We start from the raw sequence: 55,553 nt of genomic DNA, 5'->3' as shown, positions 1-55,553 counted from the left end.
CGTCGGTGTAGGACGTGGCTAGGTCCACGAAAGTGGGCGAACTGCCGGCCATGTACAGCACCGGCCGGCCCTGCACCGAGCGGCTCAGGTTCAACGGGCCATCCACCGAGAAGTACTTTCCCCGGAAGTTGACGGGGTGCATCTTGCGCGGGTTCAGGAAGACACCGCTTTCCTTATCCCGGGGAAAAGCGTCGTCCTCGTACGTGTCCCAGAGGCCCAGCAGAATTTCCAGAAACTCCTGGTGCATGGGGTATTGGTCGGCTTTGCCGAGGTGACCCCGGCTGAAGTTCACCATCCCACCCGGATTGGAGGTGATGGCGTTCAGCGAGGCCCGGCCCTTGCTGAGTTTGTCCAGCGACAAGACCTGCCGGGCGAGGTTGTAGGGGTCGTTGTAAGACGTTGAGGCCGTCAAGGAGAGGCCGATGCGCTCCGTTTTCATGGCGAGGGCAGACATGAGCGTCCCCCCTTCGAACATGCTCAGGTAGTAGGGAATGTTGCCGGGGCCGACGTGGCTGACGTCGTACAAAAACAGGGTTTCGAACTTAGCCTGCTCCGCCAGCTGGGCCTGTTGAATGAAGAAATCAATGTTTTCGCCGGCGTCGGCGGGCATATCGGGGTGTCGCCAGGAGGAGAAATTCCACCCCGGCCCATCAATGACTGCGGCCAGCTTTAACGTTTTTCGGTTGGTCATTACAAGGAGTATAAATGCGTGTTTTTGCCCCGGCAGAACCTTCTCTGCAAGCCAAGGGTCTGGCCGATGATATCCAGCACCTGCATGTCCTTTACCCCGTTACCGCTGATTCCCTAATTGCAGCCTTGTGCTCCTCCAGAAACTCCCGGAGGGTCTTGGCGGGTCTGCCCAGGACGTACGGAACATCGTTTTGCACCATGGACATGTAGGACATTCTACCGTCGAGCATCTGCGTGACAAAGTCAATGTTGGCCTTGGCGTACCAGCTCTCCGCCCCATTGGCCAGCAGCGTTTCAATCAGCTCTTTGAAGCCTGCCAGGCCTTTGTCTTCGTGCTTGATTTCCAGGCCGGTCACCTCGCTCAACAGCGCCGCAATTTCCTGTCCGTTAAAGCTTTCTACACTTAACCAGTAATGCTGACCACCGTGACGCGCTGGCCCGTCGACGAGGGCTTTGGCGGCCACCGCCGCGATGTCGCTGGAGGCGATGTAGCCAACTCGGCGGTCGTCCCAGTAGCTGGTGTAGGTTAGATTCTTCGGGATATACAGCCCCGTGAACACCTCCATGAACATGTTCGGATGAAGGTGGGTCCAGGCAATGCCGCTGGCCTCGATGTACTTTTCAATCAGCTGGTGCCACGCAAAGTGCGCGTCGGTCGTGTCCCACTCCGCGAACACGCCCACGTGCACGATATGGCGGACGCCGGCTTTCTTGGCCGCATCTACCAGGGTCTTGCTCTGCGTGAGCATGGCCACCGTGTAGCCGGTTAGCAGAAACACCCGGTCCACCCCGGCCAGCGCTAGCGCAAAGGTTCTGGGGTCATCCAGGTCCAGGTAGTGGCAGTCTTTTCCTTCGCGGCGAAGCTGTTCTACCATCTCTTGGTTGCGCGACGTGATGCGTACGTTGACGGCTTGACCTTCCAGGTCTTTGACCACTTGACGGCCGATAGTTCCGCTGGCGCCCAAAACAAGGACAGTCGGGTGTTGCTGGTTTTCCATGTGAGTTTGCATTGAAGTTGTATTCGGTTGGTAGGGCCTGGACTGGCTAGGATTTACCTAGCTGCCGGGCGCGGTTGCCGGCTACTACTTCTTCGCGGGTGGGCCATGCTTCGCGTTGCAGCAGCTCCGAGATAATCTGGTCGCGTATCTGCGGGGCCTTGCCGGGCACAGCATTGGCCAAGGCGTGGGTTAGCTCCGGGGCCGTGAGTTCGGTGCAGTAGGCCGGCGTGCCGGGCTGCTGCCGCCACGAGTCGGCCAGGCTGCCCCCGTCCACCACGTCAAAGCCGAAGTCGTTGCAGAGGTCGGAAAGAATTTGTTTGGCGCGCTCATCGTCGCCCGCAATGGAGAGGGCAATGCGGCCGGGTGTTCCGGGCGCGGTGCCGCCGCTGGCAATCGTCTCGGCCAGCAGGTTGTTGAAGGCTTTCAGCAAGGGGCGGCCCAGCTGCTCGGCCGCCAGCACGCTCTCCGGCTGGCCCTGCTCCAGCGCCTCGATTTTCTCGTCCCGGAAGGGGTAGTAGTTGCCGGTATCCACCACGATTACCTCGGGGGGCAACGACCGGAACAGGTCCTTGGGAAACTCGTCAATTACCTTGAAAGGCACGGCGATAAAAACGAGGTCCACGTCCTGCACCACGTCATGCAGAGTGGCGGGGCTAGCCCCCAATTCCTGGGCTTTGCGGGCCAGTTCGGCCGGCTGGCGGGTGTTGGTCACTTTCACCTGATGGCCGAGAGCAGCCAGGTTTTTGGCGAGGGAGCCGCCAACGGGGCCGGTGCCAATGATTCCGATTTTCATGCAATGGGGATTGAATAGTTTATCGTTTCCCCGACGAGGGCTTGCTTCGACCCGTCTTGGAAACGCATGGTTAAGCAGTGACTTGCTGCAAGAGAGCTAACTCATCTTCAGCAACTGCAGAAAGCTTTCCAGCTCCTGCAGCTTTTCCGTGTTGATGGTCAAGTACATGTTGCGGCCTTCCTTACACGAATTCACCAGCCCTGCATCTACCAGGGCCTTCACGTGCTGCGACATGGAGGGCTGGCTGATGGGCACAAACTCATACAGATTGGCGCATCCCAGCCGCTGCGCCCGCGCAATCTCCTGCAGCATGCGCAGGCGGGTGGGGTCGCTCAGCGACTTGGCTAGCTTGACGAGGGACTTGGTATCCATGGGAATGGGGTGGGAATAGGAGGATGTCGCCTGGCATTCGATGGTCGAAGTAGGGAGGGCAAGGAAGCTGGATAAGGCTTATTACTGCCAGCCGCCGCCCACGGCCCGGTACAGCTCCACGTTGGCTTCCAGCTGGCTACGCTTCAAGGAAGCCAACTCCAGCTCGCTTTGCAGGGCGTTGCTTTGGGCCGTAATGACTTCTAGGTAGCTGGCCAGGCCGCTGCGGAAGAGCTGACCGGCGCTGGTGGTGGCCAGGCGCAGGGCCCGCACCCGGTCGGTGGCAATGGTTTGCTGGGTTTGGGTGCGGGTGACTTGCCCGAGGGCGTCGGAAACCTCGCCCACGGCCACCAGCACCTGCTGCCGGAACTGAATAACGGTGCGCTCCCGGTCCAGCTGGGCCAGCTCGTACTCGGTGCGCAGGGCGCGGCGCTGTAGCAGTGGCTGCGTGAGCCCCCCGGTGGCCAGGCCAAACAACGACGCCGGCACACTAAACCAGTTGCTGGCCTGAAAGGCGTTGAGGCCACCCTGGGCCGTAATGGAAAGCGTAGGGTACAGGGCGGCTTTGGTGTAGCCCACCGCGGCGTTGGCCCGGTCGAGGGCCAGTTCGGCGGTACGCACGTCGGGCCGTTGGGCTAGCAGGGCGGCCGGCACGCCGGCCGACGCTACCACCGGCACTTGCAGCGCCAGCAGGTTGCCGTTGCGGCGGATGCCGCCCGGAAGGCGTCCGGCCAGGATGCTCAGGGCGTTTTCCTGCACCGTGATGCCTTGCTCGAACTGCGGGATGAGGCCGGCCGCCAGCAGGCGCTGCGCCTCCACCTGCTGCACGGCCAGGGCCGTGACCTGGCCGGCCGTGAACTGCAGGCGCGTAAAGCGCAAGGTGCTGTCGGTGAGCGCGAAGTTGCGCCGGGCCACGGCCAGCTGGGTGTCCAGCAGCAAGAGGTTGTAGTATCCCTGGGCTACCTGGGCCACCACCTGGGTTTGCACGGCCTTGCGGGCTTCCTGGCTTTGCAGATAGGCGGCCCGGGCCTCGGCCGTGCGGTTGCGGATTTTGCCCCAGATGTCGGCTTCCCAGCTCACGGCCGCCGCCAGGTTGTAGTCTTCGATGTGCTTGGTGCCCAGAAACTGGCTGAGGGAAATGCCGTTCAGGCTGTTGCCCGAGGGGCGGTTGGTGGTCACGCCCGCCTGCAAGCTCACGGCCGGCACGTTACCCCAGCGCGCCTGCTTGAGGGTGGCCTCGGCCGAGGCGATGTTGCGCAGCGCCAGCTGCAGGTCGTTGTTGCGCACGGTAGCGCTGTCGAGCAGCTGCTGCAAGGCCGGCTCAGTGAAGAAACTGCGCCACGGCAGGCCCGCGATGGAGGCCGTATCGGCGGTGAGGGCCGTGCGGTAGGTGGCGGGCAGCGGCAGCGTGGGCAGCGGAATGTTCTTGGCCACGTTGCACGAGGCGGCGATAACCAGCAGGGTGGCTAGTCCCAGCGCCAGCAGGCGCCGGGGGGTATTCTTAAGAGTAGTCATGGATGTTAGCTAACTGTGGCGTGGGCCGGCACCCGGGCCGGCTTGGCCGGGACGGGCTGGGGCGGGCCACTGAGGCGCTCGTTCAAGCGTTGAAAAATCACGAACAGCAGCGGGATGAGGAACAAGCCCAGCACCACGCCCGAGAGCATGCCGCCCGCCGCCGCGATGCTGATGGAATGGTTGCCCAGGGCCGAGGGGCCCTGCGCCCCCATCATGGGCAGCATGCCGGCCACGAAGGCCAGCGAAGTCATCAGGATGGGGCGCAGGCGCGAGGCCGAGGCGTTGAGCGCGGCCCGCACCAGCGGCTCGCCCGCGTGGCGGCGCTGCAAGGCAAACTCCACGATGAGGATGGCGTTTTTGGCCAGCAGGCCGATGAGCATAATCAGGGCCACCTGCACGTAGATGTTATTGGTGATGCCAGCAAAGCCGATGGCCGCGAACACCCCGACCATGCCCGCCGGCAGCGACAGCAGCACCGCGAAGGGCAGAATGTAGCTCTCGTACTGGGCCGCCAGCAGAAAATACACAAACACCAGGCACATCAGGAACACGACGGTCGACTGGCTGCCCGACGAGATTTCCTCGCGCGTGAGGCCCGAATACTCGTATGTGTAGCCCGAGGGCAGGTGCTTCTCCGCCACCGCCTCCACGGCCTTGATGGCGTCACCGGAGCTGTAGCCCGGCTTGGGCGTCGCGTTGATAGTGAGCGAGTTGAAGAGGTTGAAGCGCGAGGCCGTCTCCGGCCCGAACACCCGCTTGAGGCGCACCAGCGTGCGCAGGGGCACCATCTCGCCCCGGTCGTTTTTCACGAAGGCCCCGTTCAGGGCCGTGGGGTCGGCGCGGTTGGCCTGGTCGGCCTGCACAATGACGCGGTAGTACTTGCCAAAGCGGTTGAAATCGGAGGCCTGGGCGCTGCCGAAGTAGGCCTGCATGGTTTGCAGCACCGCTTTTACGCTCACGCCCAGCTGGGCGGCTTTCACCTCGTCTACTTCGGCTTCCAGCTGCGGGTAGTCGGCCCGGAACGAGGTGAAGGCCACCCCAATGGCCGGCTGCTTCATCAGCTCCCCGATAAACGCCTGGCCTACCTCCCCGAGCTTGGGCAGCGAGCCGCCGGTGCGGTCCTGCAGCACCACTTCCAGCCCCTCCACGTTGCCGAAGCCCGGCACCGTGGGCGTGGTAAACACGAAGGTGTCGGCCCCTTTTATGGCCGCCGCCTTCTCGCGCATCGTCGCCATGATGGCGTTGATGTCCTGCACCGCCCCCCTCTCCTTGGTGGGCTTCAGGATGACGAATAGGGTGAGGGCCGAGGAGCTGCTGGAGGAAGTCAGAATGTTAAAGCCGCTGAGTAGGTTGATTTTGTCAACGGCTGGCATGGCTTGCAACTGCTGCTCAATCTCCTGGGCAATGTGGTTGGAGCGGTCCAGCGACGAGCCGGCCGGCAGCGCCATCGAAATGGCAATAAAGCCCTGGTCTTCGGACGGGATGAAGCCCGTGGGCGTACGCTTGGCCAGCCAGCCGGTGAGCGCCACCACCAGTACTAGGCTGCTCAACCCCACCCATTTGTGACGCACCAAAAACCGGATGCTGCCCACGTAGCGGGCAGTTAGCCGCTCAAAGCTGCGGTTGAAGCCCGCAAAGAAGCGCGTCTTGAACGTGCTGGGCGCAGGGTGCTCGGCGTCGTGCTCGTGCGGGGTATGCTTGAGAAAGAGCGCCGCCAGCGCCGGGCTCAGGGTCAGCGCGTTCACGGCCGAGATGACGATGGCAATGGCCATGGTAAAGGCAAACTGCCGGTAGAATACGCCGGTCGAGCCTTCCAGAAAGCCCACCGGCAGAAACACGGCGGCCATGACCAAGGTAATCGAAATAATGGCCCCCGTAATCTCGCTCATGGCGCTGGTGGTGGCTTCTTTGACCGAGTGGGTGCCTTCTTCCAGCTTGCTATGCACGGCCTCGACGACCACAATGGCGTCGTCGACCACAATGCCAATGGCCAGCACCAAGGCAAAGAGCGTGAGTAAGTTGATGGTGAAACCCATCAGCTGCATGAAGAAGAACGTGCCCACGATGGCCACCGGCACGGCAATGGCCGGAATCAGCGTGGAGCGGAAGTCTTGCAGGAAGATGAACACCACCAGAAACACCAGAATAAACGCCTCGACCAGCGTGTGTTCGACCTGCTCGATGGACAAGTCCAGCGCCACTTTGGTGCTGTACATCGTTTGCTGCTTCACGCCGGCGGGCAGGTTCTTTTCCAGCTTCTTCATCACCTTGCCCACGGCAATCTGCAGCTCGTTGGCGTTGGAGCCGGCCGCCTGAAACACGCCGATGTTAATGCCCGGCTTGCCCGAAATGCGCACGTTGCTGTTGTAGGAGGCCGAGCCCAACTCGACCCGCGCCACGTCCTTGAGGCGCAGCATCGAGCCGTCGGCGTTGGCCCGGATAATCATGTTTTCGTAGTCCAGGGGCTGGCTGCGCTTGCCTTTGTACTTGATGACGTACTCAAAGGCTTCCTGGCTGCTTTCGCCCAGGCGGCCGGGGGCGGCCTCCAGGTTCTTGTCCTGAATGGCGGCCATCACCTCGCCCGGGGTGAGGTTATAGCTGGCCAGCTGGGCCGGCTTCAGCCAGATGCGCATGGAGTAGGCGCGGTTGCCCCCAAACAGCACCGTCGACCCCACGCCCGAAATGCGCTTGAGCTCGGGCACCAGGTTGATTTGGGCGTAGTTGTCCAGAAACGTCTGGTCGTATTGCTTCGGGTCTTCTGAGTATAGGTTCAGCAGCATCACGAAGCTGTTCTGCTGCTTGGCCACGGTCACGCCCTGCTGCACCACCTCGGCCGGCAACTGGCTGGTGGCCTGGGCCACGCGGTTTTGCACGTTCACGGCCGCCTGGTCGGGGTCGGTGCCCAGCTGGAAGTTGACGCTAATCACCAGCGAGCCGTCGTTGCTGGCCGTCGAGCTCATGTACACCATGTGCTCCACGCCGTTGATGGCTTCTTCCAGCGAGGGCGCCACTGAGCGCAGCAGCGTTTCGGCGTTGGCGCCGGGGTAGAGCGCCGTGACTTGCACGGCCGGGGGCGCAATGTCGGGAAACTGCTGAATGGGCAGTTTCCACAAAGCCAGCGCCCCCACTATCACCAGCAAAATGGAGATGACGGTTGAGAGGACGGGCCGCTCAATAAATACCTTAAACATGAGACGAGTAGCTTATTACAACGTAGAGGAAGCCGCGGCCTTGCCCGTGGTGAGGCTGACGCTGGCCGGAGCCGGCGCGGTGGGCTGAATAATCTGGCCTTCCTGCAAGTGGTCCACGCCTTGCAGCACAATCCGGTCGCCGTTTTTCACGCCCTCGCTTACCAAGTAATTCGCGCCATTCTTGCCCTGAATGGTGATGGCCCGGCGGCGGACGCGGTTGCTGTCGCCCACGGCGTACACGAACACCTTATCCTGCATCTCGATGGTGGCCGCGGCCGGCACCAGCAGCACGTTGGGGTGTGGCAGGGCCAGGCGGATGGTGCCCGTGTTGCCCGAGCGGAGCAGGCCGTCGGCGTTGGGGAAAGTGGCCCGCAACGTGACCGAGCCCGTTGTGCGGTCAAATTGCCCGGCTACCACATCCACCTTGCCCCGCGTAGGATAGGTGCTTTGGTCGGAAAGCACCAACGCCACGGGGGGTAGATGCCGGAGCTTTTCTTGCAGGGTGCGGCCCGCGTACTGGTTGCGGAAGGTGATGAAGTCGTCCTCGCCCAGCGCGAAGTAGGTGTGCACCTCGTGCACGTCGGAGAGCTGTGTCAGGGCCTGGGCATCGGTGGGACCGACCAGGCTGCCCTGCTTGGTTTGCAGCCGCCCCAAAAATCCGCTCACCGGCGCCGTAATGGTGGTGTAGCCCAAGTTGATTCGGGCGCTGTTGACGGCTGCCTTGGCACGCTGCAGGTTGGCCTGGGCCACGGTGAGGGCTGCCTGGGCCGTTTTAAGCTGCACCTCCGACACGACCTTGTTTTGCACCAGCGGCGCGTACCGGTCCACTTCGACCTGGGCGCTGGTAACGGCCCCAGCCGCCGCCTGCTGGGCGGCCACGGCATTGTTGAGTTGCTCGCGGTAGGGCGCGTCGTTGATTTTAAACAGGGGCTGGCCTTTGCGCACCGCCGCGCCCTCATCCACCAGGATGCGGTCGAGCACCCCCGCTACCTGCGGGCGAATCTCCACGTTGACGACGCCCTCAATAGAAGCCGGGTAATCCTGGTAGGTGATTGCGGTGCCGGTATGCAGGGCTTGTACTGGCAGGGCCGGCGGGGCCAGTGCCTGTTGCGGGGCTTGTTGCTCCGCGCAGCCCGCCAGCAGCACGCTGCCGGCTAAAAGAGAAGATAGTTTCATGGAAAAATGCGGCCCAGAGAAGGGTACTGAGTGAAATGCGAGGTGCGTTGGAAGGGTAGTAATTGGCCTTAATACATTATATAATAAGCATGTGCTTATGTAATAAGGCAAAAAAAGCCTGGACAAATGCATATGCTGGCAGCGAGTACCCTTCTTATTACGTTTCAGCAAAGGTACTACCCATAAATGCATAAGCAATCGATAATGTTTTTAAAGATGTAAAAACCGCTGACGATAACGCCAGCGGTCCACGGGATTTGTTAGGCTTTAACAGTAGCCGGTTTGAGCAGTTGCAGGAAATCTTCCAACTCCTGCAATTTTTTGGCATTGATGGACATGTGCATATTCCGGCCCTCTTTGTGCGACTCAATTAAGCCCGCATCTCCCAAGGCCTTAAGGTGCTGAGACATCGAGGGCTGGCTGATGGGCACATGTTGAAACAAGTCGGCACACACGGCGATATCCCCTTTTGCAATTTCCTGCAACAGGCGAAGACGGGTGGGGTCGCTTAGCGACTTAGCTAATTTGACGAGGGACTTGGTATCCATAGGAGACAAAGGTACGCAATGTTTTTAACTCATGCGCATGGATTAATGTTTTGTAATTGCTAGCTAAACAACTCTTGAACCATCCAATAACCGGTGGCGAGAAACGACTCAGAGAACATACGTTTCTGGCCGTGTGAACATTCGTTTAAAGCCTCCAAAAAACGAGCGTTTTTTGGAGAACTGGGGGAGTTTACGAAACTCATCTCCTCAGCACGTTTCGTAAACGTTGAATCGTAGACGGGTTTCTTAAACTCTCCCGGGCACTGCAGCAGCTGGTGGGCACCTGGCTTCGGGCCGCTGCGAGTAGTTTAGCAAAGGGAGCGTTTTCGCAGTAGAGCCTGGTACTGAGGTGGTCTAGCTAGGCCGGACAGAGTTGGGACGTTGTTTGAAGTTGGGTTTCGAAGTGGTTGGGCGAGCGGTAGCCGAGGGCGGAATGGCGGCGCTCGGCGTTGTAATAGGCGATGTGGTGGCTGATTTCAGGCTTGGCTTCGGCCAGGCCGGGGAAGCTGCCACCGTCCAGCAGCTCGGCTTTGAAGCGGCTCCAAAAGAATTCGGCATGGGCATTATCGTAGCAGTTGCCGCGCCGGCTCATGCTCTGCTGCGCGCCGTAGCGGGCAAGCAGTTGCTTGAAGCGGGTGGCCGTGTACTGACTGCCCTGGTCGGAGTGCACGACGAGTCCAGCTGGCGGGCGGCGCACCACGAGGGCCCGGCGCAAGGCCTCGCTGACCAGGTCTTCGGGCATGGTGTCGCGCACGTTCCAGCCCACGATTTTACGCGAGCAGCGGTCGAGCCAGACGGCCAGGTACAGCCAGCCGCCGCCCTGGCGGGGCAGGTAGGTGATGTCGCCCTGCCGGGTACGACCCACCCACACCCGGTTGGGGGCCGTGGGGGCCGGCTGGCCCGGCAAGCGGTTGGGCGCGGCGCGCACGGCCGGGTCGGAATTGGTGGTGCGCGGCACGAACGAGCGCGGCTGCTGCGCGCGCAAGCCATGGGCTTTGAGTACGCGGCGGATGCGCCAGCGCCCCACGGCGTGGCCCTGGGCCTGCACTTCGGCCCGCAGCCGGCGCGTGCCGTAGCGCTGGCTGTGGTCGGCAAACGCTTCGCGCACGGCGACTTGCCAGGCCGGCTCGGTAACGGGCCGGCCCTGCTGCCGATGCCAGGCGTAGAAGCCGCTAGGGGCCACGCGCAGCACCTGGCAGAGCTGGCGCACGGGCACTTGGGCCCGCTGCCGGGCAATGTGCTGGTACACGCTCACGGGGTCGGCTGGGCAAAGATGGCCAAGGCTTTTTTTAAAATATCGAGCTCCTGCGCCAGCCGCTTGTTGGCGGCACGCAGGGCGCGTACTTCCGGGTCGCGGGCCACTTCCTCGCTGCCCACCTCGGCCACGACTTGCGCCTGTTGCCAGCGGTAGAGCAGTTTGGGGCTGATGCCCTACCGGGTACGACCCAGCTGCCGCGCCGCGGCCAGCGTGCTGCGACTCTCGCTGGCCAGGCGCAGCGCTTCAGCCTTAAAAGCCTCGTCGTATTTACGTCGTTTGTCGGGCGGTGCCCCGTTGGTTTTGGTTGCCATAACAGAAGAAATATACGTCCTTCTTCTGTCCGCCATGCCTAGACCACCTCTCTTTCTGCTTCGATGGGGATGTACTGTTTGATTTTCGGTTGGTAATTGACATACATGAACTGGCCTCTGGTCACGCCGGTGATGCTCAGCACCAAGCTGGTCTGCCCATTTAACTTTTGTACCAAACTTTTAACCAAGGCCATTTTTCAGGCTCTGCGGCATGTGGTCCGGCTACCTGCGCATAGGCGCTTTGCGGCGGCAGTGGTCCTGGGATTGGCGGGCTACGCGGTGGCCCCGGCCGAGTTGACCAGCGAGGGGCGGGCCGTGGTAGCTTGGGACGCTTTCGCAAGCGGCTGGCTGCTGCTGCTCTGGCCCATCATGCTCACGGCCGATGCCGGGCTGACGCGAGTCGCCGGGGGCCATGGTGTCGTTTGGCTTCGTGCTGCTGGCCCTGTCCAGCAGCCTGGCGGCGGTGGTGCTACTGCTGAGCACCGGCATGATGCCCACGCTGCCGGCCGCCACGCGGGGACTGCACGTGGCCCTGGCCGTGGGCGGCGTGGCGGCGGCCTGGCTGCTGTTGCACCGGTGTTTGCGCTGCGCTACGCGCATCTGTACTACGACAAGCCCCCCGCGCCCGGCGGCCTCACCATTCCCGACGGCTCACCGCCCCCGCGCTATCTGGATTTTGCCTACTTCGCCTTTGTGATTGGGATGACGGCCCAAACGGCCGACGTGAGCATCTATGACCCGACCATAAGGGCTACCGTGCTCGTGCACGGCCTACTGGTGTTTGCGTTTAACACGGCAGTAGTAGCCCTCAGCATCAGCGGGTTGATGGGCGTCCTGTAATGGGCCAGCGGTAATAGAGCTGCGGTTGCCAAGGCCAGGGAAATGTGCTTGTTGTGAAGCGGGGGCCTGACCGCGCCGCGCAAGCCCTGCCCTTCCATCCGCGAGCCCGGTGCCCCGTAAGGTTTGCCCGTTGCCGGCGTCTGCCTACCCGTTCCCCACCGCTTCCCCGGCGAGGGTTTCCCGTTTTTGGTAGTGTTATGAGTATCCTGCGTTTTTCATCCCCCCTCCGGGCCGCTCTCGTGGTGGCTATTACCTTATCATCCTGGCTGGAAGCCCCAGCAGTCGCGGCCGCACCGTGTTGCGCGGCGCACGAGCCCGACGCACCGGGTGCAGTTGCCGAGCCGGGCCGCCGGGCCGCCCCGTGGTCGTTTATGGCCCCGGCGGCCCACCTGACCCACCTTGCTCGCGCGGGGCGGGCTGACGGCAGCAGCAAGCAGTTCGATTACCGGGTGCAGCAACACGTCTGGCTGACGGGAGGGGTGCACATGCTGCCCACGGGCATCCCCTTCAGTGCCGAAACCAGCAATGCCGACCGCACGGCGTATTCGCAGGCCGGCTTGGGCCTGGGCTACACGATTTCGCCCGCCGTGCGGGCCATTTCTTGCTGGAGCACCGGTTTGGGCCGCTTTAGCGCGACGCCCGGCCGCCAATTTACCGTGGGCGTAAGCCTTTATTACTGATGGTGGTGGGGTCGGCCTTGGTGAGCACCGACCCACTATTGCCGTAACATTCAGGCTGGCCCATGGCTCGGACGCCATCCCCATCCGGGGCAGGTGCCAGTCGTCATGGGCGGCAGCTCGTTTGCCAGCCTCTTAACCAACCAGCCTCTTAACCAAGGTTCTGCGCATCTCCTACGGCCTGCGATTCGCAAAGCCCGTGCGTAGTATAGTAGTATATTGGTAAAAAGGCTCCAGCATCCAGAGAGACGCTGGCTGGTGGAATGCACCCTGGCCTGGCTCAGCGCCAATCGTCGCTTTTTGAAAGAATATGACCGCCTGCGGACCTTAGCCAATGCCTGGATGATGTGGGCCACCCTTCGCTGAATCCTTAACTCCTGCTCACGCCAACAGCTTCGAGAGCAATCTCGCTCCTGAGAGTTGACCGGGTAATCCGCAATCAGGCAGCGGCTAACACCCGCGCGGGCCGGGCCCCACTCGCTATCGGGGTAATCCGCAGTTCCAGCTTGTGCTGGCTCCGCAACACCGTCAGGTACTGAAAAGCCCCGATTTTCTCCTGGGTCAAGAGTCGGAACAGGTCGTCACTACTAGCTACGGGCTGGTCGGCGAAGGCCACCAGAAAATCCCCTTCGCGCAGACCCGTCGCCTCAGCCGGCGTGCCAGGCTCTATGCCCACCACAAACAGCGCTTGTTGCTGCGTCAGGCCATAAAAGTTCCGCACCCGTGGGTGTAATTCCACTTGCTGGGTGCTCAGGCTCAGGTAGCCTCGCCGCACCCGGCCCTCACTCAATAGGGCCGGGAAAATGGCCGTGGCCGTGTTGATGCCGATGGCAAAGCACAGTCCCTGGGCCCCGCGAATGGTAGCCGTGTTCACGCCCATCACCTGGCCCTCGGCGTCGATGAGCGGGCCGCCGCTGTTGCCCGGGTTCAGGGCCGCGTCGGTTTGCACGATGTGGTCGATGAGCCGGCCGGTTTCGGTACGCAGCGTGCGGCCCAGGGCGCTCACGACGCCACTCGTGACGGTGTGCTGGAAGCCATAGGGGTTCCCGATGGCAATGACTAATTGGCCGATTTGCAGCTCGGACGAGTTGCCCAGCCGGGGGGCCGGGTAGCCGGCGGCGTCGCTGTGGAGCAGGTCCCCACACACTGGCCGTGCCCGCGCTGAAAGCCGGTCTGTACACCATTCGGTTCGCGCACGAGGGCCGGGCGGCGTATCGCAAGCTGGTGGTGGAGTAGCCAACACCGCGGCCGCTCGGGGCTGTTCGCCCAAGAAAAGGCGAACTCACAATAGAAAAAGGCCCGACTCACCGTCGGGCCTTTTTCTGTCTTTCGCAGGAATCTAATGGATTAGATGCGCTTAATCATAAGCTAACACAGCAGTAATCCTGGCCTTTTACCCGGCGGCTAGCTTTGTCGGCTGGGATGACTTTCGCACTAAACGCCACTGATAAGCAGTACCTCGATGCCTTGGCCGGGAGCAGCGAGCCGGCGTTCGACGCGATGTTTACCCGCTACTACGCCGGGCTGCTGCGCTACGCGAAATCCCTGCTGCCCTACCCCACCGATGCGGCCGAGGACGTAGTGGCCGACCTGTTTGTGGCCGTCTGGACCCAGCGGGCGCAGTTGGCCGTGCAGGGCTCGCTGGCCTCCTACCTCTACGCGGCGGTGAAGCACCGCAGCTTCGACAAGCTTCGGCAGCAGCGGCGCACCCCCATCGAAGCCGAGCACGACCTGCCCCTCACCCAGCCCGAAGCGGCCTACCTGCAACCCGACCAGCTGCTCGACTACCAGGAACTCAACCAGCACCTGCTCCAGCTGATTGAGCGGCTGCCCGAGCGCACCCGGCAGGTGTTCCAGCTGCACCGCGACGGCGGCCTGACCTACGAGGAGATTGCGACGCTGCTGGCCCTTTCCATCAACTCGGTAAAAACCCACATGTTCCGGGCCCTGCGCTTTCTGAAAAGCGCGCTTTCCGTTTCCGGCGTGCAGTAGCGGTATTACGGCCAGATTACGGGCATTACCCTTTGGTTACGCTTGGTTTTTCGTGTCACGAGGCGGGCGGGCGGAAGCGTCCTGATAGCAGACGGCCGTAATCAGGGCCGATGCCCCTTGGAAGCCGAAGAAATCTACCTGCTCATTACCCGCTACCTGGCCCGGCAAACGTCGTCGGACGAGAACGAGCGGCTCGCCACCTGGGTCGCCCAATCGTCCGACCACGAACGGACCTTCGAACAACTCAAAGCCGTCTGGCAGGCCAGCCCGACGCCCCCCGCCCCGGCGGCCACCGCCGCCGCGCTCCGGCAGGTAAAAGCCCGGCTGGCCCCGCCGGTCCCCGTGGCCCCGCCGGCCATTCGTCGTTGGCGCCTGGCCCGGCGATACCAGACGGCAGCCCTCCTGGTGCTGCTGAGTGTACTTGGCGGCGGGTATTTCTACGCGCGGCCTACGGTGCCTGCCTACCGGCTGAGCCTTACGCCGGCCGGCCGGCAGCAAACCATTCGCCTGCCCGATGGCTCGCTCGTGACCCTGGCTCCGCAGAGTCAGCTGCGGTACCCGGTCCGGTTTAGCGAAACCTCCCGCGAAGTCTATCTGGAAGGCGAGGCTTTCTTTGAAGTCAGCAAGAACCCGCACCGGCCGTTTCGGGTGCACAGCGGCACCTGGGTGACGCAGGTGCTGGGTACCAAGTTCAACGTCAGTGCGGTTCGCGGAGCCAGCCAGACGGCCGTTTCACTGGTCGAAGGCCAGGTGCAGGTCAACGATGATCACGGGCAGTACCTCCTCGCGCCGGGCCAGCAGCTGCTGGGTGACCACGCTACGGGCCGCATCTACCGGCAGGCGTTCAACAAGGCCAGAGTCACGGCCTGGCGCAGCAACAAGCTGGTATTTCAAAACGAGAAGCTGGCCGATGCTGCCAGTCAAATCGAGCGCCTCTACGGCGTGAAGCTGGTGTTTGCCGACCCGGCTACGGCCGAAATCCGCCTCTGGGCCACCTTTAATAATGAGCCGCTGACCGCCGTGCTGGGCGCTCTGCACCAGGCGGGCTCCCTCGATTACCGGCGCGAAGGCAAGGTGATATACCTGCGGCAAGCGGCCGCGAAATCGTCTGGTGAATAAAGCATTTCAAGAGGAAGACAGCGGGTTGGCGCCCACTGCCTTCCGGTAAAAAACCGGCAGTTCGTACCTGCCGGCGAGTTGGAGAGTCCATTAAATCCGAAAAAACTTAACAACCCTCACACACAAATCTATGAAAAAGACGAGGTACCCCGAAACGGGGCGGCGCTGGCGGCGCGCGCTGGTGGGATTGAGCCTTACGGCGCTTAGTCCGGCCCCGCTGCCGGCCCTGTCTGCCGGGCTGGCCCTGGTGCAGAGCCCTGGCGCCACGCCCTGCGCCATCACGGCGCGTCAGCAGCCGCTGGCGGACGTGCTGGCCAGCATCGAGCAGCAAACCGGCTACCGGTTTCTGTACGCGGACCAGGCTAATGTGCTGAGCCGTAAAATCAGCGTGGATGCCCCGCACAGCACCCTGACAGAGATTTTGCAGCTGATTTCAGCCCAGGCCGGCGTGCAGTTCACAGTGCAGAACAAGCGCATTCTGATGAAGAGCGGCAGCGCCGCCGCCCCCAAGCCCGTGAAGGGCCGCGTGGTAGACGCCAAAGGCGAAGGCATGCCCGGCGTTTCGGTGCGCATAAAAGACACTACTACCGGTACCACCACCGACCCCAACGGCTCCTACGAGCTGACCGCGCAGCCCGGCAACGTGCTGATTTTCTCCTTCATCGGTTTTGAAGGCCAGGAGCTGACCGTGGGCGACAAAACGACCTACGACCTGACCCTGCGCGAAGACATCACCAGCCTAGACGAGGTAGTGGTGACCGCACTGGGCATCAGGCGCGAGGAAAAGGCGCTGGGCTACTCCGTGACGCAGGTGAGCAACGAGCAGCTCACCCAGGCCAAATCCAACAACTGGACCGATGCGCTCTCGGGCAAAGTGGCGGGCCTTAACCTGGTGAAATCCGGAGGCGGGCCGGCCGGCTCCAACAAGATTGTGCTGCGCGGCGAAAGCTCGCTGGCCGGGGACAACGATGCCCTGATTGTGGTGGATGGCGTGGTGCTGGGGGGCAGCAACCGCGCCACCGGCAGCGGCAGCACGGCCTATCTGCAAAGCGAGTCGCCGGTGGATTTTGGCACCAGCCTCAACGACATCAACCCCGAGGACATTGAGTCGGTGACGGTACTCAAGGGGCCGGGTGCTACGGCGCTCTACGGCTCGCGCGGCGGCAACGGCGCGGTGATTATCACCACCAAATCGGGCCGGGCACGCCAGAAGGGCATTGGCGTGACGTTTAACTCAAACGCGGCATTTGACCCGATTTCGCGTTGGCCCGACTTCCAGTACGAGTACGGCCAGGGCGCGGTGGGCGAGAACTACTACTCCTACGGGGCCACGGCCGACGGGCCCAGCACCCGCAGCACCAGTTCGGCCTGGGGGCCGAAATTCGACGGGCAGTCCTACTTCCAGTACGACCCCACCACCAACGCGGCCGGTACCGAGCGCACGCCCTGGATGCCCTACAAAAACAACCGTAAGGACTTCTTTGAAACGGGCAAAACCTTCACCAACACCGTGGCCATCGACGGCGGTACCGACCGCACGGCCGTGCGCCTCTCGCTGACCAACCTGCAGAACACCTGGATTATCCCGAACACGGGCTACGACCGCAACACCGTGGCGCTGTCGGCCAGCCAGAAGATTACAGACCGGCTCACAGTGTCGACCAAAGTCAACTACACCAACCGCAACAGCGACAACCTGCCCAGCACCGGTTACAACAACCAGACGATAATGTACTGGACCATGTTCCAGCTGCCCAATGCCGACCTCAACTGGATAAAGGACTACTGGGCCCCCGGGGCCACGGGCATCACGCAGCGCTACCCCTTCAGCAGCCTGGTGGACAACCCATACCTGATTACCCAGCAGATGCTGAACAAGAGCAGCCGCAACTCCCTCACCGGCAACGTGCAGGTGAACTACAAGTTCAGCAAGGACTGGAACCTGATGCTGCGCTCGGCCCTGGACTTTTCCTACGAGGCCCGCTCGCAGCAGCGCCCCTTTGATACCGAGAAGTACAAGGAAGGCATGTACCGCACGCAGAACATCTTTTCGCAGGAGATGAACCACGATTTCCTGCTGCAGTACGCCCACAAGTTTGGCATGTTTGAAACCAGCCTCTCGGGCGGGGGCAGCACCCTGCGCAACCGCTACAACAAGGACGAGCTGCGGGCCGAGCGCCTGCTGTTCCCCGGGGTCTACTACACCTCCAACGTGCGCGGTTCCTTGCTGGCGCTGCCCTACAAGGCCGAGTTCGCGGTGAATAGCTTCTACGGACTGGCCTCCATCGGCTACCATAATTTCCTGTACCTCGACCTGACGGCCCGCCAGGACTGGACCAGCACCCTGGCAACCGCCGGCTCGACGGCCAACACGGGCTTCTTCTACCCGTCGGCCAGCCTGAGCACGGTGCTCTCGCAGGTGCTGCCGCTGCCGGAGTTCGTGTCGTTTGCCAAGCTGCGGGGCTCCTGGTCGCAGGTGGGCAGCGGCACCACCACGCCCTACCAAACCTCCTACACCTACGCCGTGGCCACGGGCTACCCTTCGGGCCTGAGCAACCCCGATGCCATTGCCAATGCCGGCCTCAAGCCGCGCCGCACCGAAAGTGTGGAGCTGGGCGCCGACCTGCGCTTCCTGCGCAACCGCATTGGCCTCGACGTGGCGGTGTACCGCAACAACACCTTCGACCAGATTCTGCGGGTGCCCATCGACCGCGCTTCGGGCTACAACTACGCCGTGCTCAACGCCGGCCTGGTGCGCAATCAGGGCCTGGAAATCCAGGCCAACGCCACGCTGATAACCAGCCCGAAAGGCTTCAACTGGAAAGCCTACGGCACCTTCACTGCCAACCGCAACATGGTGGTGGAGCTGGCCGACAGCGTCGGGACCTACCAGCTTCAGCGCGGCCCCGGCGGCCGGGGCTCGGTGGAAGCCCGGCCCGGCGGCACGATGGGCGCCATCTACGGGCGCGGCTATGAGCGCGCGCCCGATGGCCAGATTATCTACCAGAACGGCTACCCGGTGCTGGGCGACGAAATCAAGTACCTCGGCAATGCATTGCCGCAGTGGAAAGCCAGCGCCGGCACCGAGTTCAGCTACAAGCAGCTGCGCCTGAATATCCTGTTCGACGGGCAATTCGGGGCCAAAGCCTACTCGATGACCAACGCCGTGCTGGCCGAGCAGGGCAAATCCACCCTCACCCTGCCGGGCCGCTACAACGGCATCATCGGCAACGGCGTGATTGCCAACGGCGACGGCACCTTCCGCCCCAACGACGTGGTGGCCGAGAACATCCCGGCCTACTACACGGCCCACTACGGGCGCGACAACGTGGAAGCCAACCTTTTCCGTACCGACTTCATCAAGCTGCGCGAAATGCGCCTTGACTATGCCCTGCCCGCTACGCTGCTCAGCAAGCTGAAGCTCACGCAGGCCTCCATCGGCGTGTACGGCCGCGACCTGTTCATTTTCACCAAGTGGCCCGCCTTCGACCCCGAGTTCGGCACCCTGAACGACGGGACCATCGACCTGGGCTTTGAGCTGGGCCAGTTTCCCAGCACCCGCACCATGGGCATCAACCTAACCGTGGGCATCTAAGCGCCTCAAGCACTCCCCATGAAAAAGAGCAACTTATTCGCCGGGCTATTCCTCGTCGCCACCGGCCTGAGCACCCTTTCGGCCTGCACCAAGGGCTTCGAGGAAATGAACATCAACCCCAACCAGAACCCCAACGTCATCCCCGAAACGCTGCTGGCCCCGGCGCTCACCGACCTGGTGAAGCGCAACATGGACCGGGCCTTCCGCATCACTAATGAGTTGATGCAGGTGCACGTCTCGCGGGTCGACAACGACGAGTTCCACCGCTACGTCATCCGCCCCGCCGAGGCGGACTACATGTGGAACGGCTGGTACACCCAGCTCACCGACTTCCGCGACATGTATGCCAGCGCGGCCACGGTGAAGAGCAGCACCTTCATGGCTATCGCCCGCATCTGCGAGGTCTGGACTTTCTCGCTGCTCACCGACACGTTTGGCGACGTACCGTACTCGGAGGCCATTCAGGGCCGCAGCGGGCAGCTCCAGCCCAAGTTTGACCGGCAGGAGGACATCTACCGGGACCTGTTTGCGAAGCTGGAAGAAGCCAACGAGCTGCTCAAAGCCAATACCAACCTCACCGCCGACCAGGCCCTGCTCGACCCCCTCTACCAGGGCAATGCCCTGAAGTGGCGCAAGTTTGGCAACTCGCTCTACCTGCGCCTGTTGCTGCGCGTCTCGAACCGCACCGAGGCCATTGCCCCGGGCGGGCTGAGCCCGCAGGCCAAGCTGCGCGACCTGGTGAATACGCACGCCAGCGACTATCCGCTCATCGCCAATAACGCCGAGTCGGCCATCGTGCGCTGGACGGGCACGGCCCCGTACCAGTCGCCCTTCCAGACCTGGCGCACGGCCGATTTCAGCTCGTTCAGCTCGATGAGTGAGTTCTTCATCAACAACCTCGTGGAGTGGAACGACCCGCGCCTGGCTAAGTGGGCCACCCTCTCCAACGGCACCTACGAGGGTATCCCGAGTGGCTACCTGCCCACCCAGATTCCGGTGGCCAAGTCCACCTACCCCGCCGCCTTGATGACGGAGCCGCTGCTCGGCAACATCCTCAATTACCCTGAAGTCCAGCTCATCCTGGCCGAAGTGGTGCTGCGCGGCTGGGCCACCGGCGATGCCAAAACCTACTACGAAACCGGCACCACCAACGGCATCACCCTCTGGGGGCTTACCGTGCCCACCGGTTACCTCACCGGCGGCGACGTGAAGTGGGAGCCCGCCAACAGCACCGTGGTCAAGCTCGACCAGATTCACCTCCAGAAATACTACGCGCTGTTTTTCACCGATTTCCAGCAGTGGTTTGAGTACCGCCGCAGCGGCCACCCGGTGTTGCCCCTGGGTCCCGGCCTGAAAAACAACCGCCAGATGCCCGCCCGAATCAACTACCCCCTCTACGTGCAGAGCCTCAATCAGGTGAACTACCAGGCCGCCGTGGCCGACCAGGGCCCGGATGATATCAACACGAAGGTGTGGTGGCAATTGTAGGGGCCGATGTCTGAATCCATACGAATCAACCAGAACGGCCTGCTTCGGCGACAATCATCCGGACGGCCCACCCATTTCACTCCCCAAGCAGCAATGAAACATTCCCTTGTAACCAGCCTCCTGGTGCTGTTTGCGGCCCTGGCCTGCACCAGTTGCCTGGAGGAAAACCCCGACTACGCGGGCGGCCAGCCCAGCCCGAACGTTTCGCTCGAAGACCTGCGCCGGCTGTACACCGGCTCGAACGTGGTGCTGGAAGCGGCCCAGCTTTCGGGGGCGCACCAGGTGGTGGGCCTCGTGATATCGGATGCCGGCGGCGCGAACGTACCCGGTGGCCCCACGACCCTCGTGGTGCAGAACAAGCGGCGCGGCGTGGTGCGCGGCATCATTATTCCGCTGAATGGGAATTCCAATGCGGCCGTGGGCGACTCGGTGGTGGTGGACATTGCCGGGGCCACGCTGACCAAAACGGCCGGCGCCCTGCGACTCGAAGGCGTGACGGCCGACCGCGTGCGCAAAGTGAGCAGCGGCAACGCCGTGACCGCCCGCGACCTCAATATCGAGACCCTGCTCACCAACTTCGATGCCTACGAGGGCACGCTGGTGCGCATCACGGGCGGCAGCATCACGCCGCTGCCCGTTTCGGGCGATACCTACGCCGGCAACAAAACCCTGGCCGATGGTGCGGGCAAACGCCTCACCCTGCACACCGAAACCAGCGCCAGCTTTGCCACCCGCCGCATCCCGGCCAGCGCCACCTTCGTGGGCATCCCGGTGGGTGGGGTCGATGCTGCCCAGGCTGCGGCCCCGCAGCTCTGGCTGCGCACCGCCGCCGATGCCGTGGACCCCAGTGGCCCCATCTACCGCAACTTCCCCGAGAGCTTCGAATTGGTGCCCGCCGCCAGCAAAGGCAGTTACGACATGAACACCGCCGCCGTGCCCGACAATACCGTGACCTTCGGCAGCGGCCCGTGGAAGCTGTACCAGTCCATCCTGGGTAATACTTCGGGGCGCGACCGCTACACCGGCACCCAGGGTATCCGCATGCAGCAGGGCCTGACGGTGCCGGCCATGGTCGAAATGAAGTTCGACCTACCCAACGGCGCCACCAAAGTCACGCTCATTTACGGCGCCTACTACACCGATGCGGCCAGCTCCTGGAAGCTGGAATATTCGCAGAACCAGGGCGCCACCTGGCAGCAAACCGGCGCTACTGTCACCGATGCCGGCAACTGGCAGCACTCCATCACTTTCCTGATGAATATCAGCGGTCCGGTGCGCTTCCGCATCAACAAGCTGGGCCTGGGCGTGAGCGCGCCGCCGGCCGTGCTCAACGGCCGGCTGGGGCTGGATGACATTGCCATTTACGAAAACTAACTGACGCTGAGTAATCAGGAACGTCCTGCCGAACGCGGTTCGGCAGGACGTTCTTCTAACTTCCCCCTCCCATGTTTCGCAGACAATTCCTTCAAAATCTCGGTCTCGTCAGTGCCGGCCTGAGCCTGCCGTTTGCGCCGGCCGCGCTCGCCGCTGAAGAAATCCCGGCCGCGCCCGGCGGCCAGCCGCTGAGCCTCGCGCCGCTCACCATCAGGGGCAAGGTGCACCAGAACGGCACCGGCATCGCGGGCGTGCCCGTGACGGACGGCAACAACATCGTCCTCACCGACAAAGCCGGCAAATACACGCTGGAAAGCAACGCCACGGCCGAGTTCGTACACCTCACTATTCCGCGCGGCTACGCGTTTCCGCACGAGAAGGGCGTGGCGCAGTTCTTTCAGCCCATCAAGCCGGGTACGGATAAGATGACGGCCGATTTCGCCCTGCAAAAGCTGGCCGGCGACGACACCAGGCACACGTTCATCGTGTGGGCCGACCCGCAGATGATTAGCAAGAAGGACTGCCACGAGCTGCTTACCAGCTCCGCGCCTGACCTCAAAAAGCTGGCCGCCCAGTACGATGGCAGCACGTTTGCCATTGGCTGCGGGGATTTGGTGTGGGACAAGCACGAGCTGTTTGAGGACTACAAAAAAGCCGTTGAAATCACCGGCCTGCCCTTCTTCCAGGTTATCGGCAACCACGACATGAACCTCACGGCCCGCGCCGACGAGGGCTCGGCCCAGACGTTCAAAAGCCTGTTTGGCCCCACGTATTATTCCTTCAACCGGGGCGAAATTCACTACGTCGTGCTGGATGACGTCTTCTTCATTGGCCCGCCCAAAAAGTATATCGGTTACCTCACCGAGAAGCAGCTGCAGTGGCTGGAGCAGGATTTAAGCCACGTTAAACCCGGCACGACGGTGGTGGTGGCCCTCCACATTCCGGTGGACAGCGGCGACCAGCGCCGCAACAAGCTCAAAGAGGAATCCCTGGGCGGGGTGGTCTCGAACCGGGCCGAGTTGTACCGCCTGCTCAAGCCTTACGCGGTGCACATCATGTCGGGCCACACCCACGTGTGCGAGAAGATTTTCAATGAAAACACCATCGAGCATACCCACGGCGCGGTGTGCGGCGCGTGGTGGACCGGCCCCATCTGCACCGACGGCACGCCCAGCGGCTACGGCGTGTACGAGGTGAGCGGCGGCGAGGTGAAGTGGTACTACAAATCCGTCGGCCACGACCGCGAGCACCAGCTCCGCTCCTACCCCAAAGGCAGCGTGGCGGGCCGGCCCGATGACATCGTGGCCAACGTGTGGAACTGGGACCCGCAATGGAAAGTCGTGTGGTTTGAAAACGGGGTGCGCCAGGGCGACATGCAACAGCAAGTCGGCCTCGACCCGCTGGCCGTGCGGCTGCAGTCCGGCGACCAGCTGCCCGCCAAGCACAAATGGGTGGAGCCCACTCTGACCGACCACCTTTTCTTTGCCCGGCCTTCGGCCAACGCGAAGGAAATTCGCATCGAAGCCACCGACCGGTTCGGGCAGGTGTACCACGATACCATCGCCGTCTGATGATGAGAAAACCACTCTTGCTTGCTGCCCTGGCGTTGCCGGGCTTGCTGGGCAACGCTGAGGCACAGCAGCGTCCGCTCGACCTGCAGGGCCACCGCGGCGGCCGCGGGCTGATGCCGGAAAACACCATTCCGGCCATGCGCAAGGCGTTGGATTTGGGCGTGACGACGCTGGAAATGGACATCGCCATCAGCCAGGACAAGCAGGTGCTGCTCTCACACGACCCGTTTATGAACGCCGACTTCGTGTCCCTACCCGACGGTTCCCTCATCACGAAGACAGAAGAAAAAAGCCTGCGGCTGTACGCGCTGCCCTACGCCGAAATCCGGCGCTACGATGTGGGCAGTCACGGCAACCCCAGGTTTCCCCGGCAGCAAAAGCTGCGCACCAATAAGCCGCTGCTGGCCGAGGTGATTGATTCCGCCGAGGCGTACGCGCGGTGGAAGGGCCGCCCCGTGCCGTACTACAATATCGAGACCAAAACCACGCCCGAGGGAGACGGCATCAACCACCCGGCCCCTGCCGAATTCGTGCGGCTGCTGCTGGCCGTCATCAATCAGAAAGGCGTTCAGGACCGGGTGATTATTCAATCCTTTGACCCGCGCACCCTGGAACTTGTCCACCGTACGCAGCCGGCGTTGCGCACGGCGTTGTTGGTCGAGAACCAGGAAGAGTTGACCGTTAATTTGCAGCGCCTTAGTTTCCGGCCGACGATTTACAGCCCCAACTACCAGCTGGTAACGCCCGCACTGGTGCAGGCCTGCCACCAGCAACAGCTGCTGCTGATTCCCTGGACGGTGAATGCGGCCGCTGTTGCCCGGGAGTTGATTGGGCAAGGAGTTGATGGCATCATCACGGATTATCCCGACCTGCTCCTGGCAAAATAAGCGCCCGGCTGGCCCGCGCATGCCGCACCCCGGGCCTGAGCAGCGACCCGCCTTTCAGCACGTAGATGCATTTGTTGGCAGCATAATATCCTGTCCCCACCTATCACCATTCCGCCAGACCGCCCAACCGGCAGGCTTGTCCGTACCCAACACTGTTGCCGAATCGTCAGAAGTAAGCCAAGGCCCTTCTTTGTTGGCTGCCCCGTCTGAAAAGTCGTAAACCGGATAGGTAAGCGCGCAAAAATGCCCTTCCCGCCACATGGCCGGAAGGGCATTTGAATTTTGGGTAAGGCCAAACCTGCCGGTTGGACGGTCTGGCGGAAGGGTGGTTGTTGAGGATTTCGACCTGGCAGGGACAACCTGACCCGGCTACCCGTTGGCGGCTTCGGCAGATGATGCGGCTGCCTTGGACGTGGTGCGCTTCGGGGTGGCGGCCGGGCGACGCGCCGTGACTGGCGCACTGGCGCGAGCGGCCGGCTTGCGGGCCGCTTTGGCTACGGGCTCACTGGCTACGACGGGCTGGGCGGATTTGGCGGCCTGCTTCGCGTTGAGCTTGGCCTGCTTGGCGCTGTGTTTGGCTTGTTTGTGGCGCTGTTTAACCAACTGTGCGGCCAGGCGCTTGACGGCCTTGGTAACGTTTTTCGGAGCTTTTGCGGTTGGCTCTCCGGCTGCTTCAAAGTAGGGTTGCAAGGCGGTGGCCAGTTCGCCGGCCAGGGCTTTACGAGCGCGCTTGGCGGTGAGGGGCATGGGCTGCTGGGCCGTTTTGGCCTGCTTGCTCTGCTGCTTGGTGAGCTGTTTGGCTAGCTGCCGCAGGGTTTTGGCCACGGCTTTGCTGGGCCCGCTTGCCGGGGTAGCGTCGCCGCCCAAGGGCGCAACGGCCGCGGCTAATTGTTCAACGAGGTGTTTTTTGGGATTACTCATACAAGGAAACAAGGGTGAGGCCCGCGGCTGGGCCAATGAGGGAAGAGGAATGGCGCCGCCGCTCCATGGCGAACCCGACCATAAGCGGCCACGACGCACTGATTATTAGCATGACAGCCGAAGCAGCAAGGTGCGGGGCCGGGGGCAGTATTACCAAATCATGATGCAAAGCACGGCCATAAACCCTTGCAAAAGGTTCTTTTCAATGTTATGTTTTTCCCAGGTCCCACCGGGCAGTCAGGATGCCCGTCTAGCGGTTGCGCTTCTGGCCGGACTGGTGGCGCAGCACCTGGGCATCCACGTAGAAGATGACCTCTTCGGCGATGTTCTTGCCCTCGTCCCCAATGCGGTCGAGCTTGCGCACGATGAGCAGCATCTGCAGGCCCTGATGCACCTGGGTGGGATTATCCCGGATGTAGTCGGCAATCGCCGCGTGGGCTTTCAGGTTGTTGTCGCCCAATAGCTTGCCTTCCAGAAAAATGCGCCGGGCCAGGGAGCTGTCCTCCTGCTCGAAAGCCTGCTGCACCAGCTCCAGCAAGCCGGTGGCCTGCTGGCACATCTCGTTCAGCCGACTGATGGCCAGCAAGTGTGCGTCAAACGGCATTTCGCCGTCGAGCACGGAGTGGAGCACGAATTTGGCAATGGCCTTAGCTGCATCGCCCACCCGCTCCAGGCTAGTGTTAATCTTGAGCACGGCCAGCACGAAGCGCAGGTCAATGGCCACCGGCGTGTGCAGGGCGATGATGTCCTCGCAGTGGCGCTCAATCAGCAGTTCCTTGTTATTGATGTGTTTTTCCTGCTTTACCACCGCCTTGGCCAGGACCGGGTCGAGGGCCTGCAGCGCCTGCTGGGCGTGGCGCAGCTGCCCGAGCACCAGCCCCCACATGGCGTGCACTTCCTTTTTAAGCTTCTGGACTTCAACTTCCAAGTGGGCCATGATGATGGAATAGAATGATGGAAAAATCAGCAGAAAACGGCCACCAGCCGGCCCCATGAAAGCAGTCCGTCTAAACCCGTTCAGCCGAATCGGCCGGTGATGTAGTTCTGGGTCTGCTCGTGCCGGGGCTGGGTGAAGAGGATGCGCGTGTCGTCATATTCGATGAGCCTGCCGTAATTGAAGAAGGCCGTTTTGTCGCTCACCCGGCCGGCCTGCTGCATGTTGTGCGTCACGATGAGGATGGTGTAGTCCTTTTTCAATTCGTAGAGGAGCTCCTCGATTTTGGCCGTCGAAATGGGGTCCAGGGCCGAAGCGGGCTCGTCCATGAGCAGGATTTGGGGCTCGACGGCCAGCACCCGCGCGATGCACAGGCGCTGCTGCTGCCCCCCCGAGAGGGCCAGGGCCGATTGTGTAAGCTTGTCCTTCACCTCGTCCCAGAGCGCGGCCTGGCGCAGGGCCTGCTCCACGGCCGCGTCGAGCACGGCCTTGGTGCGCACGCCCTGCAGCACCAACCCGTAAGTGACGTTGTCGTAAATGCTTTTGGGAAAGGGGTTGGGCCGCTGAAACACCATGCCCACGCGCTTGCGCAGCTCCTCCACCACCACCTCCGGGGCATAGATATCCTGGCCGTGGATGAGGACGTGGCCTTCGTGGCGGCAGTCGGGGATGAAGTCGTTCATGCGGTTGAACAGGCGCAGAAACGTGGATTTGCCGCAGCCCGAAGGCCCAATCAGTGCCGTCACCGTCCGCGCACTGACGTCCAGGGTGATGTCTTCCAGCACGCGTTGCGGGCCGTAATAAACGCTGACGTGCTGAGACTGAAGTTCGTGCATGAGGGGAAAAATAGGCAGTGGGGCCGGCGCGGCTACGGGAGGCGCTGGCGCCAGCGGTAGCGCAGGTAAATCGCCGCGCCGTTGAGGCTGAAGGTGATAAGCAGCAGCACGATAATGGCCGCCGCCGCATTGGCCCCAAACGCTTTTTGGGGCCGCGAAATCCAGTTGAAAATCTGCACCGGCAGGGCCGAGAATTCGTCCAGGGGGCTGGCCGGGGCAAAGGGCACGTAGGCCAGCACGCCAATGACCAGCAGCGGGGCGGTTTCGCCCACGGCGCGGGCCAGGGCCAGAATCAGGCCCGTGAAAATGCCGCCGGCCGCGGCCGGCAGCACCTGGTGCCAGATGGTTTGCCAGCGCGTGGCGCCGAGGGCAAACGAAGCCTCGCGCAACGTCCGGGGCACCGCCTTGAGCGCTTCGCGGGTGGTGACGATGAGAATGGGCAGAATCAGCAGCGCCAGCGTGCTGCCGGCGGCCAGCACGCTGCTGCCCAGGCGCAGAAACCGCACGAATACCTCGAGCCCGAGCAGGCCATAAATGACCGACGGCACCCCGGCCAGGTTGGTGATGTTAACTTCGAGCAGCGCCGCCCAGCGGCCTTTGTGGCCGTATTCTTCCAGGTACACGCCCGCCGCGATGCCGACTGGCACGGCCAGTAGCGCGGTGAGCACGATTATCCAAGTGGTGCCCAGCAGGGCGGTGTAAATGCCCGCCCGCTCGGGAAACCGCGAGGGCAGGCCGCGCAGAAACGGGCCGCTGAGCCGCCCCGCCCCCGCGTGCACGATGTCGAGCAGGAACAGGGCCAGCAGCAACAGCCCGGCTCCGGTGGCCAGGACGCCCACCACGCGAAAGCCGCGGTCGAGCAGACGGTTGCGGGTCGTGCTAGTCATATTGCTCCTGGTATTTTTTGCGGAACCAGTACCCGAGGTTGTTCAGCAGCAGGGTGAGCCCGAACAGGGTGATGCCGGCGGCAAAAATCGTGTTGTACTCCAGCGTGCCGTAGGCCACGTCACCCGAGCTGACCTGCACGATGTAGGTGGTAATGGTTTCGATGGGCACCAGCGGATTGGCCGTCAGGCGGGGCTCCTGGCCGGCGGCAATGGCCACAATCATGGTTTCGCCCACGGCCCGGGAAATGGCCAGAATCACCGACACGGTGATGCCCGACGAGGCGGCCGGCACCATCACCCGGAAGGCCGTTTGCAGGCGCGTGGCCCCCAGGGCGTAGGAGGCTTCGCGTAGGGATTCGGGCACCGCCCCCAGGGCATCTTCGCTGAGCGAGGAAATGAAGGGCAGAATCATGACGCCCATCACGATACCGGCCGACAGGGCGCTGAACCCGGCCAGGCCCGGAATCAGGGATTGCAAAAACGGCGTCACGACCGTCAGGGCAAAGAACCCATAGACAACCGTGGGCACGGAAGCCAGAATTTCGAGCAGCGGCTTGACCACGTTGCGAAACGCCGACGACGCGTACTCGCTGAAATACAACGCGATAATGAGCCCCAGTGGCAGCGCGACGGCGACGGCCACCCCCGTGGTGAGCAGCGTGCCGGCCACCAGCGGCAGGATGCCGAAGTGCTGCTCGGCAAAGAGCGGCGTCCACTGCGTATCGGTCAGAAACACCCCCAGCGGCACCTGTCCAAAGAAATGCACCGCCTCCACGGCCAGAATCCAGATAATGCCCCCGGTAGTGAGCACGCTCAGGCCCGCGCTCAGCGCCAGCAGCGCCTCAATGATGCGTTCGGACGTTTTCATGAGCTTAAAGGACGAAGGGCGGGGTGAGATTGGCTAGCGGGACTGGGCCACAAAGCGGGCAAAGCGGGCCTCCTCGCGGTCGTACTCCGTGGGGGGCAGCGGGAAATAGCCCACCTCGCGGGCCAGGCGCGGGGCCTGCCGCAGGTAGAAGCGCAGGAAGGCCTGCACGGCCGGGCGGCGGGCGGCGGGCCCGCTCACGTACAGGAGCAGGGGCCGGGACAGGGGCGCGTAGGTTTTGTTCTTCACCGTTTCGGGCGACGGCGCCACCGGCCCGGCCCCGTTGTCGGCCCGCTCGTCGTCGATGGGCACGAGCTTGAGGGCGGCCTGGTTGGCCTCGTAGTAGGCAAAGCCGAAGAAGCCCAGTGCCAGACGGTCGGTGGCGATGCCCTGCACCAGCACGTTGTCGTCTTCGCTGGCCGTGTAGTCGCCCCGGCTGGCGTGGCTGGTCCCCACAATGGCCTGGGTGAAATAGTCGTAGGTGCCCGAGGCCGTACCGGCCCCGAACAGGTGAATCTCGGCCTTGGGCCACTCGGGCCGGACCTGGTTCCAGTGCGTGAGGCGGTGCTGGGCGGCGGGCTCCCACATCTTCTTCAGCTCGGCCACCGTCAGGCTCCGCACCCAGGTATTGGCCGGGTTCACCACCACGGCCAGCCCGTCGTAGGCCACGGTGAGCGCTGCGTAGTCCAGCCCCTGACACTGCTGCTGCTCGCTCGCTTTGATGGGCCGGGAGGCATTCGCCACGTCGATTTCCCGCCGGCAGAATTTCTGAAAGCCCCCGCCCGTGCCCGAGACGCCCACCGTGATGCGGGCCGCCGGGTGTTCCCGGGCGTATTCCTCCACCACGGCTTCGGTCAGGGGGAAAACCGTGCTGGAGCCATCCATCCGAATCTTGCTTTCCGGAGGCATACCGCCACAACCAGCGGCCAGTAGCCCAAACGCTAGAACACAGACCTGGTGTCGGGTGGCCGGGCGGAGCATCGGTTCAGTCGTTTAAATGAAGCCCGGTTTCTGGCGGGCGGCAGCCAAGCACTAACGCGCACAGCCTTGAACGTGGATAGTATGCCGCTGACAGGACGGAATGCGTTACTATATTGTTAAATATTTATATATTATAATAAATTATTGGGCAAAAAGCGCGTATTAGTTGCGGAGGCCGTTAGATTTTTCCCCTGCCTGCTAAATGCCATGACCGAGTCCGTCCTGCGCGCTTCGTTTGTCCGTCAGCATGCCACCGAAATCGGGGAGCTCAGGGCGGGGCCTGGATAGCCGTTGAGATAGGCTGCCGGAGTGGGGCTTGGGGCCAAGCGCTTGCTGATAATGGGAGCTGGCCCGCCAGCAAATGGTAATACCAGCGTAACGGCCGACGCGCCTTCCACGGGTAGGCAAGGGCGAACTTTGTCTTCTTTTTTGCCTGCCGGTATGTCCGTACGTCTCGCTGCCCATTCCGCGTCTGGAGGATTGATTGGAATGCGAACCTGGCGGCGGTGGCTGGCATTACTCCTGGTGGTGTGCCTCGGTGAGTCGGCGCAGGCGCAGGCCCCCGCCGACCCGTTGCGGCCAGCCGCGGCCCTGGTGCCGTTGCCGCGGGCCGTGGACACGGTGCGGGCGGTACACCTGCTGTTTCAGGACCGGCGCACGGGCGGGCTGACGTTTACCTTCCTCGGTCTGCCGCTGACGGGCCTGTTCACGCTGTTTTCGGTGGGGTACGCGCCGGGCACCGGCCCCACCACGCAACCGCACAAAGGGGAAACCATTCTGGAGGGCGCTTTCCTGGGAGCGCTCCCAATGGGCATCGGCATCAGCAAGCTGGTGCGCTTCAGCAAGGCCCGGGAAGCAGCGGTGATTGCGAATTATGCGCGCGGGACGCCGCTGCCGCCATTGATTCGGGCCCGGCTGACGCGCAAGTACTTTCGGTAGAAAGAAGCAGCCCTGGCTGCAGCAAAAAGTCCCGTTGCGGGGCGGCAGCGGGACTTGGGAAGAAGTCGGTTTGGTAGTTGGTTGAAGGATAGCAGTTGGTTGAAGGAGTAGCGCCGGCCCACCTAGCCCCGCCAGCGGGCGTGGATGGGCCGAATGAAGCACGGGTTACGGTTCGATTATGATTGCCCCAAACGGTTTCGGGAGGCACAGGGTGCGAGTACCTTTGTTTCGAAGAGGGAACATCAGCCCGGTCGGGTCGGGGGTGGGCCCGGCCGGCACCACCCCATTATGGCTAGCGCTTTACGACGGCACGATACGGATAAACAATTAGGTTAAAAGCCCACAAGCATGCCCCAATCTGCAAGTTGGGCCGTGCTTGTTGACGGTAGTAGTCGCGCGCCAAGCGGTCTTGGGGCTCTTTTTTCTGGCTTCATAAAAACATAGCGGGCGCGACATCTGCCGGTAATGGGCGCGGGCGTCCTTTGTGGAACACCTGCACTTCAGCTTATGAAATTGCGCAAGCCTATCGCACTCGCCCATTGGCTCTCTCGACTTGCGGCCCTGGTTCGCCCCACTCAGGCACTGCCTGCGACGGAGGAAGCCCCCTGCCTATTTATATAAGGACTCCTCGGGCAAGAATGGGGCTTCGGCTAGAAATGCGGTGCCAGAAACGTGGAAGTGCAACGATTACTTGAAGCGCAAAGCTGTCTATTTAAACGGTCGGAAAAGGCAAAAGCAGGCAGTCAGTAGGCCTCTACTGATCCTGCTTTGCGCGAAAAAAGGCGGGCACCAGGCGGTGGCGGTTAGTGAAGGAAATGCATTGGTTCGTGGTGATGGCCGGGAAACGCCCCGCCCATTGCTGATCCCGCTTCACCACAGCGGCCCCACCGCTTCGGTAAAAGGACTGGCGCTGCTCATCGAAGTAAGAGTAGTGCTCTTGGCCCGGTTGAAGCAGCGGCTGGACGTGGCGAATGACGTGCGCAAAAACATTAACCGTATCGTCTTTGACGAAGGGGCGGGCGCAATTACTCTCCTCTTGCAATACCAACACGGTATCGCGGCGGACAAGGCCCTTTTTTCGGCTGGTGACGCGCAGCAACACATCGTAGCCCAAAAAACGGCGGTTTCGCCCGGGCTCGTGGGGGGCAATGGCGGCGATGGCTTGTCCGACAAAGGCCTCCTCGGACTGATCGTAGATGTGCTGCAGTTGCGCTTCGGTTTCGAACCACCAGCACCCACACGCCAGGGAGACGGCCGCCCCACCGAGCAGGCACACCAGGAGACCACTTTTTCTTTCCATCGCGGCGGTTTGAGCGCACCAAGGTAGTAGCAGCAGGATAGTGCTGCGCACCACGCAGGTGCAACCGGCATGTTCACCTTAACGGTGGTGGCTGTTGCACAACCCGCAATTGGCTCGAAAACAGCGTGCCTTTAACAGCGGGACGAGCAAAAAACGGCTGCAACGCAGGGTTCAAGGACTGGTTCAACTAATGGCAGCACCTTGGAAAGGCCGATAGGGAGTGCTGCAACAGCCACCCTCGTTTCGATTAACGGCGCGTTTTTCGATTCGGACCGTGGCTGTTGCAGAACTCCCGAAACAGGCAGTCACCACCTGTTTATTAGGTCATCAATTGCTCGAACAAGCCCTTAAAGCCACGTTTTCTGCCGGCCGCCCTTTGTGTTGCCCGGAGATGCGTGCGCTTGGAGAGTTCTGCAACAGCCACTCTCGTTTCATCAAACAGAGGACGTTTACCTTCGGACTGTTTTCATGAACGAACGTTCTTAACTCGAAACTTTTGCCCGAAAGGCCTATTCGACCACTTAAAATCGGTTGTCAACCGCTCATTTTCTCTCCTTAGACGCGTTCCTGCTTCGGGGGTAGCGATTGCGCCAACTCCTGCTGATAAGCCCAATCCTCGGGCGAAAGGATGGCTTGCAGGAACGCATCGTAGCCCAGGTCACGGCGCTCGAGCGCGTGCCGTCGGAGCGGCAGGCTGTTCTTGCTGGCCGCAAAGCCATCACGTTCCATGGCTAGCCGCATCTTCTCGGGCAAGCCTTCCAGCCAATGGCGGAAATCCTCTTCCGTTACCTCGCCGTCAGCCTGCTGCTGGTAGCGGTAACTGGCATTACCCAGCCGAAACAGCCGGGCGTGGTAGGCGCGCTGCGCTTCCGGCAGCGCTGCCAGAAACTCCAGTTGCGACTGGTGGTACTTATCCAGCGGGTGTCGGGGATTCAGCAGCTCTTCCATGCCGTAAAAGAACGACAAGGGGCGGGTAGTAGCTAAGGGCCAATCAGGAACTAGCAGAACCGAATTCCTTAGCGGGGTTTTCTGTTCCTACTCTAGTGAGACCCCTATATCAATACTTCTGATTTACCTAGTCCTCAATGAATAGCTTTCCATGCATAACACGACATGCTGAACTTTAGCCTAGAGTCGAGTTGCCTTGCGGGTATCTCGCGGGCACATAAAAAAGCGAATGGCATGGCATGCAGCTCCCAGGTAATTGGAGATATCCAAAAAAAACACTGTATAAATTTGGAGGCAGTTCCGAAAAGAGGGCTAACCACTTAAGTGAAAAGTTAGTAAAACCTGCGTCACGCTATCGTGAAAGCCTTTTGATGCGGGTCTCTAAGCTTACATATTCATGGCACAGGGCTTGAGTTGACCGGGTTATAAGGGCTTTGTATCCTCATTGGTTGCCAGCTGGTGGCTACCTCGGTACCCCGCCCCCGCAAGCCACTGGGGCTTCCAGAAGGCTGCGCCATTGAGCCCCTCTCTGATGCATTGTCTTTACTCCTGCGTAGTGCTTTGCTGCCGACTGGTTGGCTTCGTGCTGCTGGGGCTACCTGGGCTTGCGATGGCCCAAGGGCAGGCCTCGCCCGCTCCGGCGAGCACCGTTTTCTTTTTGGGCGGAACCGGCCGACTGGCTCTGGCCAGTTATGCAGAAAGCGTAAAAAAGCTGCGCGCTCAAGCCGGGCCGCAGAGTACGTTGGTGCTCCTCGGCGACCAACTATTTCAGCCCCTACCGACCGCGGCCGCGCCACGTGCCCGTGCCGAGGCTCGGCTGCGCCAACTGCTGGCTCCCCTGCAGAGCTTTCCCGGCCGGTTAGTTGTTGTCCCGGGCGGGGCTGGCTGGCTACTGGGCCGCGAACCGCAACTGCTGCTGGAGCAGTTCCTTGGTCGCGGCAAAGTAGTCTGGCCCGCCTCGGGCTGCCCCGGCCCGGTCGAAGTGGTATTGGATGCGCAGCATACGCTGGTGGTCCTTAATACGCCGTGGTGGTTATATGCCGATGACCAACCTAAGCGTACCAGCGGGTGCGAGGCACTGGACCCCGCCGCCGTGATGGTTTTGCTCGATGATATCTTACGCCGAAACTATGCAGCCGGCAAGCAAGTGGTCGTGGCCGGATACCACGCCATTTATAAAACCGGCAGCTACGTGCAGCAGGCAGCCCTTCCCAATCCAGGTTACCGTCTGTTGTGCCGGGTACTGCGCCGTACGCTGGAAAGATACCCTGGCCTAGCATATGTTAGCGGGCAGGGCCGCCACCCGAACTACCACGAATTGAACGGCGTGCACTACCTCGTCAGCGGTAGCACAGCGCGGGTAACTTGGCGGGACAATACCCCCCAGCCGGCGGGTCTCATGCGTCTTGACTATGCGATGAAAGACACGGTGCGGGCAACGTACTGGGCGCCCGCGGCCGGTCAAACTACGAACCGCCCCCTTTTCAATTGGCAATGGCTGACCCCAACTTCCAACCGGCCCAAGGATAACGATACAACCCTTATTCACAGCTTTCGCAACCAAACCGTGGTGGTGCAGGCCAGCACGCAGTATGAAGCAGGCCGAGTGAAAAAGTGGCTACAGGGCACCAATTATCGCCGCGAATGGGAGCAGCGGCTGACAGTACCGGTGCTGGACCTGGGCACGGCCGAAGGCGGGCTAATTCCACTAAAACGTGGGGGTGGTCTGCAAACCAAAGCGTTGCGCCTGCGCGCTCGTAGTGGACAGGAGTATGTACTGCGGGCCGTTGAGAAGAATACGACCAGTTCGGTCCCCCCGTTTCTGCGACACACGTTTGCCACAGCCATCGTGCAGGACCAGATTTCGGCGGCTCATCCGTACGCGGCCTTGGCCGTGCCTACGCTAGCCGAGGCGGCAGGTGTGGGGCACTCCAACCCGCAGTTGGTGTACGTACCCAACGACCCACGTCTGGGCCTGTACCGGCCGGAATTTGCGGGCACGCTGGCACTGCTTGAAGCCCGGGAGCCTACGCCGCCGAGCCTCTTTACCGGCCAGCCCGAGCGTAAAAACTACAGCACCGCCGATGTCCTGGCGGCACTAGAAGCCGACGCCCGCAACCGCGTGGACCAGCGCGCCGTGCTCCGTGCCCGCTTGCTGGATATGCTACTAGGTGACTGGGACCGCCACGAAGACCAATGGCGTTGGTTGGCCTACCCCCTATCCGGCGGCGGCAAGCGGTTTCGGGCCGTGCCGCGCGACCGCGACCAAGCTTTTTTCGTGAACCAGGGCCTGCTGCCCCGCGAGGCCAGCATGGACTTTTTGTTGCCGCGCATCCAGGGATTTCACACAGGCTTTCGCAATATCAATACCTTTAACTACCAGGCCCGCTACTTCGACCGCTCCTTTCTTACGGAACTGAGACAGGCCGACTGGCGCGCCGTAGCCGACTCGGTGCAGGCTGGTTTGAGTGATGCCGTGCTACTAAAAGCGCTGCACCAATGGCCCGATTCCATTTACCAGTTATCCGGCCCCACAATTTTAGCCAAGCTACGGGCCCATCGCAATGACCTGCCTTCCTGGGCCAATAAGTATTACCTCTTCTTGGCCGAGGGGGTAGATGTGGTCGGCAGCAATCAAGGCGAGTACTTCGATGTGGTGCGCCAAAATGATGCCCAAACCCAGGTGAGGATGTATGCCCGTACTGCTGCCGGTCAGCGCGGCGCGCTGTTGTACAACCGCACGTTTTTCACGGCTGAAACCAGGGAAATCCGCCTGTACGGTCAGGGCGGCGACGACCTGTTCACGGTGAGTGGCCGCGTAAGCACGGGTTCCGTGGTGCGAATAATCGGGGGCACCGGGGCCGATAGCCTCATCGACCGCTCCCAGGTAGGCGCAAGCCGCCGCAAAACTGTGGCCTATGATGAGCCTCAAGGCCTGACTATGGTTGGCCACGCTGCCACCCGGCTGCACCTGAACCCGGCAGAAAGCACGCGTACCTACGACCGCGAAAGCTTCCAATACCCTATCCTGATGCCACTCATGCCGTGCAGCTACAACGTGGACGACGGCATCTTCTTGGGATGGGGCGTCGGCATCAAGCGTCCCGGCTTTCGCAAGTCGCCCTGGGCCGCCACGCACGCCCTGACCGGCAATGTAGCCTTGGCCACCGGCGCGTTCAGCTTCGCCTATAACGGCTTGCTCACCCAGGCCATTGGTCGACTCGACGTGCAGTTGCAAGCTTTGGTAGAGGCCCCAAACTACGTGCGCAACTTCTACGGGTTAGGCAATAACACCCAGCCTATCGCCGAACAGCCGCTGAGCTACTACCGGGTGCGATTCCGCAATGTCGCAACGTCCGTGATGCTGCGCCGGGCCCTCACGCCGCGCTGGCAGGTGTTTGGTGGGGTGCAATACCAAGCCGTCGAAGTGGAAGACCAAGCCGACCGCATTCTGCATCAGCTTTCCGATGACCGCCTGCGCCCCGCCAGTCTTTTTGCCGATAAGCAGTACGCGGGCCTGCAGCTAGGACTGGAGATGACCAGTCTGCATGCCAAAGCTGCCTGGCCCCAGGGCGCGCACTGGCGCACCGAGCTCACGCTACAGCGCCCGCTCACCGCCGCAGCCCGTCCCCTGACGCAGCTCAATTCTGAATTAGCGCTGTACCGCAGCTTCCGGCTGCCGTTTCGCCTCACGCTGGCCAGCCGGTTCGGCGGCACGGCTAACTTTGGCGACTACGAGTTTTTCCAAGCCGCTACGCTCGGTGGGCTCAGCAACCTGCGCGGCTTTCGCCGCACGCGCTTCGCGGGCCGCCAGAGCCTGTACAACAATCTGGAGGCCCGCTTGCAGCTAGGCAGCTTTAGCACGGTGGTGCTGCCGCTCACGTTTGGGGTGCTGGCCTTCCACGACGTGGGCCGGGTGTGGGTGCCCGGCGAGGACTCCCTTACTTGGCACCGGGGCTACGGTGGCGGCCTTTGGGTGTCGCCTAAGCCGCTGGTGACGCTAACGGCCATGTATGGTCTCTCTTCTACCGAGCAGTTGTTACTGGCACGATTGGGTTTCTTCTTCTAACCGCCCGACGGGAATGGCACCAGGCCAGTTTGCAAAGCTGATGTGACCACCATGGCTCCGCCTATTCAGAAATGCTCCTGCCCTAATAGTTCCCCATGAAATTTCCGCTCTTTTTACTCTTGCTGCTATTTGCGATGGGGCAAGCCGGGCGGGCGCAACCGCCCGGAGCACGTCCCCGGATTGGGCTGACGCTGAGCGGCGGTGGAGCGCGCGGCTTGGCCCATATCGGACTACTACAGATGCTTGATTCAGCCGGCGTGCAGGTCGATTATGTGACAGGCACCAGCATGGGGGCAATTGTGGGGGCGCTCTACGCCGCCGGCTACAGCGGCCATGACATCGACCTATTGGTATGCGAGCTGGACTGGGGTGCGTTACTAACCAATGGGGCCCAGCTGCGCACCGTCACCCTCGCGGAGAAGGACGATGTAAGCCGCTACCTGATTGAACTCCCGTTTGTCCGGCGCAAACTACAGCCCCCCAGCGGCGTTATTGAATCAGAAGAGTTGTGGCTTAAACTTAGCGAGCTGTTCCTGCCTTACTACCGCACCAAGGACTTTAGCTGCTTCCAGCGCGGGTTTCGCTGCGTAGCTACCGACATTTTATCGGGCGAGGCGGTGGTGCTGCAACGGGGTGAAATCGTACCCGCCATTCGGGCCAGCATGGCTATTCCGTCCGTTTTCACGCCCATTTACTACCAGGGCCACCAGTTGGTCGACGGGGGCGTTGTGCGCAATTTTCCCGTGTCGGAACTCAAAGCCATGGGCGCGGGAGTTATCATCGGCAGCAATGTGTCGAACGGGGCCTACACCGAGGCCAGCCTACGAAATGCACTTGATGTGCTGCTGCAAATCACATTCTTCAAAGACAACGCCGACTTCAAAAGCCAACGTGCTTTATGCGACGTTTACGTTGATTATCCGCTGAAAGGCTTCACCACCGGGGGCTTTGCCGACGCCAAACCCATCACACGCATTGGCCTTGGCCGGGGGCAGCAGATTTTTCCGCAGCTTAAGCGGCTGGCTGATTCGCTCGATGCGCAATACGGGCCCAGGGCACCATTGCGGCCGGTTCCTCGCCTTGACTCCATCTATATCAGTAGTTGCGAGGTGCACGGGCTGGAACCTCAAAACGTGTCCTTGGTGCTGCAGCTGATGACATTTCGGCCCGGCCGCTTTTACACGCCAACACAGCTGTCGGCGGCGGTGCGGGGGGCGTTTGGCACCCGCTATTTTCGTCGCCTAACCTATACGCTGCAACCCTTGCCGGATTCCACGGCCCACATAGTATTTGAGGCGGTGCGGGCTCCGCTCACCCACCTGCAGTTTGGGCTGCACTACCATTCCCTCACCGGCATTGGGTTGATTAGTAGCATCTCCGCTAAGGATTGGCTACTGCCGTTTTCCACCAGCCAAGCGGCGTTAAACCTCGGCGAGAACCCGCGCTTCCGCCTTAAACACTTCCAGTACCTGACCCCGAGTAAGCACGCTTTCCTGCGCCTGCTGGCCCAGGCGGAGCAATTGGATGTCGCCACCTATGGTGCGGGCATTCGCAAATCCGGGCTCTACACCCAGCGCTACGGCACCGTCAGCGGCCAGCTCATGCAGGAGTTCACCCGCAACGCAGCCTTTGGAGTCGGCACCCGCTACGAATACGTCAGTTTCCGTCCCGAAATTGCTTCCGGGCTTCAACTGAACGGGCGTTTGCGGCTTATTACCAGCTTCATTTGCTACGAAGCCAATACCTGGAATGCCGCCATATATCCCACCGCCGGCCGCAAGGTAGACGCCGAGGCAGGCTACGTTTACGGGCAAGCCCCTAGCTTCCGGGTGCTGGACGGCCCCACCCTGGTCGAGACCCAAGACGCGGCGCGCTTCTCGTTCCGGCCCTACCTGCGCACTCGCCTCAATCTGGAGCAATTTTGCCCCCTGTCAGCGCGCGCCACCCTTCTGTTACAAGCGCAGGCCGGCCTCAACTTCAACTACCGGCAAATTGTAGTCAATGATTTCGTGGTGGGCGGGCTCACGCCCGTACTACGCAACCAACTCACCTTTGCCGGGCTTCCCGAAGCGGCCTTGCTGACCAGCAGCGCGGCGGCCGCCCTGGTTGGGTACCGCCATGCCCTGGCGCCCAAGGTGTACATCAGTGGGAAAGCAAATGTGCTTTATCACGATTTTCTCACCGCTAATTTGCAACTGCAGTCAGCACAGGTACGCTACGGCGGAGCGGTCACGTTAAGCTACCGCTCATTTCTGGGACCCATCGATGCGAGCCTGCTTTATTCCAATGCTGCAGAAAGGGTCCTGCCCTATTTCAATATCGGCATTCCCTTTGGCTACCGATGATGACAAGTGACCGAAACGGTGATTTATCCAACATCTGGCGATAAAGTAGGCCACTACTTGCCATTCGCAGGAGGCTTGGCAGTCGGTGGTGAAACACTGGGAACAAGCCAGAAGGCTAGGCCGGCACTGGCCAGGGCCATTACTGAGCACAGCCGGAGAATGCGCTGAAAGGTGTGCTGAAACGCCTCGCGGAAAGCTTGTTTCACCACCGGGCGTTGGCGTGCGGGCACACTAACCGGCACGGAAGCGGCGCCAAATTTGCGCGCTTCCGTGCGCAAATCGGTGCGCGCCACGGCCGATAGCACAACGGAAGCGGTGTGCAGTGCCAACTGGTTGTGAAAGTCTACCAGCGCAACGGCGCCGAAAATGGCCAAGGCCAATACGCCGGCTGCCCGGGAAACCGCGTTGTTCACGCCCGAGGCCGTGCCCGCGTAATGACTCGCTACGGCCGTCATGACGGCTGTAGTCAGGGGAACCACGGTCACGGCCATTCCCAAGCCGAACAAGACCATGCCGGGGAAAAAAGTATTCCAGTAAGCAGACGGCCCAGGCGTTACGCCCACGGTGCTCAGCCAGCCAAATCCCAGGGCAACGACCAGCGGACCGACCGTGAGCAGGAGCCGGGGACCGTGGCGGTCTGCCCAGCGGCCGGCCGGCCGCGAGCCCAGCGAAATGAGCCCGGCCAGCGGCATAAAGGCCAGCCCGGCCTGCAGTTGGGTATAGCCCTGCACCTGAACTAAATTGAGCGAAAGGAAGAAGGTCGCGGCCGTGAGGGCTCCGTACAGAAACAGGGTGAGCAGGTTCGTGCCGCTAAAGGTGCGGTTGCGAAACAATACCAGGGGCAGCATCGGATGCGAAGCATGCGCTTCGAGGGCGATGAAAGCGCTCAGGGCCAGAAACCCGCCCCCTACGCCCCCCCAAACCCAGGGATTGGCCCAGCCTTGGGCCGGAACCAGCAGCAGCCCAGCGGTCAGCGCCGCTAAGCCCAGGGCCGCCAGCGCCGCGCCTGGCCAATCGCTGCCCTCCGCGGAGGGGTCACGGGTTTCGGGCACTTTGCGCCACAGCACCACCAGGGCAACGGCGGCCAGCGGCAGGTTGAGCAGAAAGATGGCCCGCCACCACCCGGCATCGGCTAGCCAGCCGCCAAGTGCCGGGCCAGCCAGCAAAACCAGTGTGGTCGTCGCCGACCATGTCCCAATGGCTTGCCCCCGCTTATTGGCCGGAAATTGAGCCGAAATCAGCGCCAGGCTGCCGGGTACTAACAGGGCCCCGCCAACGCCCTGTATCAGTCGGGCAGCAATCAGCCACCCAGTGGCAGGAGCCATTCCGCACGCCAGAGATGCCGCCGCAAACAACATCAGACCCGCCATGCAGACCCGCTTGCGGCCCAGACGGTCGCCCAAAGCCCCACCTTCCAGCACCAGAGCAGCCAGCACGAGCAAGTAACTATTTACGACCCAGAGCATCCCGGCCCCGTTGGCGTTGAGGTCACGCTGGAGGGCCGGTAGGGCAACGTTCAGGGCAGTGCCATCGAGAAAGACCATACAGGAAGCTGCGATGGCAGCCACCAGCGTCCATCGCTCCTCAGCCGTTAAAGCGTTCGATGATTCTGATGCGATGGGCATAATGCAGAATAGAAGCAGAAAAGTGGCAGTAGCCAGCCAAACGGGGATTATAATTCCTGGCCACGCCCGTGGCGCTGAGTAGGGCGACCAACTTATCCGCTACTACTCACGCATCAACAATTTCGCTATACGTTGGAGATTTTTCTGGTTGGAACACCAAGATATGTTTAGTGATTGGGAGAAAGCATCAAAAGCGCCGCTTGGTTGATTTTAGTAACGCCTTTCTGCCGCTACGTTGCCAGCAAGCACAGCTTGGGCGTGCTTGACTACATTCTCGACGGTAAAGCCGAATTTCTTGAACAGCAATTCTGCTGGGCCCGACGCGCCGAAATGATTCATCGCAATAACGCTGCCTTCGTCGTTCGTGTATTTGTGCCAGCCGATGGGCGAGCCGGCCTCAATGGCCAGGCGTTTACGCACGGGTGTCGGGAAAACGAGCTCGTGGTAGGCGGCATCTTGGTTTTCAAATAACTCCCAGCTTGGCATGCTGACGACGCGGGTGGGGGTGCCGGCGGCCTGCAGTGCCTGTTGGGCTTCCAGCGCCAGGGCGACCTCCGAGCCAGTGGCGATAAGAATTAAGTGGGGTTGGCCACTGTCGGCTTCGCGCAAGATGTATGCCCCCTTGGCTACCCCCTCGCGGGCTGAGCCGAGGCTACGTTGGTCCAGGATGGGCAGCTTTTGGCGCGAGAACACGAGCACGACCGGCGTATGGGAAGTGCGCAGGGCAATGCGCCACGCTTCGGTGCTTTCATTGGCATCGGCGGGGCGCAGCACCACGATGTTGGGGATACTGCGCAGCGCCAGCACTTGCTCGACGGGCTGGTGGGTAGGGCCGTCTTCGCCGAGGCCAATGCTGTCGTGGGTGAAGACGAACGTAGCTGTGCTCTTGCCCAGGGCGGCTACGCGAATAGCCCCGCGCATGTAGTCGCTGAAAGTCAGGAAAGTGCCGCCGTAGACCCTCAGGCCGCCATGGTGTGCCATGCCATTCAGGGCGCCGCCCATGGCATGCTCGCGCACCCCGAACCACACATTGCGCCGCTCGGGATGCAGGTACTGGAAGCTGTCGTCCCCCACCTTGTTCATTTCATTTGACGTGGCCAAGTCGGCTGAACCGCCAAATAGAAAGGGAATCGATTTTTTGAGGGCTTCCAGTATTTGGCCTGACGCTTGGCGCGTGGCTAGCGCACCCTCAGCGGGCGTGTACACCGGCAGGTCGGCGTCCCAGCCTTCGGGCAATTCACCCGCGAATGACGCCTTAAACATCGCGGCCTCGCCGGGGTAATCCTTGGTGTAGGCGTCGAAACTGGCTTCCCATTGCTTTTGCAGCTCTGCGCCCTTCAGGCCGGATTGCCGCAGGTGCTCGTATACCTCAGCCGGCACCTGAAACGATTGCTCGGGGTCGAAGCCGTAAAACCGCTTGGTCGCTTTGACATTGTCGGGGCCAAGGGGACTACCGTGGGTTTTGCTGGTGCCCGCCAGTGGCGAACCAAAGCCGATAATGGTGCGCACTGCAATAATGGAGGGCCGGTCTTTCACCGACTGCGCCACGCGGATGGCATTCTCCAGCTCGTCGAGGCTGTTGCCGTCCTGTACGTGCTGCGTGTGCCAGTAGTAGGCATCGAAGCGCTGCATGGCGTTCTCGGTGTAGGCAAAGCTGGTAGGGCCGTCGAGCGATATTTTGTTGTCATCGTAGAGGTAAATCATCTTGCCCAGCTGCAAGTGACCGGCCAGGGAGGCCGCCTCCGAGGCGATGCCTTCCATCAGGTCGCCGTCGCTCACCAGCACGTAGGTGTAGTGGTCCTGCAGCGGCGCGTGGCCTTCTTTGTTATAAAGGGCGCCGAGGTGCGCCTCGGCCATGGCCATGCCCAGGCCATTGGCAAAGCCTTGTCCTAAGGGGCCGGTAGTTACCTCCACACCGGGCGTGCGGTGCGACTCTGGGTGGCCCGGCGTGTTAGAATCGAGCTGCCGGAACTGCTTGAGGTCGTCGAGTGTCAAATCAAAGCCATATAGATGCAACAGGCTGTATAACAACGCCGAACCATGACCCGCCGACAGAATGAATCGGTCCCGGTTGGGCCACTTGGGGTCCTGCGGGTTGAAGCACAGGAAGCGTGACCAGAGCACGTAAGCCATTGGCGCTGCCCCCAGCGGCAGACCAGGGTGGCCGGAATTAGCTTTTTGCACCATGTCCACCGACAGTAGCCGAATGGTATTGATGCTCAACTCGTCGAGGGTTGCTTGAGAAGTATTCATAGGGCTTTTAGAAAATTTCCTGGTTAGCGTTGTCAATCCTACCCCACTGTGCATTGTGCTGCAACTTGCCGGTTCGCTTTCTGATTATTGATGAGCGTAACACGTTGCGTCGTAGCGGCGCAATACAAGGATTCAGGTTACTAGCAGCTTTAAGCAGCTCATTCAGCTAGTAGTGTCTGCAGGCGGGCGACAGAACGTCGAAAAGAGCGCCGGAAATAGCTGTTCACTACCCAATGGGCGACCAGATAGCTACCGACAAGCAAACTGCCTAAGCCAAGCAGTCCTACCCCGCCTGCAGGCGTTAGCCCCCGGCTGTGCATGACTCTTGTGCCAATGGCCAAGGCACTAGCTGAAGCTACAAGCAAATGCCCGAAATAGAAGTAGTAGAGCAGGCGGGAAAGCCGGTGCAGCATCCGCAAAGCATCGCTCCCCCCTACTGTGATGGCGGTAGCCAAGCTGCGCAGGAGATAGAATTGTCGATAGTAATAGTAACCCAACACGGCGCCCAGCGCCAGCAGAATGCTTGCGAACTGGCTGGCCTGCGGGTCGTGAAAATGCAGTAGCCCGCCGATAATAGGTGTACTGACCAGACTTTTGCCAATGGCGTCAACCCACGTATTACGACGCAGAATTTGCACTATTCGGGCTGCATTCGCGGTGCGTACCGCCTGAACGGCGGTTTGTCCTACGGGCGGTGACATGGCAAGCCAACTAAGTTAAAGGACAGTTCTATGCATTCATTAAACGCGGGCTTGGTTGTTCGAAACGCTGGCCACGCGTAGCCATTCATACACTGGCCCCGTGCCGCCGGCCGGTGGTAGGCCAACAAAGCCGCCGCGCGGTCCGGCTACTTGCTGGCTTCGAATACCAGCGCGTGAAGGGGCGTTCGCAAGGGGTGGTTGCCCAGCTGAGCGCTGAATTCCTGCTCCACGGCGGCTTGAATCTTGGGTAGCAAAGAGGGGTCTTTTTCCTGGATAGCCGTGGCGAAGGGCAGTCCTTGAATGAACCCTTGCGCCGCGATAGCCGCGGTTTCGGCCAAGCCGGTTTTCTTCACTGACGTAGCGTTGACATGATGGAACCCCGCTTCAGTAAGCGCCTGCAAAACAACCTGTGCATCGGCCATGGAAAACGGCCCGAGGTGCTGGGGCACCGGATTGCCGCCGAGGAAAGCGTGTAATACTTTGTTGACAATGGCCCAGGCGGTGTTGTCCTGAATAGCACCCCATGTGTTGAAAATCAACTTGCCACCGGGGGCCAGTACGCGATGAATTTCCGTCAGGGCTTTGAGTTTATCAGGCACGAACATGAAACCGAATTGGCTGGCTATCAAATCAAACTGATTGTCTTCGTAGGGAATGGCCGAGATATCCACCACGGCCCAGGTGACGTTGGGCGCTAGGGTTCTTTTGCGGGCCACGGCCATCATGTCTGGGTTCAGGTCGGTGGCGGTAAGTTGGGCCGATGAGGGCAGGCGCTCCAATAGGAGGTTGGTCAATCGGCCGGTACCGCAAGCCAGTTCCAGCACGTTGGTTACCGGAGCGTAGTCAATTCTATCCGCCAGGTCGAGGGCGTAGGGCTCAAACAAGAAAGGCCCCAAGTAATCGTCGTATTGCTGCGGAATGGTGCCGTTGAAAGTGATAGTGGGCGCGCTCATGGTCGTGATGCTGTGGAGAAAAAGCAGTGGGGGCGGAATTGCCCTGCAAAGGACGAGTCGGCAAATGACCGTTCTCTTGCCAAATGGCAATAAATGAGGATACTAAATAGGTGGCTATCGAAGTACCAATAGCTTCACGGCCACCCGTCGGCACGGAGGCTAGAGGCGCGCCGCCAGATAGGCGGCGACTTCGGCCAGGCGGTTCGAGAAACCCCATTCGTTGTCGTACCAGGCCGCCACCGATAAGAGGTTGCCTTCTTTAGCTGTCAGCGGCAAGTCGATGAGGCAGGAATGCGGGTCGCCTACGATGCGAGAGGAGGCCCACTCGTCTTCCAGCACGTCGATGACGCCGTGCAGGAAATTGACAACGCCCTCCTGCGCAGCGGCACGGAAAGCATCGTTCACCTCCTGCACGGTGCATTCCTTTTCGGTCACCAAGTTTAGTTCCGCGATGCTGCCGGTGCGGGTGGGGATGCGGTAGGCTTTTCCGGTTATTTGCAGGCCGGGCCAGATGAATTGCAGCGCCCGGGCCGCTCCTGAAGAGGAGGGAATGATGTTCTCGGCGGCGGCCCAGGAATCGCGCCGGTCCTTCATGGGCTGGTCGGTCAGCGACTGGGTGTTGGTGTAGGAATGCAGCGTCGAGAACAGGCCATACTGAATGCCGAAGTTTTCCAGAATGACCTTGATGGCTACGGCCAGCGCATTGGTGGTGCAACTGCCCATGCTCACAATGTGGTGCGCGGCCGGGTCGAAGGAATCGAGGTTGATGCCCTTGAGCAGCACGGCGTCGCAGTCGGCCAGCGTCTTGCTGGCCGTGCTCACCAGCACGCACTTTGCGCCCCGGTCGAGATGCACTTGGGCCCCGGCGCGGGTGGTAGCCCGGCCCGAACAGTCCACTACCACCGCTGCCCCCAAAGCGGCCCAGTCAGGGACTTCCTTGGCCGAGTTGAGATAGGGAATTTTACGCTCTCCAATCGTCAATTGGCCGGTACTGCCCGCAACGGGCTCGTGCCAGCGGCCATAGTTGGTATCCACGGCAAAGAGTGCGGCCAGGGTCGCTTCATCCCCGATGTCGGCGATGGCCACGGGCTCGAATAAGCCCTCGAGCAAGCCTACCCGCAGAAATTGCCGCCCAATGCGGCCGAATCCATATAATGCAATACTGGCCATGATGCAAGAATTAAGTTGGGTTACAGATAATCGGTTAAGTCTCGGGCGGCAACTAATGGCTAGGCAGGCGTCGCCGGCTACTGAGCCAGCGCTTGGGTAGTCGTCAGCGGTTTGCCCGTAATCAGCTGCCGAATAGCAGCCAGATGGGCCAGGATAACCAGGGGCACGATACAGGCCGGCAGCCACACGAATGGGAAGTACAGAACGGCGATGTTGGGCTGGTCGAAGCCAAAATGCTGGAGAGGTCCGGGCACGGACAGCAGGGCATTGACCAGAATGTTAAGCACCAAGCCCAGGCACAGCAGGTTCCAGACGAGCAACGCGCTCCGGCCCAGCAGCTCCCGCCGAAAAACGAGGAAGTACATCACCGGCGCACTCAGACCAGAAAAAATGTCCCAGTTGCGGCCTTCAAAGGTCATAAGCTTTGGCACGGCGTGGTGCATGTACAGCACTAGCAGGCCTAACTCGACGAAAATGCGGACCGTGTGCAGAAGGGTGAGCTGGTCCAGACGCAGGCCGTCGACGTAAGCCCGCCCCCGGGCAGAGAGCATCAGGCTGACAATGACCAGCACCGGCGGCAGCACGGCCAGCGCTAGGCGCGGCGGCGTGGAGCCGGGCCTCGCCGTGTAAAACCCGCTCAACCCCAGTGCGGCTTGCAGCACTAGCCAGGCCAGCAACACATAAAGCGTCGTTCGCGATTTATTGGCGGCCCGGTAGAATTGCCAAACGGTAAACGCCGTGAGGAGCGGAAAAACAAAGGACAGGGCGGTGGGTACGGTTTGCATGAGAATAGTGCGGTTGGTGTTCGACAAAGGAACTGGGGCGCGTCAGCGCGTCTCTTGCCATAAGGCAAGAAATCAGCGGGCTCATTTAGCGGCGCGTTGGTCAGTAAGCCAGGAGTTAGCAGGCCCCTCGTCGATGAAGGCAGCCGCGCGGTAGCAGGTTTTCAGCGGATTGGAAAGCGCGGGGGTTACCACATTCGCGTAGTGATGGAGGGATGACGGGGCCACCAGATAAGCGGCGTACACCAGTTGATTATTTGGAAAAACGGCGTTGAGCATGGGACAGAACTCGTGGAGCACCCATTGGTCCTGTTCAACTGTATTGCTGCCACGCCGGCGCAAATCCAGGAGCCACTGCCAACAATCGTGTTGCACAGCCAAATCCAGCAGCGCGAAGTAACTGGCCCGGAATAAATCTTCACTTGGTACCGGACACAGCCAGCGGAAGACAATTATCCGCTCTTGGCTACGGTACGAAATACTGAGAAAAGACGGGAGCAGCGTGCGGACTGTGGCATTATCCATAGCATGGAAAAGGGCTGCCTGAATGACAAGCGGCTGCTTGCCCACTCATAGGGTTGAGAAAAAAGCACGGAGGTCCGCGCTGTACAGCACGGGCTCTTCCCAGGCTGGAAAATGGCCGCCTGCGGGCATTTCAGTGTAGCGCTGCAGATTCACGCAGGACTCGACCCATTTCCGCGGGGGCACAATAGGCTCCTTGGGAAACGAGGCCACGGCCGTGGGCACGGCAATCTTAGCCGTGGGCACTAGTTTGGTCCAGTCGTAGTAAGCATGCAGCGACGACTGAACTGAGCCGGACACCAGATAAATCATGATGTGGGTCAACAATTCATCCCGGGTGAAGGTGTTCTCCAGATTGCCATGGTTGTCAGTCCAGGCGTTAAATTTTTCTGTCACCCAGGCCGCGTAGCCCAGCGGGGAGTCAACCAGCGCAAAAGCCAGGGTCTGGGGTTTGGAGCCTTGCAGCAGCAGGAAAGCGCCTTCCTGAAAAAGAAATCCCGGCAGCGCCGTGGCGAAAGCACGGGCGGCTTCCGACGTTTGCAGAATGGCTTCCGTGCCGGTCGGCAGCCCCACTTCCGTCAGGTGGATGCCCCGCACGCTGGCGGGGTAGCGCTCGGCTAGCTTCTTGGTAATGATAGCCCCGATGTCGCCGCCCGCCGCAAAAAACCGCTCATAGCCCAACCCTTCGGTCATCAACTGGTGCCAGGTGTCGGCAGTGGATTCCAGCGGAGCCAGGTCAGAAAATCCAAACCCTGGCAGAGAAGGAATTACGACGTCGTACGACTGGCCGGTCCCATTGCCGTGAGCAGCTGGGTCGGTGAGCAAAGGAATGACTTTGTGGAAACGATAAAAGGAGTCCGGCCAGCCGTGCGTCAGAATGAGCGGCTGGGGGTTCGGCCCTTGCCCTTTGATGTGAAGAAAGTGTACCCGCTTGCCTGCGATTTCGGTCGTAAACTGTGGGTAGCGGTTTAGTTCGGCTTCCTGCCGGCGCCAGTCGTAGCCCGTTTGCCAGTGCGCGAGCAATTCCTGTACGTAGGCGATGCTGGTGCCTCGCTGCCAACCCGTAGCCGGCTCCGACACTATGTCCGCATTCAGCACCTTCTGCTGAATGCGGTCGAGAATGGCCCCAGCGACGCTAATCGTAAATGGAGTGATGGTCATGATAAGTACGGAAGAAGCTACTAATTGGGTGGCCGTGTACAGCTAGTGGGAACACTATTTGGCTATCGTCATTAGCGTGCTCGTGACCTGGTCGGGGATGGCCAGGAACGGGCAATGACTGCTGTTGAGCTGGTAGGTATGAGAAACGCCGGCGGCCCTCACCATGCGTCTTTGCAAGTTGTAGCCCACCACATGGTCTTGCAGTGTGTGGATGTAGTACTTGTTTACCTTGCCAAAATTGGCCGCCGTCAGCACGGCAGGGTCTAGGAAGGGCAAAGTGGGCTCGGGGCGGTAATTGGTTACCAACAGTTGCTGCACCGCGGCCGAACCATCCTGCAGAAAAAGCCCGGCTAGGTTGGGAGTCGGGATGCCCAAGGTGGGCGGCGCAATGGGCGGGATAATGTTGGCGCTCAGCTGCGAGGTACTGTCGGTGTTGGCCAGGTCCAGCAGGGACTGCCCGTTGGCCGGTAAAAAGGCGCCGATGTAAACCATTTTATCAATCCGGTTGGGAATCTGCTCGGCAACCACCGAAATAACCATCCCCGCCAGGCTATGGCCCACCAACACCACATTGCCGGGCAGGGGGTTAATGGCGGCCACTACTTTGTCGCGATACTTATTAAGAGTTAGGGTATTGGGGTCGGTCTGGTCAGCTCCGTGCCCGGGCAATTCAACCAGCACGACCTTCTGACCCTGGTCTTCCAGTTGTTTTTTTACAAACTGCCAGGCGAATGGGGCTTGCCACGCCCCATGCACCACTACGAACGTGGTGGGCGTGGGCGTAACGGCCTTGTCATCATCTGAACAGGCCGAAAGCCAGAACGTGAAGGCCAGGGCCAGGAGTAAACGGAGCATCAAGGGCTTTTTCATAGCATTAAGAAGGGTTAGTAAATGGAGAACTATGGTCTAGAATGATGGTATTACCAGGCATTGATTTCTGCCCTATCGCCAAAGAGTTTATAAACAGCCATTTGAGCCAGCCCGTGGGCGTCTATCTTGCCTGCTCCCACAATGCTGCAGGTGAAACTGCCTTTCTTCCGTCAGGAAATGCAACGGTTATGCCACGGAAACTCAACCGGACCAAGTATGTCCACTCAGCAGTGCGCTACTGCGTATACTTTTCAAAATCAATGCCTTAATATTTGTCAAGCATCTACTTGTCCAAAGAAAGCGAGGTGATTCCCGTATTCAAAAGGAAAAGCCGCCTGGACTTATCCAGTATTTTTGGATAAATCACCTGGTGTTTTTGGATAGTGATTCCTCAATGGTCTTTATTGGAAAATGCCCGCCATTTGTTAGGTAAAGAATAGCTCTCACTACTGGAGCAGCGGCTTTATCGCCATTTACTATGCTACCGGCCTGTGGGTCCGCGACCTACCTATTGGAGTCGTTAATTGCCATAGCATAGGAGGCTATTTCTGCACTGGTGCCGGTTCAGAGCTTGGTAAGGCGACAAGCAACGACTCAAAATAGTCGTGCACACAGGATACGGCAACTCCTCCCTCGCCCACCCCTGCTGCTACCCGTTTGACAGAACCCGCCCGCACATCGCCAGCTGCAAAAACACCTGGCAGAGAAGTTTCTAAAAAGAACGGGTCACGCGTAAGCGGCCACTTGGGCACCATATGCGTGCGCACCACCGCGCCGGTCAGTACTCCCCCCTGCTCATCGCGGGCTACTGCTTCGGGCAACCAGGCGGTGCGCGCATCTGCCCCAATGAGCACAATCAGCACACTGGTGGGGCGAAGCGTTGTCTCATTCGTAAGCAAATTGGTAACGGAAATAGCTTCCAAATGCTGTCGTCCCGCTACCCCAGTCACCTCGGTATACGGCTCGACGCGCACGTTGGCCTTGGTGGCTAATTGGTCGATGAGGTAATGGGACATGCTCGCCGCCAAGCCTGACTTGCGCACCAGCAGCGTGACCTGCCGGGCATAGCCAGAGAAGAACATAGCCGCCTGCCCGGCGGAATTTCCACCACCAACTAAGTACACATCCTGGTCGCGGGCAGTGGCAGCCTCGGTGCGGGCTGCCCCATAAAAAACGCCACATCCAAGAAAGCGGTCAATCTCTGGCACCCGTAGCCGCCGCCAATCCACGCCGGTAGCCAGCAAGACCGCCCGGGTTCGGACAACCTCGTCGCCGTCCAGCACGAGTTCGTGCTGCTGGTCACCGCCTGTGCGCAAAGCAACCACATTGCGCGTGATGACGATATCGGCGCCCAACCGCTCGGCTTGTTCAAAGGCTTTCCGGCCCAGGTCGTCACCAGCAATGCCGGCTGGGAAACCCAAGTAGTTTTCAATGCGTGAGGAGGTGCCCGCCTGCCCCCCGGGCGCTTCGCGCTCAATCAGGAGAGTCCGTAGCCCTTCCGACGCAGCATATACGGCGGCAGAAAGCCCGGCCGGGCCCGCTCCTACAATGGCCAGGTCGTACACTTGGTCAGCCGGCGTTGTTCGCATCCCCAAGCTGGTGGCCAAGTTGCGAAGGGTCGGGTCGGCAAGGAGTGTGCCATCGTGCAAGCGAGCGTACAACGCGTGCTCGGATGCTACTACCTCTCGGCCCAAATCTGTCCTAATCGGCATAGTGGAGCTTGTAGCAGCCCAAGTGAACAGGACGTTGTTGCGGGCCAGAAAGTCCCGCAACGCATAGGCGGCCGGGTCCCACGGATGGCCATAGAGCGTGACTTGGGAAGTCGGAATCCTAAGGGCTAGCTTTTGCAAACCAATCAGGCTAGGCATCATCTCCTCCGTGATGGTCCGGGCAAAATCCGGTAAATCAGCCATCAGCCGACGAAAGTCCTGAGCATCGAGCCGCAGGACGCGAGCTGGTCCCACCGCCCTTACACTGACAGGGAAGGCGGTGCCCAGCAAAATAGGCACTTCGCCGATGTGCTCGCCGGCCGTGCGGGTATGGACCAGTTGCTCCACTGCCCCGACCCGCTTTGTCAGTTCGAAGGTCCCGGTGAGAAAGTAGTAAAAAGCAGGAGCTTCTCCTTCATAGGTGAGGTAACCATTAGAGGCCACCTCAATCTCGGCGGATTGGTTAACCACATTTGTACACTGTTGGTCATTGAGCGAGGCAAAAAGTACGGCAGAACGAACGGTATCGAAATTGACCATGGAAGGAAACTGATTAAAACACTATAATCAGCGTCGACCCAAACACTTTGTGTGCCACGTCCCAGGGCCCTTACCGTTTGCTGCTAAATGCGCAACCACTGCTTACTGGCGAATGCAATTCCGCTGAAATTGAAGCCTTGTTTACTGCCTCGGCGCTCCAGGCATCATCCAGTTTTTTTGGAGTTCCACAATTATTTCGGGTATGTCGAACTGGAGCCTGCTTATCAAGTATGGCCTACATCGTTCATGATGAGCTCAAAAGCCGGAAAATAAAATACTGCGTAGGATTGGTCCCATCTTTGGGTGGCACCAATCCTACGCAATCAGGGCTGAGAAGCTTTACGAAGGATTCGGCTCTGTCTTACTTTTAGCAGTATCTTAATTGGTTGGTATCATACTTTGCTTGTTGACCAGTGATGCAAGGTTCTGGGTGATGGGTCAAGTGCCCTAATTAGTTACAAATGGAAGCTCTTACTCCCTCAGCGCCAGCACATCCCTTCGACTGTCAGGTTCTGATTGTAGAAGATGAGTATGTAATCGCCAATAACCTGCAGTTGATTCTGGAGCAAGCCGGCTATGGAGTCATTGGGATAGCCGATTCCATTGCGGAGGCGCACGCCCTGATGGCCGAGACCCGACCGGATATGGTGCTCCTCGACATCTACCTAAAAAGAAAGGAGCGCGGCCTGGACCTGGCCAAGCACTTGTTTGACGAGCACATCCCCTTTATCTACATTTCGGCCAATGACAACCCGAGTGTGCTGGAAGAAGTGAAGGCCACCTTCCCCAACGGCTACATCGTCAAGCCTTTTCGGGAACAGGATGTGCTCATGGCCCTCGAAATTGGCCGCTACCGGCACGCCCACGGCGTGGAAATGGCACTACGCAAGGAGAAAGTGCTGCAGATAGCCATTACTGAAGCGTTGGCTGGTAGTGATGGGTGGGAGGTGAAGCTGCTGCAGCTCGCTCAACTGCTGCAGGAGCACATTCCATTCGACTTCTTCTCAGTACGGCACCGCAAAGCCGGGGCCGATACCTTTTATCGCTACTACCGGGTCGGATTTAAGGAATACCAGAGCATTTCGCCCGCCGGTTTCCTGCAAATGACGAAGCGTGCAACCGCCATACCAGCAGAAGAAACGGCCGCGTCCGACCTCTACAACCACGAGGCGTTCAAAGCGCTGTGCAGGCAGCACCCCCTTGTTCAGCTAACGGCCAAAACCTTTAAACTCAATTCGGCTCTGCTGTTTTCCCTGGTCGCTGGCCAAGGGGAAACGTTTGACATTTCGTTTTTCAGCCGCCAGCCCGACGCGTATCGTTTCGAGCACTCGGTTCTGCTGGACCGTCTGGAACAGCCCATCTTATTTACGCTCGAACGGGCTTTGGCCTACGACAAGATTGCCCAACTCAGCGAGCAGCTACGGCAGGAAAATGCCTACCTGCAGGAAGAGGTCAAAACCTCGGCCAACTTTGAGGAGATTATTGGCACAAGTCCGGCCCTGCTGCAGGTATTCAACCAAGTGACGCAGGTAGCTCCAACGGACACCACGGTGTTGATTTTAGGGGAAAGTGGCACAGGCAAGGAACTGTTCGCCCGGGCCATCCACAACCTATCGGGCCGCAAAGACAAAATGCTGGTCAAGCTGAACTGCGCTACGCTGCCGGCCACGCTCATCGAGTCCGAACTATTCGGCCACGAGCGGGGGGCATTTACCGGTGCCACCGACAAGCGGGTGGGTAAGTTCGAGCTAGCCAATGGTGGCACCATTTTCCTCGATGAAATCGGCGAGTTGCCGCTGGAGCTGCAAGCCAAGCTGCTGCGCGTGCTACAGGAAAGGGAAGTGGAGCGCGTGGGGAGCAATACCCCCATCAAAGTGGATGTGCGCATTATAGTGGCCACCAATCGCCACATTGAGCAGGAAGTAACTGCCGGACGCTTTCGGCTCGATTTGTACTTCCGATTGGCCATCTTCCCCATCATGCTTCCACCGCTTCGGGAACGGCCCAGCGACATCCCATCGCTGGCTGGCTTCTTCGCCCTGAAGTCGGCGCGCCGAATGGGCAAGCCTTTTGCGGGCATTCCGGAGGGGATGCTCCAGGAATTTCTGCGCTACCCTTGGCCGGGCAATATCCGGGAGTTGGAAAATGTTATCGAGCAGGCCGTGATTATTAACGACGGCAAGTCTCCCCTGTCGTTAGGCCGGCCCTTGGCCAATAGCTTGTTTTTGGGGTCTTCGCAAGCTGCCGTAGCTGGAGGAGCGGAAGGGCAGCTGCCACCCGCTTCCCAGCCCAAGGCCCTAACGGATGTTAAGTTGATTCAGGAAGAGGCCGAGCGCGAATTCATCATGTCCATTCTTCAACGGACTAATGGCCGTGTGCGAGGCAGCGGCGGAGCAGCGGAGCTTCTTAACCTGAAGCCGACTACCCTGGAGTACCGAATGGGTAAGTTAGGCATTCGCAAAATTATAGGCCTTAAGCCCGAAGAGGCACCGATGGATCCCAACTAACTTCCCGTTTTACCAGTCAGCAGCCAGGTTTTACTACACTGAAAGCATGGCCACATTTAGAAAGGCCAATTTAACATCACCAGATGTGAAGTAATGCGTTCGCTTCCTGATTCTGCATTCGGCGCATCACGCGTCGCGTGCTGGTCCGCAACGGCGGCGGTTGAAACCCACACATGCCGCGGTGGCTGCCTGCCCAGTTGGCAGGGGCCAGCCCACCAAGTCACTTGAGCAGAGATATGCCTACCAAAATCGGTGAGCAAGTGCGCATACATTCTGCGGTCAACAGTAATCTCACACGTAGTTATCTCGCGGTTGGATGAGTAGCAGGCACTTTTGAATAAAACCCACTTACATGCTGCCTTAACCAACTCAGCCATGCCCAAAGTGTACCTGTTACTGGTTCTGGCTTGCCAGATTGCCGGCACAAGCCCGAAGGCTGCGGCGCAACCTTTGCCCCGCCACTACTCCATGCCCGAATTGCGCCAGCTCGTGCGCCGAGGCAACGCGGATACCACGCGCGTGAAATGGCTTCTCCAGCTTAGTGCCTTTTACCTGAATAAAGCAGAGCAAAGCCAGCAAAGTGTTGATAGCGCGCTGGTATTTGCTGCGCAGGCTGGCGAGTTGGGTCGCCAGCTGCATTTTGAGCCGGGTGTGGATGAGGCACGGTTTCAAACCGGCCAGGTGTATGCCAAACGCGGGGGTACGCGCCAGGCGCAAGCTCTGATGCGAAGTCTGAGCGATACGAGCCGCATTAAGTTGGCCTTGGAGTTGGGCAAAAACCAGCTGCTCCCGGGCAAAGCTCAACCAGCGGGCCGCGACAGCGCCCTATACTTTTTTCGGCAGGCTAAGCGCCTGAGCGACGCGGCCGGCCTGCGCCACTGGCAAGACGAGAGTGTCTTTCAACAGGGCATTCTCTACATTCAAGGGCAGCAGGTGCCGCGCGGAGAGGCCCTCTTCAGGCAGGTCATTAAGGCCGCCCAAATAGCAAATGACAAAGCGGCGGAAAGCCGTGCCTGGTTCCGCCTGGCCGACAGCTTTACGCCGCTGGGCCGGGATAAATACACGGCCCAGCGGCTGGAATACTTCTCTCAGTCCCGGGTGCTTGCCCGCCAGATTAATGACCGAACCCAGGAAGCAGCCAGTTTGCTGAATATCGGCTTCATCCACATTTATCAGGGTAAGCGGGCGGAGGCAGAGCAGGATTTGTTGGCCGTCGTAGCCATAAAAAAGGCCGCCGGCCAGAAAGATGCTTACTTCGCCCTGGAAGCCCTGCACGAGATTGAATACAACAAGGGCAACAACGCCAAATCGCTGGCTTACCTGCTCCAAACCCTCCGTAGCGT

At 60.7% G+C, this 55,553-nt stretch carries 44 protein-coding genes; 14 read left to right on the top strand and 30 right to left on the bottom strand.

Going from position 1 to position 55,553, the window contains the following annotated elements:
- From AAFH49_RS13600 to AAFH49_RS13550, 11 genes are all read right to left on the bottom strand, one after another.
- The coding region (locus AAFH49_RS13600; RefSeq protein WP_342298946.1) for an LLM class flavin-dependent oxidoreductase at positions 1–610 on the bottom strand (610 nt) is incomplete at its 3' end.
- A 172-nt stretch (positions 611–782) separates the two neighbouring features.
- On the bottom strand, positions 783–1,688 hold the full coding sequence (locus tag AAFH49_RS13595) for an NmrA family NAD(P)-binding protein (RefSeq protein WP_342298944.1): 906 nt from the start codon (positions 1,686–1,688) through the stop codon (positions 783–785).
- Between the two features lie 46 nt (positions 1,689–1,734).
- Entirely contained in the window at positions 1,735–2,481 is a 747-nt protein-coding gene (locus tag AAFH49_RS13590; RefSeq protein WP_342298942.1) for an NADPH-dependent F420 reductase, read from the bottom strand.
- Positions 2,482–2,577: 96 nt separating this feature from the next.
- On the bottom strand, positions 2,578–2,853 hold the full coding sequence (locus tag AAFH49_RS13585; protein WP_243514952.1) for an ArsR/SmtB family transcription factor: 276 nt from the start codon (positions 2,851–2,853) through the stop codon (positions 2,578–2,580).
- An 81-nt stretch (positions 2,854–2,934) separates the two neighbouring features.
- Entirely contained in the window at positions 2,935–4,365 is a 1,431-nt protein-coding gene (locus AAFH49_RS13580; RefSeq protein WP_342298938.1) for a TolC family protein, read from the bottom strand.
- Between the two features lie 5 nt (positions 4,366–4,370).
- Positions 4,371–7,556 (bottom strand): efflux RND transporter permease subunit, encoded by a 3,186-nt coding sequence (locus AAFH49_RS13575; RefSeq protein ID WP_342298936.1) that lies wholly within the window; start codon positions 7,554–7,556, stop codon positions 4,371–4,373.
- Between the two features lie 15 nt (positions 7,557–7,571).
- Positions 7,572–8,732, bottom strand: a complete 1,161-nt coding sequence (locus tag AAFH49_RS13570; RefSeq protein WP_342298935.1) for an efflux RND transporter periplasmic adaptor subunit — start codon at positions 8,730–8,732, stop codon at positions 7,572–7,574.
- Positions 8,733–8,992: 260 nt separating this feature from the next.
- The gene (locus AAFH49_RS13565; RefSeq protein WP_342298933.1) at positions 8,993–9,280 is read right to left on the bottom strand and encodes an ArsR/SmtB family transcription factor; all 288 of its coding nucleotides are present in this window, start codon (positions 9,278–9,280) and stop codon (positions 8,993–8,995) included.
- A 358-nt stretch (positions 9,281–9,638) separates the two neighbouring features.
- Positions 9,639–10,535, bottom strand: a complete 897-nt coding sequence (locus AAFH49_RS13560; RefSeq protein WP_342298931.1) for an IS3 family transposase — start codon at positions 10,533–10,535, stop codon at positions 9,639–9,641.
- Positions 10,532–10,666 carry a hypothetical protein gene (locus AAFH49_RS13555; protein ID WP_342298929.1) on the bottom strand — a complete coding sequence of 45 codons (135 nt, stop codon included), beginning with the start codon at positions 10,664–10,666 and terminating at the stop codon, positions 10,532–10,534. The genes AAFH49_RS13560 and AAFH49_RS13555 overlap by 4 nt, the downstream gene beginning before the upstream one ends.
- Before the next feature lie 45 nt (positions 10,667–10,711).
- Positions 10,712–10,849 (bottom strand): hypothetical protein, encoded by a 138-nt coding sequence (locus tag AAFH49_RS13550; protein WP_342298927.1) that lies wholly within the window; start codon positions 10,847–10,849, stop codon positions 10,712–10,714.
- A gap of 252 nt (positions 10,850–11,101) precedes the next feature.
- Between AAFH49_RS13550 and AAFH49_RS13545 the strand changes: the two genes are divergently transcribed.
- Both AAFH49_RS13545 and AAFH49_RS13540 read left to right on the top strand, forming a co-directional pair.
- Positions 11,102–11,689 (top strand): DUF1345 domain-containing protein, encoded by a 588-nt coding sequence (locus AAFH49_RS13545; RefSeq protein ID WP_342298926.1) that lies wholly within the window; start codon positions 11,102–11,104, stop codon positions 11,687–11,689.
- Between the two features lie 242 nt (positions 11,690–11,931).
- Positions 11,932–12,369: a hypothetical protein gene (locus AAFH49_RS13540; protein ID WP_342298923.1), complete on the top strand. Its 438-nt coding sequence runs from the start codon at positions 11,932–11,934 to the stop codon at positions 12,367–12,369.
- Between the two features lie 436 nt (positions 12,370–12,805).
- Here AAFH49_RS13540 and AAFH49_RS13535 read toward each other — a convergent pair whose 3' ends face one another.
- Complete coding sequence (locus AAFH49_RS13535) at positions 12,806–13,513, bottom strand: S1C family serine protease (protein WP_342298921.1); 708 nt, start codon at positions 13,511–13,513, stop codon at positions 12,806–12,808.
- A gap of 275 nt (positions 13,514–13,788) precedes the next feature.
- On the opposite strand from AAFH49_RS13535, the gene AAFH49_RS13530 reads away from it, so the two are divergent.
- The 7 genes from AAFH49_RS13530 to AAFH49_RS13500 all read left to right on the top strand — a co-directional run bounded on the left by AAFH49_RS13530 (position 13,789) and on the right by AAFH49_RS13500 (position 24,392).
- Entirely contained in the window at positions 13,789–14,358 is a 570-nt protein-coding gene (locus tag AAFH49_RS13530) for an RNA polymerase sigma-70 factor (RefSeq protein ID WP_342298919.1), read from the top strand.
- A 117-nt stretch (positions 14,359–14,475) separates the two neighbouring features.
- Positions 14,476–15,477: a FecR family protein gene (locus AAFH49_RS13525; protein ID WP_342298917.1), complete on the top strand. Its 1,002-nt coding sequence runs from the start codon at positions 14,476–14,478 to the stop codon at positions 15,475–15,477.
- A gap of 130 nt (positions 15,478–15,607) precedes the next feature.
- Positions 15,608–19,072: a SusC/RagA family TonB-linked outer membrane protein gene (locus AAFH49_RS13520; protein WP_342298915.1), complete on the top strand. Its 3,465-nt coding sequence runs from the start codon at positions 15,608–15,610 to the stop codon at positions 19,070–19,072.
- Between the two features lie 18 nt (positions 19,073–19,090).
- Complete coding sequence (locus tag AAFH49_RS13515; protein WP_342298914.1) at positions 19,091–20,560, top strand: SusD/RagB family nutrient-binding outer membrane lipoprotein; 1,470 nt, start codon at positions 19,091–19,093, stop codon at positions 20,558–20,560.
- 93 nt (positions 20,561–20,653) lie between these two features.
- Positions 20,654–21,934 carry a DUF5689 domain-containing protein gene (locus AAFH49_RS13510; RefSeq protein ID WP_342298913.1) on the top strand — a complete coding sequence of 427 codons (1,281 nt, stop codon included), beginning with the start codon at positions 20,654–20,656 and terminating at the stop codon, positions 21,932–21,934.
- A gap of 71 nt (positions 21,935–22,005) precedes the next feature.
- A complete protein-coding gene (locus tag AAFH49_RS13505; RefSeq protein WP_342298910.1) occupies positions 22,006–23,505 on the top strand; it encodes a calcineurin-like phosphoesterase C-terminal domain-containing protein in 1,500 nt (499 codons plus the stop codon).
- Positions 23,506–23,507: 2 nt separating this feature from the next.
- A complete protein-coding gene (locus tag AAFH49_RS13500) occupies positions 23,508–24,392 on the top strand; it encodes a glycerophosphodiester phosphodiesterase family protein (protein WP_342298908.1) in 885 nt (294 codons plus the stop codon).
- 369 nt (positions 24,393–24,761) lie between these two features.
- On the opposite strand, the gene AAFH49_RS13495 is transcribed toward AAFH49_RS13500, so the two are convergent.
- The 6 genes from AAFH49_RS13495 to AAFH49_RS13470 all read right to left on the bottom strand — a co-directional run bounded on the left by AAFH49_RS13495 (position 24,762) and on the right by AAFH49_RS13470 (position 29,744).
- Positions 24,762–25,313, bottom strand: coding sequence for a hypothetical protein (locus tag AAFH49_RS13495; RefSeq protein ID WP_342298906.1), 552 nt, complete (start codon positions 25,311–25,313; stop codon positions 24,762–24,764).
- Positions 25,314–25,563: 250 nt separating this feature from the next.
- Complete coding sequence (gene phoU, locus AAFH49_RS13490; RefSeq protein ID WP_342298904.1) at positions 25,564–26,250, bottom strand: phosphate signaling complex protein PhoU; 687 nt, start codon at positions 26,248–26,250, stop codon at positions 25,564–25,566.
- A gap of 80 nt (positions 26,251–26,330) precedes the next feature.
- Entirely contained in the window at positions 26,331–27,083 is a 753-nt protein-coding gene (pstB, locus tag AAFH49_RS13485) for a phosphate ABC transporter ATP-binding protein PstB (protein WP_342298902.1), read from the bottom strand.
- Positions 27,084–27,115: 32 nt separating this feature from the next.
- Entirely contained in the window at positions 27,116–27,970 is an 855-nt protein-coding gene (gene pstA, locus AAFH49_RS13480; RefSeq protein ID WP_342298900.1) for a phosphate ABC transporter permease PstA, read from the bottom strand.
- Entirely contained in the window at positions 27,963–28,838 is an 876-nt protein-coding gene (gene pstC, locus AAFH49_RS13475) for a phosphate ABC transporter permease subunit PstC (protein ID WP_342298899.1), read from the bottom strand. Before pstC ends, pstA begins: the two co-directional genes overlap by 8 nt.
- 33 nt (positions 28,839–28,871) lie before the next feature.
- Positions 28,872–29,744 (bottom strand): PstS family phosphate ABC transporter substrate-binding protein, encoded by an 873-nt coding sequence (locus AAFH49_RS13470; RefSeq protein ID WP_342298896.1) that lies wholly within the window; start codon positions 29,742–29,744, stop codon positions 28,872–28,874.
- A 513-nt stretch (positions 29,745–30,257) separates the two neighbouring features.
- On the opposite strand from AAFH49_RS13470, the gene AAFH49_RS13465 reads away from it, so the two are divergent.
- Positions 30,258–30,755: a hypothetical protein gene (locus AAFH49_RS13465; protein WP_342298893.1), complete on the top strand. Its 498-nt coding sequence runs from the start codon at positions 30,258–30,260 to the stop codon at positions 30,753–30,755.
- Positions 30,756–31,509: 754 nt separating this feature from the next.
- Here AAFH49_RS13465 and AAFH49_RS13460 read toward each other — a convergent pair.
- Both AAFH49_RS13460 and AAFH49_RS13455 read right to left on the bottom strand, forming a co-directional pair.
- Complete coding sequence (locus tag AAFH49_RS13460; protein ID WP_342298891.1) at positions 31,510–32,055, bottom strand: hypothetical protein; 546 nt, start codon at positions 32,053–32,055, stop codon at positions 31,510–31,512.
- A gap of 555 nt (positions 32,056–32,610) precedes the next feature.
- Positions 32,611–33,021 carry a hypothetical protein gene (locus tag AAFH49_RS13455; protein WP_342298890.1) on the bottom strand — a complete coding sequence of 137 codons (411 nt, stop codon included), beginning with the start codon at positions 33,019–33,021 and terminating at the stop codon, positions 32,611–32,613.
- A 592-nt stretch (positions 33,022–33,613) separates the two neighbouring features.
- Here AAFH49_RS13455 and AAFH49_RS13450 point away from each other — a divergent pair.
- Both AAFH49_RS13450 and AAFH49_RS13445 read left to right on the top strand, forming a co-directional pair.
- Positions 33,614–37,072: a BamA/TamA family outer membrane protein gene (locus tag AAFH49_RS13450; protein ID WP_342298889.1), complete on the top strand. Its 3,459-nt coding sequence runs from the start codon at positions 33,614–33,616 to the stop codon at positions 37,070–37,072.
- 95 nt (positions 37,073–37,167) lie between these two features.
- The gene (locus tag AAFH49_RS13445; RefSeq protein WP_342298887.1) at positions 37,168–39,417 is read left to right on the top strand and encodes a patatin-like phospholipase family protein; all 2,250 of its coding nucleotides are present in this window, start codon (positions 37,168–37,170) and stop codon (positions 39,415–39,417) included.
- A 53-nt stretch (positions 39,418–39,470) separates the two neighbouring features.
- On the opposite strand, the gene AAFH49_RS13440 is transcribed toward AAFH49_RS13445, so the two are convergent.
- The 10 genes from AAFH49_RS13440 to AAFH49_RS13395 all read right to left on the bottom strand — a co-directional run bounded on the left by AAFH49_RS13440 (position 39,471) and on the right by AAFH49_RS13395 (position 51,703).
- Complete coding sequence (locus tag AAFH49_RS13440) at positions 39,471–41,042, bottom strand: MFS transporter (protein ID WP_342298885.1); 1,572 nt, start codon at positions 41,040–41,042, stop codon at positions 39,471–39,473.
- A gap of 210 nt (positions 41,043–41,252) precedes the next feature.
- Positions 41,253–43,295 (bottom strand): transketolase, encoded by a 2,043-nt coding sequence (gene tkt / locus AAFH49_RS13435; RefSeq protein ID WP_342298883.1) that lies wholly within the window; start codon positions 43,293–43,295, stop codon positions 41,253–41,255.
- A gap of 158 nt (positions 43,296–43,453) precedes the next feature.
- The gene (locus tag AAFH49_RS13430) at positions 43,454–43,996 is read right to left on the bottom strand and encodes a hypothetical protein (protein WP_342298881.1); all 543 of its coding nucleotides are present in this window, start codon (positions 43,994–43,996) and stop codon (positions 43,454–43,456) included.
- Positions 43,997–44,142: 146 nt separating this feature from the next.
- Positions 44,143–44,949, bottom strand: coding sequence for a class I SAM-dependent methyltransferase (locus AAFH49_RS13425; protein WP_342298879.1), 807 nt, complete (start codon positions 44,947–44,949; stop codon positions 44,143–44,145).
- A gap of 159 nt (positions 44,950–45,108) precedes the next feature.
- Positions 45,109–46,119 (bottom strand): type I glyceraldehyde-3-phosphate dehydrogenase, encoded by a 1,011-nt coding sequence (locus AAFH49_RS13420; protein ID WP_342298878.1) that lies wholly within the window; start codon positions 46,117–46,119, stop codon positions 45,109–45,111.
- Positions 46,120–46,196: 77 nt separating this feature from the next.
- Positions 46,197–46,904, bottom strand: a complete 708-nt coding sequence (locus AAFH49_RS13415; RefSeq protein ID WP_342298876.1) for a hypothetical protein — start codon at positions 46,902–46,904, stop codon at positions 46,197–46,199.
- Between the two features lie 81 nt (positions 46,905–46,985).
- Positions 46,986–47,471, bottom strand: coding sequence for a hypothetical protein (locus AAFH49_RS13410; protein WP_342298873.1), 486 nt, complete (start codon positions 47,469–47,471; stop codon positions 46,986–46,988).
- Positions 47,472–48,584 (bottom strand): epoxide hydrolase family protein, encoded by a 1,113-nt coding sequence (locus AAFH49_RS13405; protein ID WP_342298871.1) that lies wholly within the window; start codon positions 48,582–48,584, stop codon positions 47,472–47,474.
- A gap of 54 nt (positions 48,585–48,638) precedes the next feature.
- Positions 48,639–49,454 carry an alpha/beta fold hydrolase gene (locus AAFH49_RS13400; RefSeq protein WP_342298870.1) on the bottom strand — a complete coding sequence of 272 codons (816 nt, stop codon included), beginning with the start codon at positions 49,452–49,454 and terminating at the stop codon, positions 48,639–48,641.
- Between the two features lie 542 nt (positions 49,455–49,996).
- Positions 49,997–51,703: an FAD-dependent oxidoreductase gene (locus AAFH49_RS13395; protein ID WP_342298869.1), complete on the bottom strand. Its 1,707-nt coding sequence runs from the start codon at positions 51,701–51,703 to the stop codon at positions 49,997–49,999.
- A 461-nt stretch (positions 51,704–52,164) separates the two neighbouring features.
- Between AAFH49_RS13395 and AAFH49_RS13390 the strand changes: the two genes are divergently transcribed.
- Complete coding sequence (locus AAFH49_RS13390) at positions 52,165–54,210, top strand: sigma 54-interacting transcriptional regulator (RefSeq protein ID WP_342298868.1); 2,046 nt, start codon at positions 52,165–52,167, stop codon at positions 54,208–54,210.
- Between the two features lie 375 nt (positions 54,211–54,585).
- Positions 54,586–55,553: hypothetical protein (locus AAFH49_RS13385; protein ID WP_342298866.1), on the top strand; the 968-nt coding region annotated here is incomplete at its 3' end.

This window comes from Hymenobacter segetis (genome assembly GCF_038448715.1).
GTDB classification, from domain to species: Bacteria; Bacteroidota; Bacteroidia; order Cytophagales; family Hymenobacteraceae; genus Hymenobacter; species Hymenobacter segetis.
The sequence above is the reverse complement of the archived record's forward strand: the minus strand, read 5'-3'. Positions and strand labels throughout refer to the sequence as shown.

Coding starts and splice junctions, on each gene's coding strand:
- AAFH49_RS13595 (WP_342298944.1), bottom strand. CDS start 1,688: ATGGAAAACCAGCAACACCCGACTGTCCTTGTTTTGGGCGCCAGCGGA.
- AAFH49_RS13590 (WP_342298942.1), bottom strand. CDS start 2,481: ATGAAAATCGGAATCATTGGCACCGGCCCCGTTGGCGGCTCCCTCGCC.
- AAFH49_RS13585 (WP_243514952.1), bottom strand. CDS start 2,853: ATGGATACCAAGTCCCTCGTCAAGCTAGCCAAGTCGCTGAGCGACCCC.
- AAFH49_RS13580 (WP_342298938.1), bottom strand. CDS start 4,365: ATGACTACTCTTAAGAATACCCCCCGGCGCCTGCTGGCGCTGGGACTA.
- AAFH49_RS13575 (WP_342298936.1), bottom strand. CDS start 7,556: ATGTTTAAGGTATTTATTGAGCGGCCCGTCCTCTCAACCGTCATCTCC.
- AAFH49_RS13570 (WP_342298935.1), bottom strand. CDS start 8,732: ATGAAACTATCTTCTCTTTTAGCCGGCAGCGTGCTGCTGGCGGGCTGC.
- AAFH49_RS13565 (WP_342298933.1), bottom strand. CDS start 9,280: ATGGATACCAAGTCCCTCGTCAAATTAGCTAAGTCGCTAAGCGACCCC.
- AAFH49_RS13550 (WP_342298927.1), bottom strand. CDS start 10,849: ATGGCAACCAAAACCAACGGGGCACCGCCCGACAAACGACGTAAATAC.
- AAFH49_RS13530 (WP_342298919.1), top strand. CDS start 13,789: ATGACTTTCGCACTAAACGCCACTGATAAGCAGTACCTCGATGCCTTG.
- AAFH49_RS13520 (WP_342298915.1), top strand. CDS start 15,608: ATGAAAAAGACGAGGTACCCCGAAACGGGGCGGCGCTGGCGGCGCGCG.
- AAFH49_RS13515 (WP_342298914.1), top strand. CDS start 19,091: ATGAAAAAGAGCAACTTATTCGCCGGGCTATTCCTCGTCGCCACCGGC.
- AAFH49_RS13510 (WP_342298913.1), top strand. CDS start 20,654: ATGAAACATTCCCTTGTAACCAGCCTCCTGGTGCTGTTTGCGGCCCTG.
- AAFH49_RS13505 (WP_342298910.1), top strand. CDS start 22,006: ATGTTTCGCAGACAATTCCTTCAAAATCTCGGTCTCGTCAGTGCCGGC.
- AAFH49_RS13500 (WP_342298908.1), top strand. CDS start 23,508: ATGAGAAAACCACTCTTGCTTGCTGCCCTGGCGTTGCCGGGCTTGCTG.
- AAFH49_RS13495 (WP_342298906.1), bottom strand. CDS start 25,313: ATGAGTAATCCCAAAAAACACCTCGTTGAACAATTAGCCGCGGCCGTT.
- phoU (WP_342298904.1), bottom strand. CDS start 26,250: ATGGCCCACTTGGAAGTTGAAGTCCAGAAGCTTAAAAAGGAAGTGCAC.
- pstB (WP_342298902.1), bottom strand. CDS start 27,083: ATGCACGAACTTCAGTCTCAGCACGTCAGCGTTTATTACGGCCCGCAA.
- pstA (WP_342298900.1), bottom strand. CDS start 27,970: ATGACTAGCACGACCCGCAACCGTCTGCTCGACCGCGGCTTTCGCGTG.
- pstC (WP_342298899.1), bottom strand. CDS start 28,838: ATGAAAACGTCCGAACGCATCATTGAGGCGCTGCTGGCGCTGAGCGCG.
- AAFH49_RS13470 (WP_342298896.1), bottom strand. CDS start 29,744: ATGCCTCCGGAAAGCAAGATTCGGATGGATGGCTCCAGCACGGTTTTC.
- AAFH49_RS13465 (WP_342298893.1), top strand. CDS start 30,258: ATGTCCGTACGTCTCGCTGCCCATTCCGCGTCTGGAGGATTGATTGGA.
- AAFH49_RS13460 (WP_342298891.1), bottom strand. CDS start 32,055: ATGGAAAGAAAAAGTGGTCTCCTGGTGTGCCTGCTCGGTGGGGCGGCC.
- AAFH49_RS13450 (WP_342298889.1), top strand. CDS start 33,614: ATGGCCCAAGGGCAGGCCTCGCCCGCTCCGGCGAGCACCGTTTTCTTT.
- AAFH49_RS13445 (WP_342298887.1), top strand. CDS start 37,168: ATGAAATTTCCGCTCTTTTTACTCTTGCTGCTATTTGCGATGGGGCAA.
- AAFH49_RS13440 (WP_342298885.1), bottom strand. CDS start 41,042: ATGCCCATCGCATCAGAATCATCGAACGCTTTAACGGCTGAGGAGCGA.
- tkt (WP_342298883.1), bottom strand. CDS start 43,295: ATGAATACTTCTCAAGCAACCCTCGACGAGTTGAGCATCAATACCATT.
- AAFH49_RS13430 (WP_342298881.1), bottom strand. CDS start 43,996: ATGTCACCGCCCGTAGGACAAACCGCCGTTCAGGCGGTACGCACCGCG.
- AAFH49_RS13425 (WP_342298879.1), bottom strand. CDS start 44,949: ATGAGCGCGCCCACTATCACTTTCAACGGCACCATTCCGCAGCAATAC.
- AAFH49_RS13420 (WP_342298878.1), bottom strand. CDS start 46,119: ATGGCCAGTATTGCATTATATGGATTCGGCCGCATTGGGCGGCAATTT.
- AAFH49_RS13415 (WP_342298876.1), bottom strand. CDS start 46,904: ATGCAAACCGTACCCACCGCCCTGTCCTTTGTTTTTCCGCTCCTCACG.
- AAFH49_RS13405 (WP_342298871.1), bottom strand. CDS start 48,584: ATGACCATCACTCCATTTACGATTAGCGTCGCTGGGGCCATTCTCGAC.
- AAFH49_RS13400 (WP_342298870.1), bottom strand. CDS start 49,454: ATGAAAAAGCCCTTGATGCTCCGTTTACTCCTGGCCCTGGCCTTCACG.
- AAFH49_RS13395 (WP_342298869.1), bottom strand. CDS start 51,703: ATGGTCAATTTCGATACCGTTCGTTCTGCCGTACTTTTTGCCTCGCTC.
- AAFH49_RS13390 (WP_342298868.1), top strand. CDS start 52,165: ATGGAAGCTCTTACTCCCTCAGCGCCAGCACATCCCTTCGACTGTCAG.